General features: G+C 60.3%; 44 protein-coding genes, 1 tRNA gene and 1 pseudogene (1 of these 46 cut by a window edge). 28 read left to right on the forward strand and 18 right to left on the reverse strand.

Features of this window, described 5'->3' with window-relative positions; genetic code table 11:
• The 5 genes from zwf to BMAGN_RS02740 form a co-directional block, all read right to left on the reverse strand.
• Window positions 1-1,503, reverse strand: partial view of a glucose-6-phosphate dehydrogenase gene (gene zwf / locus BMAGN_RS02720; RefSeq protein ID WP_022859183.1) — the 5' portion only. Its footprint begins 60 nt before the window's first position; the window shows 1,503 of its 1,563 coding nt (coding positions 1-1,503); its start codon is at window positions 1,501-1,503; its stop codon lies beyond the left edge, outside the window.
• Between the two features lie 3 nt (window positions 1,504-1,506).
• On the reverse strand, window positions 1,507-1,935 hold the full coding sequence (locus tag BMAGN_RS07830) for a hypothetical protein (protein WP_022859184.1): 429 nt from the start codon (window positions 1,933-1,935) through the stop codon (window positions 1,507-1,509).
• On the reverse strand, window positions 1,935-3,986 hold the full coding sequence (feoB, locus tag BMAGN_RS02730; RefSeq protein ID WP_022859185.1) for a ferrous iron transport protein B: 2,052 nt from the start codon (window positions 3,984-3,986) through the stop codon (window positions 1,935-1,937). Before feoB ends, BMAGN_RS07830 begins: the two co-directional genes overlap by 1 nt.
• An 8-nt stretch (window positions 3,987-3,994) precedes the next feature.
• Window positions 3,995-4,264: a FeoA family protein gene (locus BMAGN_RS08040; RefSeq protein ID WP_081640839.1), complete on the reverse strand. Its 270-nt coding sequence runs from the start codon at window positions 4,262-4,264 to the stop codon at window positions 3,995-3,997.
• Window positions 4,265-4,409: 145 nt separating this feature from the next.
• The gene (locus BMAGN_RS02740; protein WP_022859187.1) at window positions 4,410-5,861 is read right to left on the reverse strand and encodes an aspartate ammonia-lyase; all 1,452 of its coding nucleotides are present in this window, start codon (window positions 5,859-5,861) and stop codon (window positions 4,410-4,412) included.
• 175 nt (window positions 5,862-6,036) lie between these two features.
• Here BMAGN_RS02740 and BMAGN_RS02745 point away from each other — a divergent pair, with 175 nt between their 5' ends.
• The 3 genes from BMAGN_RS02745 (at window position 6,037) to BMAGN_RS02755 (ending at window position 10,322) form a co-directional block, all read left to right on the forward strand.
• Window positions 6,037-6,507, forward strand: coding sequence for a nucleoside 2-deoxyribosyltransferase (locus BMAGN_RS02745; RefSeq protein WP_022859188.1), 471 nt, complete (start codon window positions 6,037-6,039; stop codon window positions 6,505-6,507).
• Between the two features lie 158 nt (window positions 6,508-6,665).
• A complete protein-coding gene (locus BMAGN_RS02750; RefSeq protein WP_022859189.1) occupies window positions 6,666-8,411 on the forward strand; it encodes an ABC transporter ATP-binding protein in 1,746 nt (581 codons plus the stop codon).
• A gap of 12 nt (window positions 8,412-8,423) precedes the next feature.
• Window positions 8,424-10,322 (forward strand): ABC transporter ATP-binding protein, encoded by a 1,899-nt coding sequence (locus BMAGN_RS02755; protein WP_022859190.1) that lies wholly within the window; start codon window positions 8,424-8,426, stop codon window positions 10,320-10,322.
• A gap of 7 nt (window positions 10,323-10,329) precedes the next feature.
• On the opposite strand, the gene BMAGN_RS02760 is transcribed toward BMAGN_RS02755, so the two are convergent.
• Window positions 10,330-11,682 carry a glycoside hydrolase family 3 N-terminal domain-containing protein gene (locus BMAGN_RS02760; protein WP_022859191.1) on the reverse strand — a complete coding sequence of 451 codons (1,353 nt, stop codon included), beginning with the start codon at window positions 11,680-11,682 and terminating at the stop codon, window positions 10,330-10,332.
• A gap of 161 nt (window positions 11,683-11,843) precedes the next feature.
• Between BMAGN_RS02760 and BMAGN_RS02765 the strand changes: the two genes are divergently transcribed.
• From BMAGN_RS02765 to BMAGN_RS02820, 12 genes and pseudogenes are all read left to right on the forward strand, one after another.
• Complete coding sequence (locus tag BMAGN_RS02765; protein ID WP_022859192.1) at window positions 11,844-14,987, forward strand: UPF0182 family membrane protein; 3,144 nt, start codon at window positions 11,844-11,846, stop codon at window positions 14,985-14,987.
• Between the two features lie 65 nt (window positions 14,988-15,052).
• Window positions 15,053-15,577 carry a GNAT family N-acetyltransferase gene (locus BMAGN_RS02770; RefSeq protein WP_022859193.1) on the forward strand — a complete coding sequence of 175 codons (525 nt, stop codon included), beginning with the start codon at window positions 15,053-15,055 and terminating at the stop codon, window positions 15,575-15,577.
• A 137-nt stretch (window positions 15,578-15,714) separates the two neighbouring features.
• Window positions 15,715-16,323, forward strand: coding sequence for an aminoacyl-tRNA hydrolase (pth, locus tag BMAGN_RS02775; RefSeq protein WP_022859194.1), 609 nt, complete (start codon window positions 15,715-15,717; stop codon window positions 16,321-16,323).
• A 128-nt stretch (window positions 16,324-16,451) separates the two neighbouring features.
• Entirely contained in the window at window positions 16,452-19,964 is a 3,513-nt protein-coding gene (mfd, locus tag BMAGN_RS02780) for a transcription-repair coupling factor (protein ID WP_026501865.1), read from the forward strand.
• A 112-nt stretch (window positions 19,965-20,076) separates the two neighbouring features.
• Window positions 20,077-21,369, forward strand: coding sequence for a phosphopyruvate hydratase (gene eno / locus BMAGN_RS02785; protein WP_022859196.1), 1,293 nt, complete (start codon window positions 20,077-20,079; stop codon window positions 21,367-21,369).
• Between the two features lie 97 nt (window positions 21,370-21,466).
• Window positions 21,467-22,012 carry an FtsB family cell division protein gene (locus BMAGN_RS02790; RefSeq protein WP_026501866.1) on the forward strand — a complete coding sequence of 182 codons (546 nt, stop codon included), beginning with the start codon at window positions 21,467-21,469 and terminating at the stop codon, window positions 22,010-22,012.
• A 56-nt stretch (window positions 22,013-22,068) separates the two neighbouring features.
• Window positions 22,069-22,635, forward strand: a complete 567-nt coding sequence (locus BMAGN_RS02795) for a DUF501 domain-containing protein (protein ID WP_051126606.1) — start codon at window positions 22,069-22,071, stop codon at window positions 22,633-22,635.
• A 6-nt stretch (window positions 22,636-22,641) separates the two neighbouring features.
• Window positions 22,642-23,676: a Ppx/GppA phosphatase family protein gene (locus BMAGN_RS02800; protein ID WP_051126584.1), complete on the forward strand. Its 1,035-nt coding sequence runs from the start codon at window positions 22,642-22,644 to the stop codon at window positions 23,674-23,676.
• A 64-nt stretch (window positions 23,677-23,740) separates the two neighbouring features.
• Window positions 23,741-23,820 (forward strand) — tRNA-Leu (locus tag BMAGN_RS02805).
• Window positions 23,821-23,909: 89 nt separating this feature from the next.
• Entirely contained in the window at window positions 23,910-24,317 is a 408-nt protein-coding gene (locus BMAGN_RS02810; RefSeq protein ID WP_022859197.1) for an FKBP-type peptidyl-prolyl cis-trans isomerase, read from the forward strand.
• Window positions 24,318-24,420: 103 nt separating this feature from the next.
• Window positions 24,421-24,903 (forward strand): GreA/GreB family elongation factor, encoded by a 483-nt coding sequence (locus BMAGN_RS02815; RefSeq protein ID WP_022859198.1) that lies wholly within the window; start codon window positions 24,421-24,423, stop codon window positions 24,901-24,903.
• A 435-nt stretch (window positions 24,904-25,338) separates the two neighbouring features.
• Window positions 25,339-26,991 (forward strand): annotated as a pseudogene (locus tag BMAGN_RS02820) (peptide ABC transporter substrate-binding protein).
• Window positions 26,992-27,155: 164 nt separating this feature from the next.
• Here the strand turns inward: BMAGN_RS02820 and trhA are convergent.
• Window positions 27,156-28,046, reverse strand: coding sequence for a PAQR family membrane homeostasis protein TrhA (gene trhA, locus BMAGN_RS02825; RefSeq protein WP_022859199.1), 891 nt, complete (start codon window positions 28,044-28,046; stop codon window positions 27,156-27,158).
• 182 nt (window positions 28,047-28,228) lie between these two features.
• On the opposite strand from trhA, the gene BMAGN_RS02830 reads away from it, so the two are divergent.
• Window positions 28,229-29,716: a sensor histidine kinase gene (locus BMAGN_RS02830; RefSeq protein WP_022859200.1), complete on the forward strand. Its 1,488-nt coding sequence runs from the start codon at window positions 28,229-28,231 to the stop codon at window positions 29,714-29,716.
• A gap of 98 nt (window positions 29,717-29,814) precedes the next feature.
• Here the strand turns inward: BMAGN_RS02830 and BMAGN_RS02835 are convergent, their stop codons facing one another.
• From BMAGN_RS02835 to BMAGN_RS02850, 4 genes are all read right to left on the reverse strand, one after another.
• Window positions 29,815-30,087, reverse strand: coding sequence for a WhiB family transcriptional regulator (locus tag BMAGN_RS02835; protein ID WP_022859201.1), 273 nt, complete (start codon window positions 30,085-30,087; stop codon window positions 29,815-29,817).
• Window positions 30,088-30,291: 204 nt separating this feature from the next.
• Window positions 30,292-32,001 (reverse strand): FtsK/SpoIIIE domain-containing protein, encoded by a 1,710-nt coding sequence (locus BMAGN_RS02840; RefSeq protein WP_022859202.1) that lies wholly within the window; start codon window positions 31,999-32,001, stop codon window positions 30,292-30,294.
• 163 nt (window positions 32,002-32,164) lie between these two features.
• Window positions 32,165-33,592: an LCP family protein gene (locus BMAGN_RS02845; protein ID WP_022859203.1), complete on the reverse strand. Its 1,428-nt coding sequence runs from the start codon at window positions 33,590-33,592 to the stop codon at window positions 32,165-32,167.
• An 85-nt stretch (window positions 33,593-33,677) separates the two neighbouring features.
• A complete protein-coding gene (locus tag BMAGN_RS02850) occupies window positions 33,678-35,096 on the reverse strand; it encodes an LCP family protein (RefSeq protein WP_022859204.1) in 1,419 nt (472 codons plus the stop codon).
• Between the two features lie 242 nt (window positions 35,097-35,338).
• Here BMAGN_RS02850 and BMAGN_RS02855 point away from each other — a divergent pair, with 242 nt between their 5' ends.
• The gene (locus BMAGN_RS02855) at window positions 35,339-38,434 is read left to right on the forward strand and encodes a glycosyltransferase family 2 protein (protein ID WP_034250292.1); all 3,096 of its coding nucleotides are present in this window, start codon (window positions 35,339-35,341) and stop codon (window positions 38,432-38,434) included.
• Entirely contained in the window at window positions 38,431-39,954 is a 1,524-nt protein-coding gene (locus BMAGN_RS02860; protein WP_034250293.1) for a DUF5719 family protein, read from the forward strand. Before BMAGN_RS02855 ends, BMAGN_RS02860 begins: the two co-directional genes overlap by 4 nt.
• 1 nt (window position 39,955) lies before the next feature.
• Here BMAGN_RS02860 and BMAGN_RS02865 read toward each other — a convergent pair whose 3' ends face one another.
• A complete protein-coding gene (locus BMAGN_RS02865; RefSeq protein ID WP_022859207.1) occupies window positions 39,956-40,393 on the reverse strand; it encodes a metallopeptidase family protein in 438 nt (145 codons plus the stop codon).
• An 84-nt stretch (window positions 40,394-40,477) separates the two neighbouring features.
• Between BMAGN_RS02865 and BMAGN_RS02870 the strand changes: the two genes are divergently transcribed.
• On the forward strand, window positions 40,478-41,284 hold the full coding sequence (locus BMAGN_RS02870) for an HAD-IIB family hydrolase (protein ID WP_026501871.1): 807 nt from the start codon (window positions 40,478-40,480) through the stop codon (window positions 41,282-41,284).
• Window positions 41,281-42,003, forward strand: coding sequence for a ComF family protein (locus BMAGN_RS02875; protein ID WP_033510481.1), 723 nt, complete (start codon window positions 41,281-41,283; stop codon window positions 42,001-42,003). Before BMAGN_RS02870 ends, BMAGN_RS02875 begins: the two co-directional genes overlap by 4 nt.
• 31 nt (window positions 42,004-42,034) lie before the next feature.
• On the opposite strand, the gene BMAGN_RS02880 is transcribed toward BMAGN_RS02875, so the two are convergent.
• The 3 genes from BMAGN_RS02880 to glgB are packed head-to-tail and all read right to left on the reverse strand — an operon-like array spanning window position 42,035 to window position 46,119.
• On the reverse strand, window positions 42,035-43,114 hold the full coding sequence (locus tag BMAGN_RS02880) for a sensor histidine kinase (RefSeq protein ID WP_022859208.1): 1,080 nt from the start codon (window positions 43,112-43,114) through the stop codon (window positions 42,035-42,037).
• On the reverse strand, window positions 43,114-43,833 hold the full coding sequence (locus BMAGN_RS02885; protein WP_022859209.1) for a response regulator transcription factor: 720 nt from the start codon (window positions 43,831-43,833) through the stop codon (window positions 43,114-43,116). The genes BMAGN_RS02880 and BMAGN_RS02885 overlap by 1 nt, the downstream gene beginning before the upstream one ends.
• A gap of 12 nt (window positions 43,834-43,845) precedes the next feature.
• Entirely contained in the window at window positions 43,846-46,119 is a 2,274-nt protein-coding gene (gene glgB / locus BMAGN_RS02890; protein WP_022859210.1) for a 1,4-alpha-glucan branching protein GlgB, read from the reverse strand.
• Window positions 46,120-46,257: 138 nt separating this feature from the next.
• Here glgB and BMAGN_RS02895 point away from each other — a divergent pair, with 138 nt between their 5' ends.
• Complete coding sequence (locus BMAGN_RS02895) at window positions 46,258-46,863, forward strand: CarD family transcriptional regulator (protein ID WP_022859211.1); 606 nt, start codon at window positions 46,258-46,260, stop codon at window positions 46,861-46,863.
• 6 nt (window positions 46,864-46,869) lie between these two features.
• The gene (ispF, locus tag BMAGN_RS02900; RefSeq protein WP_022859212.1) at window positions 46,870-47,346 is read left to right on the forward strand and encodes a 2-C-methyl-D-erythritol 2,4-cyclodiphosphate synthase; all 477 of its coding nucleotides are present in this window, start codon (window positions 46,870-46,872) and stop codon (window positions 47,344-47,346) included.
• Between the two features lie 155 nt (window positions 47,347-47,501).
• Here the strand turns inward: ispF and BMAGN_RS02905 are convergent, their stop codons facing one another.
• Genes BMAGN_RS02905 through BMAGN_RS02915 form a run of 3 tightly spaced genes read right to left on the reverse strand, consistent with a single transcriptional unit; the run spans window position 47,502 to window position 50,270 of the window.
• A complete protein-coding gene (locus tag BMAGN_RS02905; protein ID WP_022859213.1) occupies window positions 47,502-48,332 on the reverse strand; it encodes a metal ABC transporter permease in 831 nt (276 codons plus the stop codon).
• Complete coding sequence (locus BMAGN_RS02910; protein WP_022859214.1) at window positions 48,329-49,201, reverse strand: ABC transporter ATP-binding protein; 873 nt, start codon at window positions 49,199-49,201, stop codon at window positions 48,329-48,331. The genes BMAGN_RS02905 and BMAGN_RS02910 overlap by 4 nt, the downstream gene beginning before the upstream one ends.
• A 40-nt stretch (window positions 49,202-49,241) precedes the next feature.
• The gene (locus tag BMAGN_RS02915; RefSeq protein ID WP_152593207.1) at window positions 49,242-50,270 is read right to left on the reverse strand and encodes a metal ABC transporter solute-binding protein, Zn/Mn family; all 1,029 of its coding nucleotides are present in this window, start codon (window positions 50,268-50,270) and stop codon (window positions 49,242-49,244) included.
• Between the two features lie 191 nt (window positions 50,271-50,461).
• Here BMAGN_RS02915 and BMAGN_RS02920 point away from each other — a divergent pair, with 191 nt between their 5' ends.
• The 6 genes from BMAGN_RS02920 to uvrB all read left to right on the forward strand — a co-directional run bounded on the left by BMAGN_RS02920 (window position 50,462) and on the right by uvrB (window position 57,644).
• Window positions 50,462-51,361: a bifunctional methylenetetrahydrofolate dehydrogenase/methenyltetrahydrofolate cyclohydrolase gene (locus BMAGN_RS02920; protein ID WP_022859216.1), complete on the forward strand. Its 900-nt coding sequence runs from the start codon at window positions 50,462-50,464 to the stop codon at window positions 51,359-51,361.
• A 110-nt stretch (window positions 51,362-51,471) separates the two neighbouring features.
• A complete protein-coding gene (rpsA, locus tag BMAGN_RS02925) occupies window positions 51,472-52,959 on the forward strand; it encodes a 30S ribosomal protein S1 (RefSeq protein ID WP_022859217.1) in 1,488 nt (495 codons plus the stop codon).
• Window positions 52,960-53,133: 174 nt separating this feature from the next.
• Window positions 53,134-53,868 (forward strand): MerR family transcriptional regulator, encoded by a 735-nt coding sequence (locus BMAGN_RS02930; RefSeq protein ID WP_081931544.1) that lies wholly within the window; start codon window positions 53,134-53,136, stop codon window positions 53,866-53,868.
• Between the two features lie 56 nt (window positions 53,869-53,924).
• Window positions 53,925-54,857: an ABC transporter ATP-binding protein gene (locus BMAGN_RS02935; protein ID WP_022859219.1), complete on the forward strand. Its 933-nt coding sequence runs from the start codon at window positions 53,925-53,927 to the stop codon at window positions 54,855-54,857.
• A gap of 10 nt (window positions 54,858-54,867) precedes the next feature.
• Window positions 54,868-55,518 (forward strand): dephospho-CoA kinase, encoded by a 651-nt coding sequence (coaE, locus tag BMAGN_RS02940; RefSeq protein ID WP_022859220.1) that lies wholly within the window; start codon window positions 54,868-54,870, stop codon window positions 55,516-55,518.
• 17 nt (window positions 55,519-55,535) lie between these two features.
• Window positions 55,536-57,644, forward strand: coding sequence for an excinuclease ABC subunit UvrB (gene uvrB / locus BMAGN_RS02945; RefSeq protein ID WP_022859221.1), 2,109 nt, complete (start codon window positions 55,536-55,538; stop codon window positions 57,642-57,644).
• The last annotated feature ends 27 nt before the right edge of the window (window positions 57,645-57,671 follow it).

The raw sequence follows: 57,671 nt of genomic DNA on the forward strand, positions 1-57,671 counted from the left end.
CCATGTTCCGGCGCGGTAGGGCTGGGGCTGGCCAAGCGTGGACCAGAAGTCCTCGATCGGATCGAGGATCTTCCACGACAAATTGACTTCTTCCGTGGTCGGGAACAGCGGCGGGTCGCCCAACAGCACGTCGAGAATCAGGCGCTCATACGCTTCCGGGGACGACTCGGTGAACGAACGGCCGTAGCTGAAGTCCATCGACACGTCGCGCACTTCCATCGATGTGCCGCCCGGAACCTTGGAGCCGAAGCGGATCGTGACGCCCTCGTCGGGCTGGATGCGGATCACGATGGCATTCTTGCCGAGTTCCTGCGTGGCCGTGGACTCGAACGGCAGGTGCGGGGCGCGCTTGAAAATCACGGCGATTTCCGTCACACGACGTCCCAGACGCTTTCCCGTGCGCAAATAGAACGGCACTCCGGCCCAGCGGCGCGTATCGATGTCGAGGCGGATCGCCGCGTAGGTTTCCGTGGTGGAATGTGGGTTGATGCCTTTTTCTTCCAGATAGCCGATGACTTCCTGGGAGCCTTGCCATCCGGCCGCGTACTGGCCGCGGGCCGTATGCGCGGCCAGATCGTGCGGCAGGCGCACTGCGGAAAGCACTTTCGTCTTTTCTGCCGTCAAATCCGCGGCGGAGAAGGAGACGGGCTCTTCCATAGCCGTCAGCGCAAGCAGCTGCAGCAAATGGTTCTGGATCACGTCGCGTGCCGCGCCAATGCCGTCATAATAGCCGGCGCGTCCCGCCACGCCAATATCCTCGGCCATCGTGATCTGTACGTGGTCGACGTAGTTGGCGTTCCAGATCGGTTCGTACATGGCGTTGGCGAAACGCAGCGCCAGCAGGTTCTGCACGGTTTCCTTGCCCAAATAATGGTCGATGCGGAACACGGACTGCGGGTCGAACACCTCCGCGACAAGCTTGTCGAGTTCCTTCGCGCTTTGAAGGTCGTGTCCGAACGGCTTCTCGATGATCACGCGGCGCCAGGAACCCTCGGGAGAGTGCGCCAAACCGCAGTTGGCCAGCTGACGCGAAACCACCTCGAAGTCGCGCGGCGGAATGGACATGTAGAACGCATGGTTGCCGCGCGTGCCGCGGTCGCGGTCCAGTTCGGCCACAGTGGTGCTGAGACGTTCGAAGGCCGAGGCGTCTTCGAAGTTGCCTTGCACGAAACGGATGCCTTTGGCCAACTGGCTCCATGTGGATTCGTCAAAATGCGTACGGCAATGGGCCTTCACGTTTTCCTTGACGAACTCGCAGAACTGTTCCTGGGTCCAGTCGCGCCTGCCGAAGCCCGTCAGACCGAAGCTCGGCGGCAGCAGGCCGCGGTTGGCAAGATCATAAATGGCGGGCAACAGCTTTTTACGCGACAAATCGCCCGTCACGCCAAAAATCACAATGCTGCACGGACCCGCGATACGCGGCAATCGCAAATCGCGCGGATCACGCAGCGGATTGTGCCACGGGCTTTCCTCATGCCGTGGCGTGGTCGATGATTCACTCATGGTTCATATATTAATGCGCCGCGCCTTGTGAGCATTCAGTTTGCGGCAAAGTAGCGTACGGATCGTCGCGCGCCGTCCCGACGCCGCGGGCACGAGCGGACATCCCGCGCACACGAGCGAATCGGGATCCGGGTCGCACATGCCCGTCGAGCATCCCGATTCGGCGCTGAGCGCCACCATGTTCAGCGATCCGCGTTTGCGGGCGTGGTCCACGATCTGCTCCACGAAATCGCGCGGAAGCCGGTGTTTCTCGGCGCATTCCACCACGGTCATGCCTGCCGCCAAGTCGTCGACCACTTGGGTCACAATGCCGCGGCGCGGCATGTGCGGAGCGCCGGAAGCGGACGTGCGCGCGGAAGAGAGGGAATCGCGGGAGCCGGATACGTGAGATGTGCCAGAACCGGCCGGTTTGGTGCTACGGAACGCTCCCATCACATCACCAACCGCAATATCTGGAACGCGAGTACGGCGAGAATATAGGCGACTACGAGGCCGAGCCCCACCGTTTGCATGGCGATTTTGCCGCCGAACTGGCGTTTGAGTTCCGCGACCGTGGCCAGACACGGCGTGTACGCCAGCGTGAAGAGCAGGAACGCGACGGCGGCCGCTTTGCCGTGGCCTCCCGAGGATTCGTTGAACGAATGGTTGAGGGCGGCGCCTAGCGACCCCTCGCCCTGCGCCTGCTCCGTCTCGTCTCCCGTATTCACGTTGTAGGACTGGGCGAGCGAACCGACCACGACTTCCTTGGCGACGAATCCTGTCAGCAGCGCGGCCGAAGCGTGCCAGTTGTCGAATCCGGCCGGCTTGAACACGGGCGCCACGGAATCGGCGACCACACCGTATACGGACTGGTGCACGTCCTCCACCTTGCCGAACGAGCCGGCGTTGGCGGCGGCCGGAATACCTTGCAAAATCCACATGAACACGATCATCGTCACAATGATGCTGCTCGCGCCGCGCACGAAGCCCCACAGTTTCGTAAGAATCGAGCGCACAAGCACCACAAGCCGCGGCCACTGGTAAGGCGGCAGGCTCATGGCGAACGGTTCGGGAGCCAGCGAACGGAACTTGACTTTGCGCAAAATGATGCCCACGCCAAGAATCAGCAGCACCGAGAACACGTACATGAGGAACACCACAAGTCCGGCCTGTTCACGGAAGAACGCGTAGGCGAGCACAATATACACGCTCAGGCGCGCAGAACACGACGAGAACGGAATAAGCATGCCGACAAGCACGCGCTGACGCGAATCGGGCAGCGTGCGCGTGGCCGCCAGGGCCGGCAGGTTGCAGCCGAATCCGATCACGATGGGCAGGAACGCGCGCCCGTCGAGCCCGACCATGCGCATGGCGCGGTCCATGACGAACGCCGCGCGCGCCAGATACCCCGAATCTTCCAGCAGCGACAGACAGAGGAACATGATGCCCATGGGCGGAATGAACGTGGCCACGGTGATCACGCCGTCAAGCACGCCGTCCACCAGCAGTCCGTAGACCCAGGAATCCGTGGCGTGTGGGCCGAACAACGCAAACACGCTGGTGATGCCCGTGGTGATCCATTCGCGAAGCGTCCCGTCAATCCAGTCCTGCATGGGGCCCGCCAGCCATGTGGTGGCTTGGAACACGAGGAACATGACGGCCAGGAATACGAGTATGCCGAATACGGGATTAAGCATCAGCCGGTCGATGCGGTCGGAGAATGTCACGTCGTCGCGGTTGTCAAGATCGATGTCGGCGATGACGCATGCGGCCCAGTCGAAACGTTCGTCGGCGCGCCCTTCTACCCACTGTTCAATGTCCACGGTATGTGGGTTCACAGGATGCAATCCGCCCGGCATCGGTGTGCCGTGGAAGCTTTGGGCGATCGTGTCCATAAGCTCGGGCACGCCTTTGCCCGTGCGACCGTCGACTTCCACCACGGGAAGGCCGCCCAGCGCACGCGAGAGCTGTTTCGCGTCCACATGCGCGCCGTTTTTGGCTGCGAGGTCGTTCATCGTCAGCGCCACCACGGTAGGGCGCCCCAGTTCCAACACGAGCGCGAGGAAATACAGCGAGCGCGCGATATTCGTGGCGTCCAACGTGGCCACTACCAAGTCGGGGTCGGGATTGCCCTCGAGCCCCATCACGGCTTCTGCGGCCACTTGCTCGTCGGGGGAGATGGGCAGCAGCGAATAGGTGCCGGGCGTGTCCACCAGGTCCCATGACTGGCCGTCATGCTCGTATGTGCCGCGTTCGAGCAGCACGGTGGTACCCGGCGCGTTCATGACGCGCGCCTTGGTGCCGAGAATCGCGTTGAATAGCGACGATTTGCCCACATTCGGATTGCCGATAAACACGATGCGCGGCGAGGGGGCTCCGGCATGGTTTGCACCAGGATGGCATGCGCAGTCGGACTGTTCATGCTCCATATGGTCGTCCGCATGACGCTGGGGCAGCAGAACCGCCAGTCCGCGGCGGTGGTCGTCGTGGCATGATTCGCTCATGGTGGCTCCTACTGTTCGTTCGTGCTGTCGTTCAAGGTGACGGTGATGCTGGCGGCCGTCTGCCCGTCAAGTGCGATGCGCTCGGCGCCTTTGGCGACCACGCGTCCGCTAAAATTCGACCGCTGGATCACGCGGATCACGCTGCCCTCGCGCAACCCGAGTTCCAGCATGCGGAACCGGTGCCGTTCGTCCAGCCCGATCGCGCGTATCGTGGCGTCGCGGTGCAGCGGGCATGTCCGAACTGTGAACGGTCGGGATGGTGCGCAAGTCTCTCTCATATAGCCGATTGTGAAGATTTTGTCGCGACATTTCAAGACTTTGAAATAAAAGGAGGCCGAAGAGTCCGCCATTTGGACTGCTTCGGCCGTCTTCATATGATGAAAATCACATTATCTTAGGTGATAATAATCATATTTTTTGGGGTTACCGTTCGTCACCATCGCCGACTTCCCGGCACGTCTGCCCGAGCTTGCGCGACAGGCGCACCACGTCGAGCAGATAGTCGAGCTTCTCGGGCGGGGTGTCCGTGCGTTCGCCGGCCACGTCGCGGATCGTGCGATGCTGCTCCACGGCTTCCTTGGCGATACGCGCGGCGGCCTCGTAGCCGATCACGTCGTTGAGCGCGGCCGACAGGGACGGGGATTCCTCGGCGTAGATGCGTCCGATCGTGGCGTTGATCTCGATGCCCTCCACACACTTGGTGCGGAACATGTCCATCGCGTTGCCGAGCAGCGCCATGCCCGTCAAGATCTCGTGGACGATCACGGGGTCGAAAGCGTTGAGCTGCAATTGGCCCTCGGCGGCGGCCCAATTGACCGTCACGTCCATACCGAACACCATGAAGCAGCACTGGTCCACGCACTCGGGGATCACGGGGTTGACCTTCGCGGGCATAATCGATGAGCCCGCCTGGCGCGCCGGCACCATAAGGTCCTCGAATCCCGCGCGCGGGCCCGAGTTGAGCAGGCGCAGGTCGTCGGCGGCCTTCTTTAAGTGAATCGCGAGATTCTTCAATGCGGAGCTGGCCGCGATATACGCGCTCATGTCCGTGACGGAAGCGACGGGATCGTGCGCGGCGTATACGGGCAGTCCCGTAATCTCGGCGAGCATGCGCGTGGCCGTCTCGCGGAACCGCAGGTCCGCGCAAATGCCCGTGCCGATGGCCGTGGCTCCCAAATTCAGGTCGCACAGCGTTCCCGTCAGCGAACGCAACGCCTGCAAGTCGAGCTTGAGGAAACTGGCGAACGCGTGGAACTCCTGGCCGTAGGTCATGGGAACGGCGTCCTGCAGCTGCGTACGGCCGAGCTTGACCGAATGGATATGCTTGTCGGCCAGGTCGTGGAATGCGCGGCGCAAGCGGTCGCAGCTCTCGATAAGCGGTTTGAGCTCGAGCGCGATGGCGATTTTGCATGCGGCCGGGAACGTGTCGTTCGTGGACTGCGAATGGTTCACGTCGTCGTTGGGGTGGATGTAGGCGTAGTCGCCGCGCTTGTGTCCGGCCAGTTCAAGCGCACGGTTGGCGATGACCTCGTTCATGTTCATGTTCATCGACGTTCCCGCGCCGCCTTGCAACACGTCCACGGGGAACTGGTCGTTGAAATCGCCCGCCTCGATCTCGAGACACGCCTGCTCAATGTAATGCGCCTTCGTGGCGTCGATCAGGCCGAGCTCGGCGTTGGCGCGCGCGCAAGCGCGTTTGATCATGGCGTAGGCGCGGATAAGCATGGGATGGCGCTGCTCGGGAACTCCCGACACCGTGAAATTGTTGAGCGCGCGCTGCGTGTGGATGCCCCAATACACATTGGCCGGCACTTCCATTTCGCCGATGCAGTCGTGTTCGAGACGGGTGGCGCCGTCCATCGCTTCTTCATTCATGACGTACTTTTTCCTCATCTTCGATACAGATCGCGCACGATGCGACACAAGCGCATGGGTGCCCGCAATAATCCGTGGGACAGTTTAGACCGCGGTGTGCATCGTGCGCCATGACGATTATTGCCAATAGCGCATTCGACACGCGTTTGTGCGGGGCACGCTGTGTAATGGAGTCATGGAAACACTTATTGATGAAAATGTGGAGTTCACTTCTTCCGAACCCATTTACGATTTTTATGTAGCGGGCCCGTTCTTCACCAACACCGAGGTGGAGAGCATGGAACGCCTCGAAAAGGTGCTGCAGGATCGCCACAAGAAGCTGTTCATGCCGCGCTTCGCCGGCGGCCAGGACAGCATCGCCGAGGATGGCGGCAAGGCCGTGTTCGCCAAGGATGTGCAGGCCATCCGCAACTCCAAGGCCATCATCGCCAACCTCGTGGATGATGATCCGGGCACGCTGTTCGAAATCGGCTATGCCTATGCGCTGGGCAAGCCCGTGTACCTGTACAACGAGGGCATGGAGCCGGGCGCGAAGATGAACCTCATGCTCGTTCGTTCCGCCAAGGTGATCCTGACGGGTCCGGCCGATCTGGAAGCTCTGCTGGATTCCGGCGAGTTCGAAGCTGTGGACGTGACGATCTACTGATCGGGCCGTTTCCAACCGCTTGTATGGCCGCTCCGGTTCGCCGGGGCGGCTTTTTATATACGCATGCACCGATTCCGCATGGTGTGCGTCGAGTTGCCGGCAAAAATCGCGCGTGGCACAGTGGAAGGGCCGTCCCATGATCTCCGGGAGGATAGGTTATGCGTTTGGTCCTGCGGTACATGAAACCGTATTGGAAACTCGCCACGGTTACGGTGCTGTTGTCGTTCGTGGAGTCGTTGGCGACGTTGCTCGTGCCCACCTTCGTGGCGCAATTGATCAATGAGGGGGCGGTGGGCCGTTCGTTTCGCGCGATGGTCTCCACCTGCGTCAATATGGCCGCGGTGGCGCTGCTCGCCTCGGCGTGCGCGATCACGGGCGGATGGTGTGTGGCGAAATTGTCGAGCCACGTCGCCAAGGATCTGCGCGACGCCGTCTATGAAAAGTCGCTCGATTTGTCGATGTTCGATTTCCGTTCGTTCGGAACGGCCTCGATGACCACGCGCACGCTCAACGACGTCAATATCATCCAGGTCATGATCACGAACGCCGTCATGGTGATCATGCCCGTACCGTTCATTTTCGCGATTTCCCTGGTTCTCGCCTTCCGTGCCTCCGTGCCGCTGGCATGGTGCTTGGTGGGCGTCATTGTGCTCGTCATCATTATCGCGGCGTTCATCATGAAATCCGCGGCGCCGCTGTTCCGCAAACTCCAAAAATTGTTGGACCGCATCGGCGCGGTCCTGCTGGAAAACATGACGGGCGCGCGCGTTATCCGGGCTTTCGGACAGGAAGCCTTCGAGCGCGACCGCATGGACCGCACCTTCCGCGACTACGCGGACACCGCCATCCGCGGCAATCGGCTGTTCGCAAACCTCGACGGCCTCAGCTATCTGATGATCAACCTGTTCGTATGCGTGGTGTACTGGGCGGCCGGTCCGCTGATCAGCGTGAGGCAATTCAGCATTGGCGACATTTACGCGATTGTGGAATACGCCGTCATGTGCCTGTTCTACCTCATGATGGCGCAAATGCTTATCGTGATGTTGCCGCGTTCGCTGGAATGTTGCCGTCGCATACGCGAAGTGCTTGATTTCACGCCCAGCATCCAGGATCCCGATGTCGAAGACACCGTGCCGATGGCCGGCCGCGGGCCTCTTGACGACGGGGAAGTGCTGGCGTTCAACGATGTGACGTTCCGTTTCGCCGACGCCGAGGAAGATGCGCTCAGCCATGTAAGTTTTACCTGCCGCACGGGCAAGACGACGGCCATCATTGGCGGCACGGGGGCGGGCAAATCCACCATCGCCATGCTCGTCATGCGGTTCCATGAGGCGAACTGGGGCAGCATCACGTTGGACGGCGTCGACGTCAGACGCATGACGCAACGCGATCTGCGCGAGCGCGTCGCCCTCGTCCAACAGCGCGCATGGCTGCTGTCGGGCACGCTTGCCGACAATTTGCGCATGCGCGACGAAGACGCCGACGAACAGCAAATCCGCCACGCCCTACAAGTCGCCCAAGCCGAAGAGTTCGTTTCCAAACTTCCCGACGGATTGCGCTCGCCCATGGCGGAAGGCGGCATGAATTTTTCTGGCGGCCAGCGTCAGCGGCTCTCGATTGCGCGTTCCCTGATGGGAGAGTCGCAACTGATCGTGTTCGACGACTCGTTCTCCGCGCTTGATTTCGCCACGGACGCCGCGTTGCGCCACGCGCTGCAAGAAGACATGGGGGACCGGGCCGTGCTCATCATTGCCCAGCGCGTCAATACGATCCGCCACGCCGACGAGATCCTTGTGCTGTCGCAAGGGCGAATTGTGGGCCGCGGCACGCACGAGACGCTGATGCGCGAATGCGACGTGTACCGCGAGATCGTGGCCTCGCAAACGCAGCAGGACAACGAGTAGGGGGGGGGGCTCATGGACCACATGTTCGATCCGGAACGCGACGAACGGCAACTGGACGATCTCAGCTCGTCGGACAAGATCACGGAAGACCTGCAAAGCCGTGGCAAGGATCCCGACAACGAAGACACGGACGCGCCGGAACACACCTGGGCCACGGCCATGCGGCTCGCCAAACAGCTTGGCAACCAGCGTACGCGGCTCTTCCTCGTGATGTCGATCATGGCGGTGCAAACCGTGTTTCATATCGGTGCGCCGCTGTATAGCGTGACGGTTATCAACGACTTATGGAGCGCCGTGGAACAGGGATGGCGCCACCACACGGCGTTCGTTCTCGGATGGGGGCCGGACGGACTGGGCTGGAAAATTGTGATCCTCTCGCTTCTGTATGCGGGAGAATGCGCGCTTTATTACATTCCCGTCTACATGATGGCGTCGGTAGCGGAACGGCTCAACCTGACATTGCGCGAACAGATCAGCGCGAAACTGCAGGAACTGCCACTCAAGTTCTTTGACGACAACAAGCCCGGCGAAGTCCTGAGCAAAGTCACCAACGATCTCGACCGCATTTCGGAAACGATGCAGACGGGACTGTTGCGCCTGATCAGCGCCATCGCCTCGATAATGTCGGCAATTATCATCATGATTGTCCTGTCGTGGCAGCTGACGCTCGTATTCGCGTTCTTTATCGCCATCAACATACTGATCACCAAGGCGGTGGCCGCGCGCACGCTGGCCGTGACCTCGCAACGCCAGCGCAGCATCGGAAAACTTACGGGACTGGTCGAGGAATACTATACGGGGCGCGACGTGATCAAATCGGCCAACCGGCAGGACTCGAGCGTACGGCGCATCCGCGAGCTGACCGAGGACGTGCGCAAAATCTCGCAGCACGCCGATTTCCTCGTCAACTGCGTCAACCCGTTCATCCGCATGTTCAACCGTTTTGCCATGATCGTCATCGCGCTCGTCTCCTCATGGATGATGGCGCACGGGCGCCTGACCATCGGCGTGGTGCAGGCGTTTTTCCAATACATCAACCTGATCGGCGAACCGCTTACGGAAGCGAGCTACACGATCAATTCGCTGCAATCCTCGCTCGCCTCGGCCGAACGCACGTTCGCGCTGCTCGACGCGCCCGAGGAACGGCCCGATCCGGCCGAACCCGAGCATGTGGCGCAACCCGTGCAAGGACGCGTGCAATTCGAACATGTGCGGTTCGGATACCGTCCCGACACGCCGCTTATGAAAGACGTGAACCTCAAAGCCGAACCCGGACGCAAAATCGCGATTGTGGGAGCCACGGGAGCGGGCAAAACCACATTGATCAACCTGCTGATGCGCTTCTATGAAATCGACGGCGGCCGCATCACGCTCGACGGCGTGTCCACGGCGAACATGACACGCGAGGAATTGCGGGCCAATTTCGGCATGGTATTGCAAGACACGTGGCTGTTCGGTGGCACCGTTGCGGAAAACATCGCCTACGGCAACCGAGGCGCCACGCGCGAACAGGTCGTGGCGGCGGCCAAAGCCGCGCACGCCGACTTTTTTATCCGGACGCTGCCGCAGGGATATGAAACCGTGCTCGACAACGAGGCGGCGAACCTTTCCGTCGGCCAACGCCAGCTGCTTACGATCGCGCGCGTGTTCCTCGCCGATCCGGCCATGCTGATTTTCGACGAGGCCACAAGCTCCGTGGACACGCGCACGGAGGCCGCGATCAGCAAAGCGATGACGGAGCTCATGAAAGGGCGTACGAGCTTCGTGATCGCCCACCGGCTGTCCACCATCCGCGACGCCGACCTGATCCTGTACATGGAACATGGCGACATCCTCGAACAGGGCACGCATGAGGAGCTGCTGGAACGCGGCGGCAACTATGCGAAGCTGTACAACGCACAATTTGCGTGATACGCCGCTAGTTGCTTTTCTGGTTGAGATTCATCTTGTACTTGAGCGTCAGCACGCGCCGCGCCGCTTCCTTGACCTGCTTGGCGAACGCCGGGTCGCTTTTGGCCGTGGCCACGAGCCCCTGCAGCACGGGCGAGACAAGCGACCGGTCGTTCAGGCATACGATGTCGCCGCCGGCCTGGACGAACAGGACTCCCAAATCGGTAGGAGCGTACCCCTGCACGGCGCTCGCCGACAACGAGTCGGAGATGACAACGCCTTTATAGCCCGTTTTGCCGCGCAACAGGTTTTGAATGACGGTGGAGGAGAACACGGCCGGATGGTACGGGTCGATGTTCTCGTAAATGGCCAACGAAATCATGACCATGCTCGGCTCGCCCTGCTGGATCGCCTTGGTAAACGCGCTTAGTCCGATGCTGTTTTCCGACGTGACGGTATCCACAGTGCCCTGGTCCGTGAAATCGGTGTTGCCCGTCACGGCCCCCAAGCCCGGATAGTGTTTGAGCGTGGCGCCGACATCGGCCTGTTTCATGCCTTGGATAAACGCGATCGCATGGTCGGCGGTGCCGTCGGCGCTCAGGCCGAAGTCGCGGTTCAGGGCGCCGATGGGCGCATTGCTGCCGCGATCGATCACCACCATGTCGGCCGAAGGGGCCAAATCGATATTGATGCCCGCGGTGTGCAATTGCTCGCCCCACTGTTGGGCGTTGGAACGCAACTCTTCAGGCGCCATGCGTCCCTGTTCATAAGCGCTGGGAATTGTGGAAAATCCCGTGCCCTGCAGATGCTGAACTGTCCCGCCTTCCTGGTCCGTGGCGATGAACAGCGGAAGCTTGGGGTCGGCGTAGGAGACGAGCGCGGACGTGACCTTGCGCACATCCGCCGTGCCGCCGTTCCAGTTGCCCATAAGCAACACGGAACCCACATGTTCATGCTCCACCCACGGTTTGAGCGCGGAAGGGTCCTCTCCCGCGTTAAGCGGCACCATGATGAGCTGGGCGCACTGTTCCTCCAGCGTCATCTTCTCGAGCGCCTGGTCGAGAAGATCTTCGGGCGTGGTGAGCGCCGCGGCGGCGTCATCCTTGGAATTGGCGCCGTCCTTGCCGTCTTTGGCATCTTTGCCCTGGTCCTTGGATGAATCCGGGACCGCGCTTTTATGCATGTCGGCCTGCGACGACGAGGAAGCGTGGGCTGTGGCATGTCGGCCGCGGTTGAGCCATTCGTCGCTTCCGAAGAACAGCGCCGCGCCAATAAGTCCCACAATGACGAGCACCACGGTGCCGATTAACGCGATTGTGTAGAGGATATGGCGGATACGCTTCGTGCACGGGGAATGAGAATGAATATGGTGGCCCTTCATAGCGCCTATTGTGGCATCGGGAGTGGCGAAAAGGAAATTCGCGGGCTGTAAGGTGGCTGCCGGGGCTGGGCGGAACCGCCATTTGCAAGGAAATTGCAAGGGAATTGTGTGATTTCGCTCTATGAGAGGATCGCGCGCATACCGTAGCTTATGCTAAAAGAATGTCTTTCTTTGATGCGTTTGGACCCAAGGTTCCCCGGAATAACAGGAATTCGCGGAACCAGGATGATCCTATTATTATCAACGTCGAAGCGGATGGCGACGATACCAATGCCAATGGCGGCAACGTGCCACCGCATATCAACAATCCCCGTATCGGGCGTCAGCCGCAACGTCCCCATTCAAATCGCGGCAGCAAAATCCTGATCGGCGTGGTACTCGCTCTGGTCATTATTGTGGGCGTCTTCTTCGGTTTGGCGCGCCTGATTACCGACATCATGTGGTACCGCCAACTCGGATTCGAGTCGGTGGTATGGACGCAGCTCGGCACTCGCGTGGGCCTGTGGGTCGCCTATGTGGCGGTCCTCGCCGTGGTCAGTTACATTAGCGCCACGCTCGCCATCCGCGCACGCCCCGATTTCGCGGACGGATCCACGATTCGTTTCCATGGCGACACCATTGAGGTGGGCAAGTCTGTCAGCTCGCGCTCTGCCCGACGGATCGCCGTGGTGTGCTCGATTGTGGTGGGCCTGATTTTCGGTTCGCAGTTCAACATGAACTGGTCGGAGATCTTGCTCATGTTCAACGGCCAGTCGTTTGGTACTACCGATCCGATTTTCGGCCTCGATAAGGGCTTCTACGTGTTTGTGCTGCCGGGCCTGCAGCTGCTGCTTACCGCGCTTAACATCATGCTGGTCGTGGGGCTGATCTTCTCGATCGTGACGCATATCGCCATGGGTGGCATCCGTTTCACGATGCCCGTGCACGGCAACGGCCTGTTCGCCATGACGCCGCGCGGACGCCGCCAGATCGCCATCTGGCTGCTCTTGGCCATGCTTTCTTGGGCTGCCAGCCAAGTGGTTGGCGTGTTCAACACGCTCACGCAGTCGGGCTCGCGCATTACGGGCGCCACGTACACCACAACGCACGCCACGATTCCCGTCATGTTCATCATGGCCGGCGTGACGGCCGTGGTCGGCATTCTTCTGGCCGTGTGGATCATGCGCTCCAAGGCGCTGTCGGCCAATGCGGGAACGCAGTACGCGTCTGCGGGCGCCGCATGGCGCGCCTGGCGTGTTCCGGCCATCACTGTGGCGGGCGCCATTGTGCTCTCGCTGCTGCTGACTACCGTGTATCCGGCGCTGCTGACGCGTTTCCGCGTAAACCCGAACGCGCAGGAAATGGAATCCACGTACATCCAGCACAATATTGACGCCACGCGCGCCGCCTATGGGCTGGATTCGGTCAAGACCGAGGAATACGACGCCACGACGAAGGTGGAAGCGGGCGCGCTCGCCCATGAAACGGAGACGACGGCGCAGATCCGCCTGCTCGATCCCCAGATCGTGTCCCCGACCTTCAAGCAGCTGCAGCAGATGAAGCAGTACTACACCTTCGCCGACACGCTCGCCGTGGACAAGTACGACATCGACGGCACGTCCCAGGACACGGTGATCGCCGCCCGTGAGCTCGACCTCAACGGCAACGACGCACGCAACTGGGTCAACGACCACACCGTGTACACGCACGGCTATGGTGTGGTGGCCGCCTACGGCAACAGGGTGACGAGCGACGGCCAGCCGGAATTCTTCGAATACGGCATTCCGACGCAGGGCTACCTGACGCAAACCCAGCATTACGAGCCGCGCATCTACTTCTCCCCGGAAGCTCCCGAATATTCGATTGTGGGCGCGCCGGAAGGCACCACACCGTGGGAATTCGATTACCCGACCGGATCGAAGGGCGCGACCACGACCTTTACCGGCAACGGCGGCCCGTCGGTGGGCAACATTTTCGCCCGCCTGCTGTACGCGATCCGTTTCGGATCCGACCAGATCCTGTTCTCGGACCGTGTGACGCCCGATTCGCAGATCCTGTACGACCGTTCCCCGAAGGAACGCGTGGCCAAGGTGGCCCCGTACCTGACGCTCGACGGCCGCGTGTACCCGGCGGTGGTCAACGGCCGCGTCAAGTGGATTGTGGACGGTTACACCACCAGCGACAACATGCCGTACTCCCAGAAGGTGGATTTGGGCGAGGCCACGCAGGACTCCACCACGGTTTCCTCCGACACGGTTTCCAGCCTGAGCGACAAGAACGTGAACTACATCCGCAATTCGGTGAAGGCCACCGTGGACGCGTATGACGGTTCCGTAGACCTGTACGCGTGGGACACCGAGGATCCTGTGCTCAAGGCGTGGGAAAAGATTTTCCCGGGCCAGTACAAGCCGATCTCCGAGATGACGGGCGACTTGATGAGCCACATGCGTTATCCGGAAGGCCTGTTCAAGGTGCAGCGCCAGCTGCTGTCGCGCTACCACGTGACCACGGCCGCGCAGTTCTTCTCGGGCGAGGACTTCTGGCAGGTGCCTGTGGATCCGACGGCTTCCGCCAACGAGCAGAAGCAAGACGTGCAGCAGCCGCCCTACTACCTGACGTTGCAGACAGGCGGCTCGAAGGAACCGCTGTTCTCGCTGACCAGCTCCTACATTCCGGCCGGCACCAACACGCGTGAAATTCTCACGGCGTTCCTGTCGGTGGATTCGGACGCGGGACGCGAAAAGGGCGTCAAGGGCAAGAACTACGGCACCATCAGGTTGCAGGAACTGCCCAAGGACACGAATGTGCCGGGCCCGGGCCAGGTGCAAAACAACTTCAATGCGAACGCCGACGTGTCCAAGGAACTCAACCTGCTGCAATCGGGCTCCACGCAAGTGGAACGCGGCAACCTGCTGACGCTTCCGTTGGGCGGTGGCCTCGTGTATGTCGAACCCGTCTACGTCAAGTCGTCGGGCAACACAAGCTACCCGCTGCTCAAGAAGGTGCTGGTCGCCTTCGGCGACCGTGTCGGCTTCGCGAACACGCTCAACGAGGCGCTTGACCAGGTGTTCGAAGGCGATTCGGGTGCTTCCGCGGGAGACGCCGACAACGCGGGAACCACGGGTTCCCAGTCCGCTCCTTCCGAGGACAAGGCGCAGGAATCCTCGCCGCAGCAAGGTTCCAGCGAGCTCAAGTCCGCATTGAGCGACGCGGCCCAGGCCATGAAGGATTCCGACGCGGCCATGAAGAAGGGCGACTGGAGCGCTTACGGCGAAGCCCAGAAGAAGCTCGAAACCGCGCTGAACAAGGCGCTCGAGCTGCAATAGTTCCGGGAAACCGCAACAGCGCAGCGTAACGGCCGCATAACAGTGCCCATGCTAGTCTTTCTGGCATGGGCACTCATTGTTACACCTACAGTTTTCGCGCCGCTCGTCCAGAGGATATCCCGGCCATCACGTCCATCTACAATGCGGCCGTAACGGCGGGCGGAGCTTCCGCGGACACGTCCCCGAGAACGATTGAACAGCGCACCGAATGGGTTCGCTCGCATGAATACCCGTACGGCGTATTCGTGGTGGAAGCGATGGGGGAGGACGGTTCGCCATGCGTGGTGGGCTTTGGCGCCATGTCCCAATTCCACGCGCGCGCGGGATATGACGGCGTGACCGACTACGCGTACTACGTGCACCCCGACTGGCGGCACAAGCATGTGGGAAGCTTCCTTATGGAACGGCTCATCGAAGAATCCAAACATCGCGGCATGCGCAAGGCCGTGCTGCTCATTTTCGCGGACAACGAGGCCTCTTGCGCGCTGGCCCGCAAATACGGGTTCATGCGCTATGGCGTGATGTCCCATGCCGCCTACGATGCCACGGGAGTACTGCGCGACATGAGCTATTGGGATCTCGACCTGTAGCACCCCGGCACGCCATGGCTATTGCTACCCGCTAAGCATGCGCCGCCCGTCAGCCATGAACATTAAGATAGGCGGTTGGTTTTCATTGAATTGCCAATGGGAAAAGACTGAACGCGCCGCTGATAAGGACACGACATATGGCTGAAGCATCGGAATTCTGGCTCATCGTAGGTTTGGGCAACCCCGGGGAAAAATACCGCAACACCCGTCACAACATGGGATTCGCCGTAGCGGACGAACTCGCCACACGCTGGAGCGTCAACTTCTCCAACCACAAGGGCCTGGCGGATCTGGGCAAAGGCGTCATGCGCCTCAACGGCGAATCCAAGAAGTTCTTCCTGGCCAAGCCGCTGACCTACATGAACAATTCCGGCGAAGCGGTCTCCTCCATCTGCAGCTACTACCATATTCCCGCCAACCACGTGCTCGTCATCCATGACGACATGGACCTCGCCTTCGGCCGTATCAAAGTGAAGAACGGCGGATCCGCGGGCGGCCACAACGGCATCAAATCCATCGACAAGTCGCTGGGAACCAACAAATACGACCGCGTGCGCATGGGAACAGGCCACGCCAGCCGCGCCGGAGACGCCCACGAGAACACGATCAACTGGGTACTCGGCGGATTCAACGCCCAACAGCGCAAAATGATGCCCGAATTCCTCGCCGACGGGGCCGACGCCGCCGAAACGATCATGTTCCAAGGCCTCACGCACGCGCAAGACATTTTCAACGCGCGCTCCTGACCATTTCCTATTCCCGACCATTTGTTCCACGCCATTTGACACCAGAAGGGGAACCGACCACGACTAGCGCACAACCGGCGACTTCCGCCCGCTCCACCGAAACCTTCCAGCCCAAGCCATGCGGCGAACTGGCCGATTTGCTCACCGACCTGGAAACGGACACCGCTTTGCGCGATCTGGTCCACGGCGATATCACACCGGATACGGCCGCCAGCGCCGCCAACCTCACCGTGGGTGCGCCCGAGGGCATCCGCCCGGCGCTCGCCGCCGCCACGGCCGCAAACCGCACCGTAGTGGTCGTCGTGCCTTCCAGCCGCCAAAGCGAGGAATTCGTCGAAGCCGCCCGCTCATGGTATGACGGCGATCCGCACGACATCGCCCAGCTTGACGCATGGGAAACGTTGCCGCACGAACGCCTGTCGCCTCGTGCGGACACCGTGGCCAACCGCATGGCCGTGTTCCGCCGCCTCGCGCACCCGCAGGAAGGCAGCGACCTGTTCAGCCCCATCCGCGTACTCGTGATGCCCGTGCGCTCGCTGATCCAGCCCGTGGTCGCGGGTATTGGCGATATCACGCCACTCGTGTTCGAGCGGGGTGAATCGATGGACATGTTTGCGGCCGTTGCCGCGCTGGTGGAAAACGCCTACACGCGCGCCGACCTCGTGATGGACCGCGGCGAGTTCGCCGTGCGCGGCGGCATCATTGACGTGTTTCCTCCCACATTGCCGCATCCTGTGCGCATCGAGTTTTTCGGAGACGAGGTGGATTCGATCCGCGCGTTCCACGCTTCCGACCAGCGCACGTTTGGTGACGAGATCGCGCGCGTGTGGGCCACGCCATGCCGCGAAATGCAGATGACCGACGAGGTGCGCAATCGCGCCCGCGCATTGATCGGTTCCATTGCCAACGCCGACGACATGCTCGAATCCATTGCCAACGGCGTGCCCGTGGAAGGTATGGAATCGTTGGTGCCGGCGCTTGTGGACCATATGCAGTCGGTAGCTTCATTGCTGCCGCGCCATAGCGTGGTCATGCTGTGCGATCCTGAAAAGTTGCGCCGGTCCGTGGACGATTTGGTGACCACCGCCCAGGAATTCCTTGCCACAAGCTGGCATGTGGCCGCGTCCGGCCACGCCACGAGCGCCCCCATTTCCTTCGATCAGGCCAGTTTTTACGATTATGAACAGACCGTTGAAGCGTTGGACAACAGCGCCCATGACGTCTGGAACGTCACCGCGTTCCCGGTTGACTCGTCGTTGGCCGGCCATGTGCAAATCGATGCGGTTCCAGCCGAGAATTTCCGTGCGGACGAACACAAGACGGCCCGCGGATTTGAACAGATGGTGAGCGACGGATACAAAATCGTGGTGACGGCTGTCGCCCACGGCATTCTCTCGCGTCTGTCACGTATGCTTAAAACGGCTGGAATTAGCGGATTTGACGCGATCCAGTCGCAGATGACGGACGGTTTTGTCGACAAGTCCGCCCGTCTCGCCGTGCTTACGGAACGCGACATTACGGGACGCAGCGGCGCGGCGGCGCATCAGAAGACGCCGAAAAAGCGCCGCAAGTCGATCGATTTGATGGAACTGAAGCCCGGCGACTATGTGGTGCACGAACAGCATGGCGTCGGCCGTTTCCTGGAAATGCGCCAGCGCACCACGGGCAAGGGCGTCAACGAGACGACACGCGAGTATCTGGTCATCGAATATGCGCCAAGCAAGCGCAACGCGCCCAACGACAAGCTGTTCATCCCCACGGACCAGCTGGATTTGGTCAGCAAGTACATCGGGTCCGACGCGCCGAAACTCAACAAGCTGGGCGGTTCGGACTGGGCCACCACGAAGGCGAAGGCCAAAAAGCATGTGCATGAAGTGGCCGAAGACCTCATCAAGCTGTATTCGGCCCGCCAGCGTACGAAGGGCTTCGCGTTCAGTCCGGATACGCCATGGCAGAAGGAATTGGAAGACGCATTCCCGTACCAGGAGACCGCCGACCAGCTCACCACCATTGACGACGTCAAGGCCGATATGGAAAAGCCGTTGCCGATGGACCGCCTGATTTGCGGCGACGTGGGATTCGGCAAGACGGAGATCGCCGTGCGCGCGGCGTTCAAGGCCGTGCAGGACGGCAAGCAAGTTGTGGTGCTCGTGCCGACCACGTTGCTCGTGCAACAGCATTACGAGACGTTCACGGAACGTTTTGAGGGATTCCCCGTGGTCGTCAAGCCCATGAGCCGATTCCAGACCACCAAGGAGATCAACGAGACGATCCGCGGGCTGGAAGACGGCACGGTGGACGTGGTGATCGGCACGCACAAACTGTTGAACCCGAAAATCAAGTTCAAGGATCTGGGGCTCGTCATTATCGACGAGGAGCAACGTTTTGGCGTGGAACACAAGGAGACGCTCAAGGCCTTGCGCACCAATGTGGACGTGTTGAGCCTTTCAGCCACGCCAATCCCGCGCACGCTGGAAATGGCCGTGACGGGCATCCGTGAAATGTCCACGCTCGCCACGCCTCCAGAAGACCGCCTGCCCGTGCTCACTTATGTGGGCCCCTATGAGGATTCCCAGGTTGTGGCGGCCGTGCGGCGCGAAATGATGCGCGGCGGCCAGGTGTTCTACCTGCACAACCGTGTGGAGGACATCTCCCGCACGGCGGCCAAGCTGCAGGAACTGCTTCCCGAAGCGAAAATCGCCATCGCCCACGGCAAGATGGGCAAAAAGCAGCTCGACCAGGTTATCCGCGACTTCTGGCATCGCGATATCGATATCCTCGTGACGACCACGATCATCGAAACGGGTCTCGATATTTCCAACGCCAACACGCTGATTGTGGACCATGCCGACCGCTTCGGCCTGTCCCAGCTCCACCAGTTGCGTGGACGAGTGGGCCGAGGCCACGAACGCGCGTACGCGTATTTCCTGTATGACCCGACCAAGCCGATGACGCAACAGTCGCACGACCGCCTGGTGACGATCGCGCAGAACACCGCGTTGGGTTCCGGCTTCGACGTGGCCATGAAGGACTTGGAGCTGCGCGGCACGGGCAACCTGCTGGGAGACGAGCAAAGCGGCCATATTGAAGGCGTGGGATTCGACTTGTATGTGCGCATGGTGTCCGAAGCGATCGAGGAATACAAGGAACCGGATCGCGTGGAGCCCGTGGCCGTGTCCATCGACCTGCCCATCGAGGCGTCCATTCCCGTGGACTACATCGATTCGGACAAGCTGCGCCTCGAGGTGTACCGCAAACTGGCTTCGGCGCGCAACGAGGACGATTTGACGCAATTACAGGAGGAGCTTACGGACCGTTATGGCGAGCCGCCGGAAGTGTTCCACGCGCTGTTCGACATCGCAAGATTGCGTGAACGCGCACGCCTTATGGGCATTACCGAAATCTTCGCGCAAGGCAAGACCATGCGCGTGGCCAAGGTAAAGCCGGCGGATTCCGTCCAAATCCGCATCTCACGTATTTATCGCGGGGCCCAGTACCGCCCGGTAACGCAAACCTATGTGATTCCAACGCCTTTCGCGGGTTCCTTAGGCGGCAAACCCATGTCGTCGCACGAGATTATTCGCTGGACACAGCAGCTGCTCGACGATTTGGCATGGAAACCGGGAGCCAAGCAACAGTAGGAAGAACGGAGGCTGTTAACGCTCACATTTTTCTGATAGCAAGGTTGCCACTCGTCCACAAAACCCACTACGCTGTGAAGTGTCATCACAACCTATACATAAAGGAGTAGTTGTGGCAGTTATTGAAAGCGTCTACGCACGCCAGATTCTTGACTCCCGTGGCAACCCGACCGTCGAGGTCGTTCTCGACACCGAAGACGGCGCACGTGGCCTGGGTCTCGTTCCTTCCGGTGCTTCCACTGGCGAAGCTGAGGCTTGGGAACGCCGCGATGGCGACAAGTCCGTCTACCAGGGCAAGGGCGTGCTCGGCGCCGTTGCCGCGGTCAACGACGAAATCGCTCCGAAGGTCATCGGCATGGATGCCTCCGACCAGCGCGCAATCGACCAGCTCATGATCGAGCTCGACGGCACCCCGAACAAGGGCCGTCTGGGCGCCAACGCAATCCTCGGCGTGTCCCTGGCTGCCATGTACGCGGCTGCCGAATCCGCCGAAGAGCCGTTGTACCGCTACATCGGCGGCATCAACGGCCACATCCTGCCGGTGCCGAACATGAACATCATGAACGGTGGCGCTCACGCTGACTTCGCTACGGACATCCAGGAGTACATGATCTCCCCGTACGGCTTCGAGACCTACTCCGAGGCTCTGCAGGCCGGCGTCGAGGTGTACCACACGCTGAAGAACGTCCTGAAGAAGCAGGGTCTGGCTACGGGCCTCGGCGACGAGGGCGGCTTCGCTCCGAAGATGAAGACCAACGAGGATTCCCTCAAGTACATCATGGACGCCATCTCCGCCGCCGGTTACGAGCCGGGCAAGCAGATCGGTATCGCCCTTGATGTGGCTTCCTCCGAGTTCTACAACAGGGAAACCGGCAAGTACCGCTTCGACGGCGAAGACCGCGACGCCGAGTACATGCTCGACTTCTACGAGAACCTGATCAACGAGTTCCCGATCGTCTCCATCGAGGATCCGTTCCAGGAAGAAGGCTGGGAAGACTGGGCCAAGATCACCAAGAAGCTCGGCGATCGCCTCCAGTTCGTCGGCGACGACCTGTTCGTCACCAACCCGGTGCGCCTGAAGAAGGGCATCGACATGGGTGCAGGCAACTCCCTGCTCGTGAAGCTCAACCAGATCGGCACCGTGTCCGAGACGCTCGACGCCATCGAACTGGCCACGAAGAACGGCTTCACCTCCATGGTTTCCCACCGTTCCGGCGAAACCCCGGACACCACCATCTCCGACCTGGCTGTCGCAAAGAACACCAGCCAGATCAAGACGGGTGCTCCGGCTCGTGGCGAGCGCATTGCCAAGTACAACCGCCTGCTCGAGATCGAGGAAGAGCTCGGCTCGACCGCACAGTACGCCGGCTACAGCGCATTCAAGGCCTGCAAGCAGTACATGTGATCGTGACGGTGCTCCGCACCGTATGTTGATCTCCATTTGATTGCAACGCATACCCGCTACTTCGATACGTCGAATGTAGCGGGTATTTTCATCTCATATGAGCAAACGAACCAGCAAAGCGTCTGAAAAACGATCCCGAGCGAAATCGTCTACGAACGCTGGTCCCATTGCATTCTGCGTCGCCCTGATCATCATCGCCTTGGGTGCGATCCAACTCATCTCCACCTTCCATATATACGCGATGAATCTGGCGCAGTTGGAGTCGCTCAAAAAGCAGGAATCGTCATTGACCGCGCAAAAACACGATTTGGAAAACGACATATCCCGCTGGGACGACAAGGCCTATGTCATTGCGCAGGCGCGCGAACGGCTTGGATTCGTCTTTGAGGGGGAGACTCCGATCAAAGTCGAGCATCCCGAGGCGGTGACGGGCAAGAATACCGATCCGGACGACGCTCCGGCGTCCAAAACCACCACGCAGACCACACTGCCATGGTATAGCGAACTGGCATACTCGTTGCGCGAGGCTGACAAGGAGAAAAGCGCAACGCATGGCGAGAGCGCCCAAGAGCCGGAACAGACGTCCGGCGAGAGCGCGCAGCCGACGCAACCATCCCAAGACATAGAAGGAACCGCACAGTGACATCACCACAGGCCACCGCGTCATTTGATCCGACCATTACCAGCGAAGTGAGCAAGATGCTCGACCGCATTCTGGCGCAGCCGGCCACGCCGGAAGACATGAGTATTGTCCAGGAACAGTTGGGCCGTTATCCCAGGGGCATGGTGGCGGTGGGCGCGCGCTGCGCCTGCGGAACGCCGCTTGTGACGATTACCCGGCCGCTGCTGGAAGGCGGCATCCCGTTCCCGACGACGTGCTATTTGACGAGTCCGGAAGCCGTGAAAGCCGTCTCAAGGCTGGAAGCCGACGGCATGATGAAAGAATTCAACGCCATGCTTGCCGAAGATGAGGAATTGCGCAAGCAGTATGAACATGCCCATGAATATTACCTGGCTTTTCGCCATGAGCTGGCAAATCGCCTGGGCGACAGTGAAGAACATATTGTGGGCATCAGCGCCGGAGGCCTTCCCGTGCGCGTAAAGTGCCTGCACGCGTTGCTGGGCCAAACGCTCGTGATGGGAAGCGGGATCAACCCGATCGGAGACATGGTGCTCGAGCGCATTCGCGGTGAATTCGACCCGCAAACATGCCGCTGCGCCATCCAGGAATCGACGCAAGAAGAGTCAGCGCATACGGACAAGTGAGGAAATATGCCACAAGCAGCACATGAGCAACAGTCGCGCGATTATGTGGTGGTGGGCGGTATCGATTGCGGTACCAATTCCATCCGCCTGAAAGTCGCAAAAGTATTCGCCGACGGCCATTATGAGGATGTGGTGCCGCGTGTGCTGCGTGTGGTGCGTTTGGGCGAAGGTGTCGACCGTACCCACCGTTTCGCAGAAGACGCATTGGAACGCACCTATGCCGCCGTACGCGAGTTCGCCGAGATTTTGCGCGAACATCCCGTGGAAGCGTTGCGTTTCGTAGCCACTTCCGCGACGCGCGACGCGGAAAACCGCGAGGAATTCGAAGATACGGTCGAGTCCATTCTGGGTGTGCGCCCCGAGGTGATTTCGGGAACGGAAGAGGCCGAACTGAGCTTCCTGGCGGCCAGCGACGCCATAGTGCACATGCCGCAGCTGCATGCCGAACCGCCGTTCCTTGTGGTGGACCTCGGAGGAGGCTCCACGGAGCTGGTGTTGGGCGGCGACGGTGTGACGCAGCCGGCTACGCAAGTTGTGGCGGCCTATTCGATGAATGTGGGCTGTGTGCGCATGACGGAACGCCATCTGCACCATGATCCGGCGACCGCCGAGGAGCTGCAGGAGCTGCGCGAGGATGTCGACGACCATATCCGCAAGGCCGAAGAGACCGTGCCGCTGGGCAAAACGCGCACCATTATTGGCGTTTCGGGAACCGTGACCACGATGACTGCGTTGGCCATGGGGCTTGACCACTACGACCATACGGCCGTCAACGGCGTGCGCATGGACTACAAGACAATGCTCGCGACCGATGCGAAATTCGCGTCGATGCCGCGTGCCGAGCGCGCCACCTACAAGACGATCCACCCCGGACGCGTGGACGTGATCAACGGAGGCGCCGCGACGTGGTCGTGCGTGCTGGAGCGGGTGGCCGAGCGCGCGTTCGAAGACCACGGCCAGCACATGGACTCCTATGTGACGAGCGAACATGGCCTGCTCGACGGCGTGGTGCTGGATCTGGGACAACGCCTGCTCAAATAGCCGGAAGTTTGCCCAAATAGGGGAATTGTGCAATAATACCCAAGGCGATGGCTACCGTCGCTGTGCCCCTGTGGCGGAATGGTAGACGCAGTCGACTTAAAATCGACCGCTACGGCGTGCGGGTTCGAGTCCCGCCGGGGGGCACCTATTCGTGTATGGCGTACATCTCACACGCATATTCGTGGTACGCTAGGGGACTGTTGTGTATGCAACAGCATAAAGGAGAACACATTATGGCTGCACAGATGCCTGTTGTAGAAGCCACGTTTGGCGCCGCCCCCACGTTCGAGTTTCCGGAAGGTGAAGCTCCCAAGGGCCTGAAGGTTGTGGAACTGGTAGAAGGCGATGGTCCGGTTGTACGCCGCGGCGACCAGGTAACGGTGAACTATGAAGGTATTGTTTGGGGCGGCGACAAGCCGTTCGATTCAAGCTTCGCCCGTCACCAGCCGGCGACGTTCGGCATTGGCGTAGGCCAGGTCATCCGTGGTTGGGACCAGACGGTTCCGGGTCACAATGTCGGCTCCCGCCTGCTGGTGTCGATTCCGCCGGAGTACGGCTATGGCCGCAATGGCATGCCGGCCGCGGGTATTGGCGGTGACGATACGCTGGTGTTCGTTATCGACATCATTTCGACGCGCTGAACATCGAGTCACTAGACGTAATTGGTAGCGAGCACCGGCGTGAGCCGGTGCTCGCCTTATTACCGGCGCAGGGGTATGCGCCGGGATGCTGGTAGGAGGCATCATGGAACAGGAAGAAAAGACGGTACTGCTGACGCAGGAAGCCTACGACAAGCTGCAGGAAGAGCTCAAGTACCGCGAAGGCGAATATCGCGAGGAGATCACCGAGCGTATCGCCGCGGCCCGAGCCGAAGGCGATTTGTCGGAGAACGGCGGATACCAGGCTGCACGCGAAGAACAGGGCAAGAACGAAGGCCGTATCAACGAGCTGATCGTCAAGCTGCGCAACGCCAAGATCCTCAAGGCCCCGAAGGCCGGCACCGTGGGCAACGGCTCGCTTGTCACGATCGAGCTGGGCGGCCGCGACATGACGTACGTGATCGGTTCGCGCGACATCGCCGTGGCCACCGATTATGACGTGATCAGCCCCGAGTCCCCCGTCGGCGCTGCCATTTTGGGCGCCCATGTGGGTGACACGGTCGAATACAAGGCCCCGAACGGCCGCGCCATGAAGGTGCTTATCAAGGAAGCCAAGCCGTTGGCCTGATTCGCGCTGGATTCCGGATTTTTGTTGACAGCCCCTTGCCTCAAGCAAGGGGCTGTCCGCATATTGGACATGTATATTGTTCCGGTTCTTTGGCTCATATGACGATGATTTTGTGTCGAATCGCCGAATTCCAGCGAAAATTATCGTAAATGGATGCGTGGAGGTAACAGTTGTGTTGCCTGCGGTTTACATAGTGAACACGACCGCTATTACTCTTGTCCGCAAGCCCATCAAGCACGCCGCGGTTTCCGGCCCCATTTTTCGGGCGTTCGCGGCGCGTGTACGAAGATGATGTTTCCCGAACGGGAAATTTTATGATCCGCACGGATGGACGTTGAATCGCAGAAACGGCTACCCAAACGGGCATTCGTGAGATCCACGGATGCGCTTTGGCATGCCTTTCCGACTCCGAGATCAAACTAACGGGAGATATCCATGAGGAAGAAGAGCGCAACTACGCTCGCGGCCATCGCATGCGCCATCGGCATGCTGCTTTCAGGCTGCGGAAGCGCCGAGCCGAGCGCCAGCAACGAAAACGCGGGCGGCAATGTCATTACGGCTTTCAACACTGAGCCGCAGAACACGTTGATTCCAGGCAATACCAATGAGACGAGCGGCGCCATGGTCATCCAGCTGCTGTTCGCCAATCTGGTGGCGTTTGACAACAAGGGCGACGCAAAGATGTAAGTCGCCGACTCCATCACGCCCAACGACGACGTGACGCAGTACACCGTCAGACTCAAGGACGGTTGGAAATTCACCGACGGTACGCCTGTGACCGCCGAATCCTTCACGAAGGCGTGGAGCTATGTGGCCAACGCCAAGAACGCGCAGAAGTGCTCCTCCTTCTTCTCGATGATCAAGGGATATGACGAGCTGCAGGATCCCGACAAGCTGCAGGGTGACGAGCAATTGTCGGGCCTGAACGTGGTGGATGACAAGACGTTTACCGTCGACCTGAACAGCCCCGACTCGATTTTCCCCGTGAAGGTCGGCTATATCGCGTTCGCGCCGCTGCCCGAGTCGTTCTACAAGGATCCGAAGGCGTTCGGGGAGAACCCCGTCGGCAACGGCATGTACAAATTCACCCACTGGGACCACAACTCGCAGATTGAATTGGCGAAGAACGCCGATTACAAGGGCGTGCAGAAAGTGGCCAACGACGGTGTGACGTTCAAGATCTACACTTCCGCCGATTCCGCGTATTCCGACGTCCAGGGCGGCAATCTTGACGTGACGGGCACGATCCCGGCGTCCGCTATCAAGACGTTCGAAAAGGACTCGTCGGTCGAGGCCTACAACAAGGCCGGTTCCGTGATCCAGGCGTTTACGATCCCGTCCGATTACGAACACTGGAAGGTGGATACGGAAGAGGGCCATTTGCGCCGCCTGGCGCTGTCCATGGCCATCGAGCGCGAGGAGATCGTGGAGAAGGTGCTCGGTGGCACGGGCACCGTGGCCACGGACTTCAGCTCGCCGGCCATCCCCGGCTACGCCGACAACCTGAAGAATTCCGAGAACCTCAAGTACAACCCGGCCAAGGCCAAGGAATTGTGGAAGAAGGCCGACGCCATCTCCAAGTATGACGGCAAGCTCGTGTTCTCCTATGACGCCGACAAGGGTTTCAAGCCCGTATTCGAAGCCATTGTCAACTCCGCCAACAACGTGCTCGGCGAAGTGGGCTTGAAGGCCACGGCCAACCCCGTGCCAACGTTCCAGGAGTTCCGCAATTCAATCGACGAACGTTCCATGAAGGGCGCGTTCCGTACGGGTTGGACCCCTGATTACCCGTCCATCGAAGACTACCTGTATCAGATCTATGATTCGGCCGCAGCTGATGGCAAGGGCGCCAACGATGGCGATTACCGCAACGCCGACGTGGACGCCCTGTTCACGAAGGCCATGGGCATCACGAACCAAGATGAGCGCAACAAAGTCTATCAGGACGCCGAGGTGATTCTGCTCGACGAGCTTCCTTCCATCCCGCTGTACTACAGCAACGCCGTGGGCGTGGCCGCAGCGGGAGTCAAGGGGTTCACGATGGATTGGCAGAACCAGCCGATTTTCAATGAGCTCAGCAAAAGCTGAAACGGCGTGAAAAGACTCGCGTAGCAAAAACAATGGGGGTGCGGCGTATGCCGTACCCCCATTTTGTATATAACTTCTGCATTTTGAGACAGACACGCCGCGGTTCATGTCTCAAAATGCAGAAAAAGAGACAGAAACGCGGAAGGCCGCGGGAGAAGCGGAAGCTAGAACACGGGCAAATGCGCCAAATGCACGACCACCAGATAGATGGCCACCACATGGCAGGCGTATCCCGCGACAGTGCCCAAATGGAAGATTTCATGGAATCCGAACACCTTGGGCCACGGATCCGGTTTGCGCAGGCCATACACGATCGCGCCCGCGATATAGCATGCGCCGCCCGCGCAAATGAGGATCACTACGGCCGGGCCCGCGGCGGGGGACTGCCAGAACAATCCCATGAACGCCACGCCCGAGACGCCGAAGATGATGTATACGATCGTATAGAGCCAGCGCGGGGCCGTAATCCAGATGACATGGATCAGCAGCGCCACGAAGGTGCATGACCACATGCCGATGATGATGGCGTTGCGCCAGAACGTGTCAAGCGCGAACGCGATGGGCGTGTACGTGCCGGCGATGAGCAGGAAAATGTTCACATGGTCGATGCGGCGCAGCACGTCCGTGACGCGCGGCGACCAGTCTCCCAAATGGTAGGCCGCGGAATTGACGAACAGGATTAGCGAGGCCGTCATGAATACGGCGCACGCCCATTTGAGTCCGGTTCCGTGCGCCAGGCAAATGAGCACGATGCCCGAGGCGAGCGCCAGCGGCGCCGTGATCGCGTGGAACCATCCGCGCATTAGCGGCTTTGGCCTGCCGTGCACATCCAGACGGATTTTGCGCTGCACCTCATTGGGGACGATGCCTTCAATTTTCGCGGCGTGCGCTTCGCCCTTGGCGATAACGACTTTGGCTTTCTCGTCCGCCTTGGCGCGGATGTTTTGCGCTTTGAGTTCCGCCTTGAGTCGCACGCGGTCGGCTTTGGCCTGCATGGCCGCCTCTCGCGCGGCCGTCACCGCTTCTCGTTTCGCGAGTATTTGCTCGCGCGTCATACGTTCTGGCATGTTCACCTCACGCCTTGGTCATCGACTTGTCGGTCGACGTGTAGTCGGGTATTACGTTACCGTAACCTACGTTAGCGTAACTTATTGGCTTGTCAAATTATTTTTTTGTACAGACGCGCACGCGCCGTCCCATATGGATGATGGGACGGTGACGCCTTACTATGTTCTGTATGGCTGATTTTTCGCAAATATTGGCCACTCGGTCCGATCTTGACAATTCCGATCGCGAGTGGCTGCATCATTTAGTGGCAGACTGGCAAGTGATCGCGGACTTGAGTTTCGCCGATCTCATGCTGATTTTGCAAAACGGTGACGGCACGTACATAATTGCTGAACAGTGCCGTCCGTCCACGGTAATGGGACTGCGTTCCGACGATGTGGTGGGCGCCGTGGTTCCCGACGTATATATGGACGAACTGGACGCCGCCATGCAATGTCAGACGGTCTTCCATTCCACCACCTTGCGCGCGCTCGACAACACGATGATCTGCAATGTGTACGCTCCGATCGTGCATAACGGCAAAACGCTGGGACTGGTGGTACGGGAAACCAACATGGCCACGCGCGAACTCAACGGCCGCTATGAAAATGAAAGCATCAACGCCGGCAAGCGCCTGTACGACATGATTCCGCTGGGCGAATTCCCGTATACGGACCCCGTCATCAACCAGCGCCACAACGCGCGCGTGGCGGACGGATTCATCATTTTGTCGCTCGACGGCATCATCGAATACGCCTCGCCGAACGCGATCAGCTGTTTCCGCCGTCTTGGCATGAACGGCGCCATGGAAGGGCTGTACCTAAGTGAAATCGGCACGCAGCTGCTTCACGAGAACGATCCCGTCCCTGAAATGCTGCCGCTCGTGCTGACGGGAAAGGCGCCCGTGGATTCGGAAATCAACGCGAACCGTTCCGTCGTGTCGATGAGGTCGTTCCCGCTGTCGAACGACGCGGGCCGTACGGGCGCGATCATCCTGTGCCGTGACGTGACCGAATTGCGCCGCCGCGAAGTCGAATTGCAGACCAAGGACGCCACCATTTCCGAAATCCACCATCGTGTGAAGAACAATTTGCAGTCGGTGTCGGCGCTGCTGCGTCTGCAGGCGCGCAAAACGCAGTCCCAGGAAGTCAAGAAGGAACTCGCCGAGGCGCAGCGCCGCGTGCAGACCATCGCCATGGTGCACGAGGGCCTGAGCCAGACGGCCGATGAAATCGTCGACTTCGACAAGGTGATCTCGAACCTGTTGCGTATGAGCATCGATTTGGGTTCCATGCGCGATCAGAACATTTCCGTGGACTATGTGGGCAAATTCGGCATGATGCCCGCCCAAGACGCCACGCCGCTGTCGCTGGTGCTGACCGAGCTCATCACCAATTGCGTGGAACACGGGTACGAAGGCCTCAAAGAAGGCCATATCACTGTAAGCGTGGAACGCCACGGGAAGAACCTGCATGTGGTGGTGGAAGACGACGGCAACGGCATGGAACACGAGGAACACAACGGCATGGCACGTTCCTCGGGCTCGGGTCTGGGCACACAAATCATCAATACGTTCGTGAAGAACGATTTTGGCGGCACTGTGGAATGGGAGCCGCGAGAAGAGGGTGGCACGCGCGTGATCCTCAACATCAAGTTGCGCGCCGCCTTGGGCGTGTGATCGCCGGCAAGGCATGGCAGAAGGCATAATAAAAGGGCTTGGCGTCATAACCAAGCCCTTGTCCTTCTATTCTCTCAAGAATGGTATTGAGCGTGCGGTCAGATCTGCATGACCTGGGAACGGCGTGCACGCATCGCGCGGCGCTTGAGGGCACGGCGCTCGTCTTCGCTCAAACCGCCCCATACGCCATAATCCTGGTTCGTGTCCAGTGCGCACTTGAGGCAGGCGTCCATCACCTTGCAGGTGCGGCATACGGCCTTGGCTTCCTCAATCTGCTGGTAAGCGGCGCCCGTATTGCCTACAGGAAAAAACAATTCCGGATCTTTGTCGCGACAGGCCGCTTTCGCGCGCCAATCATATGCACTGCTCATGAGTCCCTCTTCTCAATTTTTAGTGTATGTGTAGTGTGTGCTACGTGTTTTATGCTAGGTATAACAGGCCCCAAATTCAAGGGTTTCGCGGAGATTTTGTGAAAATTTTATGTTTCGGAGCCCATGAAGGGAACATGACGGGCCTTTTGCCATGCTGATGTGGTATGGAGGCGGGCCTGTCGCAGGAAGAAAGCTCCCTACATATTAAGCATCCCCGATCGGCGCGACACACTGGATGACGCGCGCTTGTCCCACACCCAGCAACACGGCCCGTCCCGGCGTATGCAAATCCTGCACCGTCATCGTATTGAGCAGCGCGGAGGGGATGCCGTCGGCCAAATCGACACTGCGTTCCGCACAAGGGAACATGACACGGATCGTGCCATGCTCGGGAATGCGTAGGGATTTGGTCGAGCGCAACGCCATGACCACCGTACGGCGCTCGTCGAACAGGTCATGGCGGAATTGTTCCGCGCACGCCGAGGTGTTCAACACGTCCAACAACTCGTCGGCGTCGTCCACCACGCGAACATGCTTCCAACCGCGCTCCCGGACGAGGCGTTCAATATGGCGCAACAGTGTGGACCGTCCACGGCCCGGCATGCCCACCACCGCGATATTGCCACGGTCCACGGGAACATGGGCCGGCGCCGTGTGCACGCCGTCGTCCGCAAGACCGATCAGGACGCTCTGGCCGGGCGAGCACCCGGATTGGTGTTCGCGCAATACGCGTTCGTACGTAATCTGTGCGGGCAATGGCGCGGTAAACAGCGGTTCAGGCTGCAACCAGCCATGCAAACGCGCCGCGTAGCGGATTTGACGCGCCACATATGCCAAATCCGTACAGAAAGCGCACCTCAATAGCGTTTCCCGGCCGTCCACACAGCACAAAGCCGTACCGGGCGCCTTGGCGCTCAGCCGCGCGGCGTGGTCCGAACCGATCATTTCCTGCGATTGCAACGAATCATGTACACGCATGCATACGCGCAAACTCATGTTCGCTTTCATCGACGCGTTGATTTGCCCCAACGGATTTTGGGTACAGGCGACCACATGCATGCCCAGCGAGCGGCCGAGCGACGCCACACGGATCAACCGGTCCATATAGTCGGGAAGCTGGCCCGCCATCGCGTAAAATTCGTCGACCACGACAATCATGCGCGCCGGACGCGGATCCATGTCGCGAATGTCGGCGACACCCTGTTGCGCGGCGAGGCGCTCGCGGCCGCGCAGTTCCTGCTCGATGGCCTCCAGCGCGCGCATGGCGTGCTGCAAGTCCAGATCGCTGACGCAACCGCGCGTGTGGGGGAGCGTGGAAAGCGCGTTCATGGCGGAGCCGCCCTTGAAGTCGAGCAGGAGGAATTGCAGCGCATGGGGAGGATGAAGCGCCGCCAATGCCATGCACCAGCTTTGCAACAATACCGATTTTCCGGAACCCGTAGTACCCGCCACAATGGCGTGGGGGCCTTGTTCCAACAGGTCAAGGAATGCGGGGCGCTTGTGTCCGTCCACGCCGAGCGGGACGCGTAGGGAATGGGCGGGAGAGAGCCAACGGCGTGCAATAATACGCCACGCGTCGCGTTGGCCCGCAATGCCCAACAATTCTTCCAACGAGGTGGCGGGCAGGATTCGTTCATGAAGCGCGGGCTCGTCCGCACGTTCTTGATGTTGCTGGGGTGGGCCAGTACCAGCGATTGCCGATGAGGAGAGCGGATCCGCGGACGGTTGCTGCCTGAGCAAGGTGATCAGCAAGGTCGCCGCGCATCCGCAACATCCCGCAAACACCATGATCGCGAACAGCCATTGGCCTTGCAACAGCATCACGACGAGCATGATGGCCTGGGCCGCAACAGGAGCGGCATACGCGAACACGCGCAACGCGCGCAAGGATCCGGCGTGACGCGTGTTCGGCACGCGCCGCTTGGAAGTGGAAGGTCGCCGGCCGGGTCTGGATCCCGTCCGCCGCGAATCAGGGGGATGATGTTTTCCTCGTCGAGCCATAGGGGGCACTATGGCAGATAAACCTCATTCCGGCCAGCCGGGGACGCCCTTGTGGTTTGACGGGTGTGTCGCGCCGCTATTGCTGGCCGGCCAGCAGCGCCTCCTGCGCCTCCTGGGTCATGCCGCCAACCGTTCCGGGCTTGTGGGTGCCGTCGCTCAGCGACGTGAACAACTGTTCATTCGCATCATTGTCGAGCAACACGCTTGATCCCACACCGTCGACATAGTAGTCGGGGTTGCTCCAGTACACGCTGCCCGTAATGCCGTCGCTGCCGGACGCGTCATGGAAGGCGAGCAACATGCTCATCAGCGTGAACGGCGTAGTTTTCTTGTCTACGGTAAGGGAGCCCAAGGCGGCTTTGCCAATGGCGCCGAGCTTGCCCGGATTGAGCAGGATGGAAGGCGACATGGCCTTCTTGGCGATTGCGCCGATAACTTGGCGTTGGCGTTCCGCACGGCCGAAATCGCCCTTGGGATCGGAGTAGCGCATGCGCGAGAATGCGAGCGCCTGCGCGCCATCGACCGTGTGGCATCCGGCGATCCAGTCCATGCCGGATTTTTCGTCATGCACATCGGAGTCGTAACACAGGTTCACGCCGCCCATGGCGTTGACCACGTTCTGCAGGCCGCCGAACGACAGTTCCGCCACATGGTCCACTTTGTAGCCGATGATGTCTTCGACCTCATTGACGACTTGTTCGCGGCCCACTTCGCCCATGACAGCGTTGATCTTCATGTAATATCCGTCGATTTCCACAAGCGAGTCGCGTGGAATGGAAATTAGCGAGCTGGGGCCGTGTTGGGGTTTGGTCAACACGAGCATGGTGTCGGTACGCGCACCCGTGGTGCCGTCGTGGCCCGTGGATCCGTCGCGTTCGTCGGAACCGAGAATAAGCCATGTGGTGGCCTTGGAATTGTTCGACTTGTCAGTAAGCCACGCCTCTTTGCGCAGATTGGAATTCACCCATGCGTATAGGCCGGCGAAAATGCAGCCGATAATGAGCAGCAGCGCGACAAACACGCGCAACACGGTTTTGCCTACGCTGCGCGTACGCGCTTTGCGTGGACGCGCGGAAACCGGAGCGACAGCGGGCGTGACGCCGCGCCGTTCAGGGCGAGGGCTTGAAGGCCGGGAAGTGTGCGCTTGGGATTGGTTTGCACGCGCATCACGGTGCGGGGCAGATTGGCGTGGCGCGCTGGAGCGGCTGTCGCGCGAGGCGTGCGGCGCAAAGGACGCGGGCATTGGCTCGTCTTGGCCTGAGTTCGCGGATTGGTGCACGGGACGGTGCGCTGCGGGCGAAGACTCATGGGAAGCGCGCGACTGGGATCGTGAAGGTGCGAAACTCGGAGGTACGGATGCGCCACCGGCGGATTTTGCGGGATCGGCGGGTTTGCGGCCTGAAGATTGCGGTTGGGTGGAAGAGGAGCCACGTCGCGGGCGCGCCTTGCGCCCGGACGGAGAAAAGCTGGGCGGAGTGGAATGCGAACCGTCGTCTTGTGTCATTTGTTGGCCCTCTTGCTCAATCTGCTCAATATAGAATGCTGGATTCCTGCACCATGTACAGGAATCCAGCATAACGCAACCGTGATTATTCGGTGACGCCGCACACCGTGTAGTTGATATAGCGATCGGCGGTGCCGATATACTGCTCGGTGGTCGGATCCTTGATGGCGCCCGTATCCGGATCCACAATGCCGCCCGTATTCGGATCGATCAGCGTGCCGTCCTTCATGACGAGCAGACCAGTCTTTGGATCCAGCGTTCCCGTATCTTGCGGTTCCTGGGACTCTTCGGGCTTGGCGGCCTCCTCGCTGGCCTTCGGTTCTTCGGTCGGCTTCTGCGTGGCTTCGGGCTTGTGCTCGTCCTGCGTCTTGTGGCCTTCGGAAGCGGAGCCGTACAGCGGTTTGTCTTCCTTGAACTTCTGCCAGACCTCATCGGCGGCCTGCGTCCATACCACACGGTTCGGGTCGTACGGGGCGACCGTGATCGGCACGGTCTGCGCGTAAATATGGTCCACCTTCAAGTGCACGAGGCTCATGGCAAGGCCCACGAGCGCGGACGTGTTCGCCATGCCGCTGCTGATATTGAGCGATTCGATGGCGGCGAGCGCCAACTGGTACAGCTGGCTGCTCTGTGTCAGCAGGTTCTTTTTGAGCGCTTCCTTGAAAATGGCTTTCACGAGGTATTGCTGACGCGTGGTGCGCATAATGTCCGAGCCGTCGGTGCCTTCACCATGACGCATGCGCGCGTATTGTGTGGCTTGCAGGCCGTTGAGATGGTGCATGCCCTTTTTCAGCGTAAGTTCCGTATACGTGTCCGACAAGTCGGTGGGGATGCAGATGTCCACGCCGCCCAACGCGTTGATCATCTTGTACAGGCCCTGAAAGTCGACCACGATAAAGTTCTTGATATGTAGTCCCGTCAGCGAGTTGACGGCCTGTACCGTGCAGCTGGCCGCCGAGGAAAGGTTGCCGCCTTCACGGTATGCGGTGCTGAAAATGGAATTGAACATCACGCCCTGCTGTGCAGGGATAGTGCCGTTGCTCGTATGGCAGCTTGGCACGTCCACGAGGGAATCGCGCGGAATGGAGACGAGGTTGACATAGGAGCGGTCCGCGGAAATTTGCACGACCATCGTGGTGTCGGCCTGATGGTCGCCCATGTCCGCTTCCGTGCCGCCGGAAAGCGAAGCGTTGCCGCCGTCTCGCGTGTCCTGGCCAATGACGACGAACGTGATGGGCTTGCCCGCGTTCGGATCGATCACTTCCTCCTGTTCGCCGTTCTGTTCCAAGAAATCGACGCTGCGCGTACGGATGGCGCTGTCGAAATTGATCCAGACGGCCGCCGCCGCGGACGCCGCGAATACCAGGGCGGCGATCACGATGCACGCCACGACCGTGCGCACATGGTGGGAAATGACATAGGGGCGGCCCGTATGTTGTGGCGGAGTCTTGGCGCTGCCGTTCAGGTTCGGATTGGCATCGCGGGTATGTTTGTGTGCAGCCAAGCTCTTGCCTTCCTTCTTATGGGCGTATATGACCCCAAACTGTGGCGCGGACAACATGCGGCATATTCAAGGTATTCATGGAGATTATAAAGCAGTGCGTTGAACTTTCGCGCAAACGGGCGGCCGCGAAGGCGCCGGCCCTGCGTTCGGGGGAATGGAGACTACTGTTATATTGGTACGTGCGCAGTCCGCGGGGTAACCGCGGATGTTCGCTAAGGTAGAGCGTGCGTACACTGGAGGGTATGACTTTGACAGGCGGCAATGAAATCCAGCGCGTGGTGGACAAGGTGCTCGTGGCACGGCCTTACCGGCACGCCGCACGCGTGGACGACCAAGTGACGGCCATTATTACGGTGCAAGAAGACACCAGATTCCTCCCCGAGACGTTGCGGGCCGTGTTCTCGCAGACCGTGGTGCCGGGAGCCGTGGTCATCGCCGACTGCTCGCAGCAGGAAACGGCTTCGCTGCGCACGGACATCGACATCATGACGCAGTCGGCCGCCGCGCAACATCAACAAATACGCCAACAAGTGACCGTGCAAATCATGCATGTGCACCACGCCCAGTCGTTCGGCGACGCCGTGGGCAAAGTCACGCGCATCTCCCCGCTGGCGCAAGGCAAAAACGCGCTGTGGCTGTTGCACGACGATTCGCGTCCGGCCGACCAGTGGTGTCTGGAACGGTTGCTGGAAGCGTGGAGCAACACCCCGACCGCCGCGATTCTCGGAGCCAAGCAGCTCGACTGGGATGGCGAACTGTTGCACAATGTGGGCGCCTATGCGGGACATCATTGCCTGCGAACGCTTGTGGTGGACGGGGAACCCGACCAGGAGCAATACGACATGCGCCAGGACGTGTTCGCCGTCTCCTTCGCCGGAGCACTGGTCGTGGGGGACACGCTGGAAGCCATGCGCGGCGTCACTCCATGGTTCGGCACCTTCGGGGAGTCGGCCGACTTCTGCCGCAGGCTGTGCCTGCACGGCAAGCGCGTGGTGGTCGTGCCCCAAGCCCGTATCGCGCACCGTCGCGCGCGCTTCGAGGGAATACGCACGGCCGACGGCCAGCCGCTGGACGCCGACGAAGCTGTCGACACGTCCATGGCACGCTTGCACAGCGAACAAAAATACCGCTATACCGACATTTCGGGAGTTCGTTGGCCGGTGGTATGGCTCGCGAGCATCCTGATCATGTGCGTGAAAGCCGTACGCGAACTGTTCCGCAAAAACCGTATCAGCTGGTGCATGTTCTGCATGCCCTGGATCGCGCTCTGCAACATTCCCTCGGCCCTGGGCGCACGCCGCCGCGTACGCAACCAATCGGTGCTTTCCTACAAGGACTTGTCGGTGTTGACCGCCGACCGGCGCCAAATCGACCAATGGAAACAGGCCACACGCCAATTTGAAGACCAGCAGCAGGGCACGCTCTTGAGCCCGCTAGTCGTCGCACACCTGCGCAAACGCCGAATCGTGCGGTGGACGATCGCCATCATCGCGGCTCTTGTCGCACTGCTGGGCGTATGCGCCATGTACTGGGACGTGTTGCGTTCGCTATGGTCCGGCGGCTCGCTGTATTCCACCATGCTCGCTCCCACAGGCGCCACCATGGGCCAGCTTGTCGCGTCGGCCACCACGCCATGGGTGTTCGGCGTAGGCACGGGCGTCCCAGCGCCTCCCACGCCATGGCTGCTCGTGCTCATGGTTGCCAGCGTATTTACGGGCGGCCATGTCGCCGCGGCGCTTAGCCTCATGTTCTTCCTGGCGGCTCCGGCCATGGTGCTTTCGTTCTGGGCGCTCGCGGGCGTGGTCACGCGTTCCGACACGGTACGCGCATGCGCGGGACTCGCCTGGTTCGCTTTGGCGTGCGCATGGGGACTGTTCGCCCAAGCGAACATGCCCATGCTCACCGTGTTTGTGTGCCTGCCAGCGGCTTTCGCCTTCGTGTTCCGCGCCGTGGGCATGTACCGCACCGAAGTGGCCGTCCATTCGCGTCCCTCCATTCAGGCAGCCGCGCTTGCCGCATTGCTGTTCATTCCCGTGGTGGCCGCCGAACCGCAATTGCTGTTCGCGCTGATCGTGCTGTTTATCGTGTTTCTCGTATTCGTCACCAGGCATCGCCTCATGCTGGTGCTGATCCCGTTCCCGGCCGCGTTCGCCATCGCGCCCACGCTCGTGAACGCGATACGTTACGGGTATCAGGGCATGTGGCGCCAACTGTTCGGCGACATCATGCTTCCCGCGCAGCAGGTGAACGGGGCTCCGCGCCTTATGGGCATCGTGCAGATCGCACTTGATCTTGTGGGATTGGGCAACGCCCAATGGACGTCCTCCGCGTTCTGGAAGGATTGGTCCCATATTGCCGCCGTCGCCGTGCTGGTGGCCATGGTCGCGTTGACGCTGATCGCGTTGGGTACCTTGTTGATGAGCAGCGTCCTGCGCCCGTCCCGCATGCTCTGGTCGCTAATTGTGGCCGGCCTGCTGCTCGCCGTGATTTCACCTTCCGTAGGCATTGCCGTCACGCCCTATGGCCAAGCGGGCGGATCTGCGGCGCCTGGCATGGCGTTGACTTTTGTCGGCGTCATCACTTGCGCCGCCATGGTAGCGGGGCCGGCTATCACGCACTTTACGGAACTGCGCGGCAAGGAGAGCCGCGTACAGGCGCATGCCCGTATGGGGTCGCGCATCGTCGTGGCCGTTGTGCTGGCGTGCGTGGCGGCCCTGTGCGCCACATGCGGCGTTTTCCGGGCCCAGTTCATGCAGGTGGGCGTCTCTTCCCAAGGCATTCCCGTGGTCGCGCAAGACTATCTCGCGCAAAATGGCGACCGCCGCGTGCTGGCCATGGCCGCCGAATCGAACGGCAGCGCCGCCTACAACGTGATGCGCACGAGCAGGGGAGACCTGATCGACAGTTCTCCCGTGCAGCGCGTGCGCGTGGCGCTCAACAGGGAAGTGAATCCGGAAAACGACCATATTGCGCTGATCTCCGGAAAGTTGTTGGGCAATGCGGATTCGGACGCGATCAACGAACTGATCGGGTTGGGATTCGGCGGCATCTATGTGGTGAAAAATTCTCCCGAGTCCAGCGCGAAAGCCAACGACCAGCTCATTTCCAACATCACGGCTTCGGACGGCACGCAAACTGTGGTCAACAATGACGAGGGCATATATTTCCGGTTGGTCAATATTGACGGCGTGGACCAGAAGATCACCACGGATTGGCAACAGCGCACGCAGTCGAGCGTATGGCGCCAAGCGTGGCTGTGGTGCCTTGGCGTGATCGCCGCCTTGTATGTGATTGTGGCCATTCCGCGCACGCTGCGCGGTAATGAGGAGGAAGCATGAGCAAGCATTCTTCGGGAATCAAGATTTCTCGTGTAAGCCTCGGTGTGGCGAGCGCGATTCTTGTGGTGGCCGTGTTGGCGGCGCTGTCGATCCTGTCGACGGGAGCCGCGCCATGGAACGGTGCGATGAAGGCCGCCGCCGGCATTTCCCAACAGGTGAGCCCCAAACAGCTCGAACAGTATTGCCCGAGCCAGATGAACCTTGCCGACACCCATTCGTATGGGGATTCGGAATTCCAAGCCACCACGGGAGACATCACCTCGCGCACGCGCTATGTGGCCATGGGGTCGATTTTCCACGCGCAGGTCAGCGATATTGCGGACGCGCAGGCGGAAAACGCCACGGTGCTCGGCAACACTGACCAGAATTCCACCGACGTGATCACGGCCTCCGCCCAATCGCAGAAGAACGCGACGCTGTTCGACACGCGCATCCTGACCACACAAGACGGTACCGGCGCGGCGGGAGCGTTGATGTCGTGGGCCACGCGCGGCGACATTGTGGGCGTTTCCTCGACCTCATGCATCGCGACGGGCAAGCGCCAGCAGTTGCTGGTGCCGGCCACAACCTCCGGCAATACGCAGCAGCTTGTGATCGCCAACCCTTCGGACCGTTCCATTTCCGTATCCATGGAAATGTGGGGGACTACGGGCGGCCCTATCGCCATGGCGACCAACAGCGTCATTTCCATCGGCGCGAACAAGACGGCGTATGTCAACCTTGCCGCGGCCGCGCCGAAACAGGAAGCGCTCTACGTGTCGGTCACGAGTTCCACATCGCCCATTGCCACGGTGGTGCGTTCCATCAGCATGGACGGCCTGACGCCGCACGGCTCGGATTTCGTGGTACCGCAGCACGCCATGGCGTGCCATTCGGTCATTCCCATGGACGCCCATGACGCGGATAGCGCGCACATCATGCTGTTCGGCCATGCGGACAGTGACGTGCGACTGAAATGGATTACCAAAAATGGCGCCAAGGACGCGGCCAAACAACACCTGGACGCGGACAAAGTGCAGGTGGTCGACCTGCATCACGCCCCCCAGCACACGGTCGGGGTGGCCATTGAGTCGAACGAGCCCGTGGCCGCGACGGGACGCATGGTGCAGAACGGCAAGGACGGCCAGCAGGACTTCGCCTGCATGAACGCCGCCACGGGATTTACGCAAGCGGCCGTAGCCATCCCCGAAGAGGCTGGCGGCAGCGTCGAACTGTCCAATCCTGCAAACCGCAAGGTCAAGGCGACGGTAGAAAGCATCGGTGTCGACGGTATGGTCGCAAGCACGGAGCATGTGACGCTGAACGCGTCGGGCGGCACCAGCATTGACCTTGACGACTTGGGCGACAACCTGATCGCCGTGCATGTGTATGGGGATGATCCTGTGGCATGGGGCGTGGTTACGAACAGCAAAGCCGTGGACGAGGCGCAATACGCCGGAATCGGCTATCTTCAGGCCACGGATTTCAATATCGCCAAGCAGACCGTAACGGCCCACAGCGATTTGAACCTCGTGCGTTGAGTTACATCATGCCCCAATCGGGATCGATTTCCTCGGGACGGCGCGCATACAGCTCCGCCACGCGCAGGACAAGCTCGTCGCGAATGGCGAACTGCAGATCGATACGGTTGTGGGCATGGCCTTGCAACGGCATGCGGTACAGCACAATGCGCGCAGGAGCGCCATGGCTCGCCGCGAACGCCTGCGAAGCGATACGGCGCTCCGGCTCCCACGGGGCCGGCATGGACGGCGGCACATCCTCCACCGCAAACTGGAGCGGGCCGATCAATTCCGGCCATGCCCCGCGCAGCCTGCGAATTTGGCCAATGACCAAATCGTCAAAAAATCCGCTGCGTGTACGGTAACGCGGAAGACGTGTGCCGAACATGGGAGTGCGCACGCCACGACCATGGCGATTGCGGTAGACCTTCGTTTCCCATGGCAACTGGTAATTGTTCACTGTTCTATTCCTTCACGTCAAGATGCGTTACCATTAGCAACTGTATTACACGCATCATAGTCGCTGATCAGGGAGGCGCGTTTCATGGCCGGTATCGAAGTACCATACTGGGATCACGTCAATATCGCCGGAGTATGCGCCCACATGAAACTTGTGGCGTTCGATCTCGACGGCACGCTGGCGCGTTCCAAAAAACCCATGAAACCCGCCATGGCACAGCAGCTGTCCGAACTGAGCTCCCATATTCCGCTCGCCATCGTCTCGGGCGGCAAAATGGACCTCGTGCAAAGCCAGGTCATCGACGTGCTCACGCCCGAAGCCGACCGCGACACCATGCACATCATGCCCACCAGCGGCACGCGTTACTACCGCTGGAACCATGGCGGCTGGGAAGAACAATACGAATATTCGCTTTCCCCCGAAGACCGCGACACCGTAGTCGCGTCGCTTGAACTCCACGCGCGCGAACAAGGCATCTGGTACGAGCAGACGTGGGGCGATCGCATCGAGGACCGCGGCAGCCAAATCACGTTCTCCGCACTGGGACAGCAGGCCCCCGTGGACGTCAAGGAACAATGGGACCCCGACAACCGCAAGAAGAACGCGCTCGCCGAAGTCGTCCAGGCCGACGTGCCGCATCTGCAAGTGCGTTCGGGCGGCTCCACAAGCGTGGACATTTCCTTGCGCGGATTCGACAAGGCGTATGCCGTACGCGAGTTGGCGAAGCTGCTGGGCATTGAAGTGCGCGACATCGTGTTCATCGGCGACCGCATGGATCCCGACGGCAACGATTATCCGGCGGCAAAGGCCGGTACCACGGCGCTGCGCGTGCGCGGACCTGAAGACACGTTGGAACTGTGCAAGGCCATGAACGCGTGGTTTGACGCATGATCGAGGAAATGCGGGCCGTCTGCAAGGACATGGCGCACGCCATGGGACTCGTATTGTTTCCGCGCGGTTGCGCCGGTTGTGGCGAGCCGCATGAAGTGCTGTGCGTAAAATGCGCGCGGCTGTTTTCAAAACGTTACACGTTTGCGCTCGCCGGCACCGTGCTGGGGGAGGGATTCGCCTCCGCCCGGTATGAGGGCGCGGTACGCCATGCGATATTGGCGTGGAAAGACCATGGGGACGAGGAATGTGACGGCCCGTTTGCCGATATCATGGCCACGCTGTTGTGCCGTGACGAATGTCTTGCGCGGTTGCGTGGATACGGCCATGTGCTTGTGGTTCCGACTCCGTCTTCGCCACGGTCGGTACGCGCCCGCGGACGCGACCACATGATGCCGCTGGCGCGTTCGCTTGCACGCGCGTTGCGTGAACAAGGGGTGGACGCCAAGGCGTGTGGCGCGCTCGAGATGCGCGGCATGCACGGGAAATCCGTGCAAACGCGTTCCGCGCGCCAACGGTCGCGTCGTGTCGCGGGGCATATCGATGTATCCAAACGCATGCGGACGGCGCTATTGGAGCGCCGGGATCTTGCGGTGATCATCGTGGACGACATCGTCACTTCGGGAGCCACCATGCGCGCCTGTGTACAGGCGTTCCGCAACATTGAAGTGCCCGTATTCGGCGCGGCAAGTCTGGCCTACGCGCCGGCTACGGGCACATGAGAACGTACGCGGATCTCTTATCCGTGATTTATTAGTCGAGAATCCCGGAATGGTACTTGGGGAGCACTATTTCGAAATCCACACCGCGCGCGTCGTCGACAACCTGTACGGTACCGCCGTGCAACTGCGCGGCCCAGCGGGCGATGGACAATCCCAGTCCCGTACCGCCGGATTCCGTTCCCGGACCCGACTTGCCCTTGACAAAACGGCGGAAGATGTCGCTGCGCACTTCCTTGGGAATTTGCGAACCGAAATTGATCACGTTCGTCACGATCGTCTCGTCCTGCTCGTTTTCATGGGCCTCGATCAAGACGCTCGTATTGTCGCGCGAATGCTTGAGCGCATTGGCGATAATATTCGTGAACAGCTGGCGCAAGCGGTCCTGGTCGCCTTCCATGACAATCGAATCGGGCACGTCGATTTCAATATCATGGTGGTGTTGCGCGTCGGCCACCTTAAGCGGCGCCACGGTGTCGTGGATGAAATCGGCGAAATTGAATTCCTGGACGTGCAGGCTCGCGGCGCCGGCCTCCATTCGCGACAGGTCCAGCAGGAACGCGATAAGGTCGGATAGGCGGTGCGTCTGACGCAAAATGTTTTCCATATTCGCGCTGGACGGCTCCATCACGCCGTCGGCCATGTTTTCCACCATCGCCTGCAACGCGGATACGGGCGTACGCAGCTCGTGGCTCACATTGGCCACCATATCGCGGCGCATCTGGTCGGCGTGCTGGAGTTCCTCGGCCATCTCATTGAAGGCGCGGGCGAGCTGGGAAATCTCGTCGCTGTGCTTGGGATCCACTTGCATGCGCACGCTGTAGTCGCCCTCGACCATGGCCTCGGCCGCCGTGCGCAATTTGCGCAGCGGCATCGTCAGGCTGCGCGCGAAGATATACGTGAACGTCAGCGTCACCACAATGGTCAGCGGCATGGAATACCAACCATTGATACCTACCTTGGTCAACGCCCATGCGATCACGAAAGTGAGGATGGTCGCGGCCACGATCAGGATGCTGAGTTCTACGCGAAGTGAGGAGTACAACCCAATAGGGCGTTCGATCTCCAACGAATAAGACGAACGCCCTTTGGTGTGCTTGTTGGCACTATTCATCAGTCGACCGGCGGTTCAAACGCATATCCCACGCCATGCACCGTGCGGATCATTGAGGAGCCGAGCTTGTGGCGCAACGCCTTGACGTGCGAATCCACCGTACGCGTACCCGACGCATCCACCCAGTCCCATACCTCTTCGAGCAGCTTTTCTCGAGTGAGTACCGAACGCGGCTTGCGCGCCAGCGTGACCAGCAAGTCGAACTCGGTGGGCGTCAGGTGCACGGTCTCGCCGTTCAGCGTCACCACGCGCTGGGCCGGGTCGATGACCAGGGAACCGAAATCGAGGATCTTCTCATTTTCGGAGTTCTTGGCGATGACGCGGGCGCGGTCCACGCGGCGCAGCAGCGCCTTGCAGCGGGCGATAAGCTCGCGCATGGAGAACGGCTTGGTCATGTAGTCGTCGGCGCCGGCGCCCAGACCGATGATCTTGTCTGCTTCGTCATCACGCGCGGTGAGCATGAGCACAGGCGTCGGGCGCTCGGCCGTAATGCGCTTGGTCGCCTCGAGGCCGTCCATGACCGGCAGCATGACGTCCATAATGATCAAGTCTGGACGCAGTTGCAGGGCGGCTTGCACGGCCGTGGCGCCATCAGAGGCGACACGGGCCGTCCAGCCTTCGGCGGTAAGACGTTGCGCAATGGCCGTCGCTAGCGTCGGTTCATCTTCCACTACTAGGATGACGCGCGACTTGCCACGTTGCGTGGACGAATTCATCATGAGTTTTCCTTTCTAGTTCTCCGGTTCCAAGAACACCACGCCGAGAGCCGGCACCGTGATCTTGGCAGAGAACGGGCGCGAATGGTATTCGCCGGCGTTCGCCTCAATATTGGTGTTGTGAATGCCGGAACCACCATACTGCTCGTCGTCGGTGGTCAGCACTTCCTTCCACTTGCCACCCTGGGGCAGCGGCACCTGGTAGTCCTGCCAAGCGCAGCCAGAGAAGTTTACCACCACGACCATCTGCTCGCCGTTCTTGCCGATACGCATGAACGACAGCGTGTTGTGGTCGGAATCGTCACTCGTGAGCCACTGGAAGCCGGCCGGATCGAAGTCCTGGCTCCACAGCGCGGGGCTGCGCTTGTACAGCGCGTTCAGGTCGCTGACCAGCGACTGCACGCCGCGGTGGTCGGGCCAGTTCAGGCAATCCCAATCCAGCTGGGAATTGTAGTCCCATTCGCCGTACTGGGCGATTTCATTGCCCATGAACGAAAGGTTCTTGCCCGGATGCGCCCACTGGTACGCGAACAGGGAACGCACACCGGCGAAGCGCTGCCAGTCGTCGCCCGGCATCTTGCCGATCAGGGAACCCTTGCCATACACGACCTCGTCGTGGCTGATCGGCAGGATGTAGTACTCCGAGTAGGCGTACACCATGGAGAACGTGATCTCGTTGTGGTGCCACTTGCGGTTGACAGGCTCTTCGTGCAGGTACTGCAACGTGTCGTGCATCCAACCCATGTTCCACTTGAGGCCGTAGCCCAGGCCGCCTTCGCTCGTTGGGGCCGTGACGCCCGGGTAAGCCGTGGATTCCTCGGCGATCATCATGATACCCGGGTTGTTCTTGTAGGCCGTCGCGTTGGCTTCCTGGATGAACTGGATGGCCTCGAGGTTTTCGCGGCCGCCGAACTTGTTCGGACGCCACTGGCCGTTTTCACGGCTGTAGTCGAGGTAGAGCATGGAAGACACTGCGTCCACGCGCAGGCCGTCGATGTGGTACTCGTCCAGCCAGTAGCAGGCGTTGGCCACGAGGAAGTTGCGCACTTCGCGGCGGCCGAAGTTGAAGATGTAGGTGCCCCAATCCGGGTGTTCGCCGCGCAGCGGATCTGGATCCTCGTACAGCGGCGTGCCGTCGAAGCGTCCAAGCGCGAACGCGTCCTTCGGGAAGTGGGCCGGAACCCAATCCATGATAACGCCGATGCCGGCTTCATGCATCTTGTCCACAAGGTACTTGAAGTCGTCGGGACCGCCCAGTCGGGAGTCGACTCCGTAGTAGCCCGTCACCTGGTAGCCCCAAGAACCCGCGAACGGATACTCGGCCAGCGGCATGAACTCGACGTGCGTGTAGCCGAGCTCGGCCACGTACGGCACGAGTTCCTTGGCCAGGTCGCGGTAGTTGTGCACGTCGCTGCGCCAGCTGTTGGCGTGGACTTCGTATACGCTGACGGGTCCCTGGTGAGGATCGCGCTGGGCGCGCTGGGTCATCCACTGCTTGTCGTCCCAGTTGTGGCGCGAATCGACCACGACGGAGCCCGTACGCGGCGGGATCTCGTGGGAGCGCTCCATCGGATCCGCCTTCATTTCCCAGTTGTTGTAGGCGTTGAGGATATGGAACTTGTAGACTTCGCCCGCGGCGACGCCCGGAATGAACAGTTCCCACACGCCCGAGGAGCCGAGCTCGCGCATCGCGTGGCAGCGGCCGTCCCAGTGGTTGAAGTTGCCGACCACGCGCACGGCGTGGGCGTTCGGAGCCCATACGGTGAACAGCGTGCCGACAAGTTCCGTGTTCTTTTCCGCGGCGGAGGAGCCCATCGGGTCGTCGATGAACTTCACATGGGCGCCCATGACTTCCCACAGGCGCTCGTGGCGGCCCTCGTTGAACAGGTAGAGGTCCATTTCGCTGATCATCGGCAGATGGCGGTACGGATCGTCTGCCGTGGCGGTGGTGCCGTCCTCATATACCGTGGTGATGCGGTAATCGGGAACCGTCCAGTCGCCGTCCTTGGAGCGGACCGACGGCACGACGGCGGCGAAAACGCCGTTGTGCTCGTGGCGCGCCTCGTACTTGTGGCCGTCCTGCGTGAGGATCGTCACGGACTGGGCCAGCGGACGCAGCACGCGGATGGTGGTGTAGGCCGCATTCTTGCCTTCGCCCAGATGCGGGCCGAGAATCTGGTGGGGATTGTAGAACTGACCGTTGCTTACCGAATTGAGCTGGTCAGCGTTGACCTGGACAAGAGCGTCGTCGTACGTCTTGTCCGCAATTTGAGATGTAGATTTCGTCATGGCAAAAGAATAAGCACAAATGTGAACGTATTGGGAGAGCGAACATACATTTCCAGACAATTCCTTTACTTTTCTCAGCTATCGTCCAACCGGGATGACACAATTAGGGTGTTTTGTGGGCTTATTTACGGAGGATTCATGGGGTACAAGGTCGGCGATATGGTCGTCTATCCGCGTCATGGCGCGGCGAAGGTCGAGGCTATTACCGAACGTACGGTCAAGGGAATTACGCGCGAGTATTTGCAGCTGTCCGTGTTGTCTTCGGACGGTCTGGTCATCAACGTCCCGGTGGAGAACGCCACCAAGGTGGGCGTCCGTGACATTGTCGACGGCCAGGAGGTCGCCAAGGTCTTTGAAATTCTGCGCACGCCGATCATTGAAAAGGAAATGAACTGGTCGCGCCGCTACAAGCTCAACGTGGAAAAGATCGCCACGGGCGATGTGAACAAGATCGCCGAAGTGGTGCGCGACTTGGCCCAGCGCGACGTGGACGAACATGGTCTGTCGGCCGGCGAAAAGCGCATGCTCACGAAGGCCCGCAGCATTCTCACCTCGGAAATCTCACTATCCGAGAAGCTGGGCGAGGAAGAGACGCAGCGCTTGCTGGACGTCAACCTCGGGTACCAGGATCCGCTGCCGGGTGACGATGACCACCACACCTACGCTCCCGACGAAGCCGCCGCCGATACGTTGGCGCGCTTGGAGGCGGAGAACGCGGGCAAGAAGAAGTCCAAGAAGAAGTGACTTTTCATGCGCATCGGGTTTGGTTATGATGCCCATCGCTTTGCGGACGCCGAGAACCGGCGTCCGCTTTTTATAGCGGGGTTGGAATGGGAAGGCAATGGCATTGACGGCGATTCCGACGGCGATGTGGCGATCCACGCATTGATCGACGCGTTGCTGTCCGCCGCGCAATTGGGGGATATCGGCATGCTGTTCGGCGTGGGAAGCGCTTCACGCGGCGCCGGAATGCGCGGCACCGTCATGCTTGAAGAAACTGTACGATACGTGCGCAAGCACGGATATGCGCCCGGCAACGCCACGGTCACCGTGATCGGCAACCGTCCCAAAATCGGTCCGCGGCGCGGGGAAGCGCAGCGCGTGCTGTCCGAAATTATGGGATGCCCTGTTTCCCTGACGGCCACCACCACGGACGGCATGGGATTTACGGGCCGCGGCGAGGGTATCGCCGCGATGGCCAATGTCTTGCTGGAATCGGTCGAATAATCGTTGGCAAAAATTGTGCTCTTTGAACAACGGCACAAAAAAATTAGCGAGTCTCACCAAATCTGTCCGATTTTGTGAAGCTCGCTTGCGATATTGCTCATTATATTTTTGACGGGCCGCCTTGCGATAGCGACCCGTCAGTCGCCGGTATTCGGCTAGCGGTTGCGTACCGCCTCCACGATTTTCATGATGATCCAGAATAGTGTCGAAAGCGTCACGATCGCGAAGCTCGGGGGAGCCGGGAACATGGTCGCCAGAATCAGCCCTCCCCAAATGGAAATCAGGCAGATTACCATGGCCGTGACCATGGAGGCGAACGGCGAGGCCGTCATCATGTTGGCCGTGGCGGCCGGCGTGACGACCAACGCGAAAATGAGCAGCGTGCCGACAGCGGGAACCGTGATCGTAATGACTCCCGCGAGGATGGCCATGAACAGCACGTTCATCAGCGTGATTGGCACGCCCTTCGCCTGCGCCACCTGTTCGTCAAGCGAACTGAACAGCATGGGACGGTAGACGACGGCCATGATGGCGAGCAAAATCACGTCGAATACGATGAATCCGACGATCTGGTTGGGAGAAATGGTCAGGATCGAGCCGAACAGGATCGATTGGAACTGTTGGGACGCGGAACTTGACAGGCGCGCGAAATACAGGCCCAGGCCCGTGGCGAAGGCGAGTACGGTGCCCGTGGCGATTTCACGTTGTGACGCACGTTTGCCCAAGCCCGCAATGACGAGCGCGCCACCCAGGGCGAACGCGCCCATGCCGAAGGATACGGGAAGGCCGAGCAGGACGGCGCCCGTGGCCCCTGGAAGTCCGATGTGCGCCAGCGCGTGGGCGGCGAAGGTGGACTGGCGCGCGATCGTGAAGTAGCCGATGATGCCCGCCGCCACCGCAATGCACAGTCCCGCGATGAAGGCGCGCGTCATGAACGATGTGGTCAGTGTCTGCGTCCAGTTGGGATCGTAGGAAAGAGAGCTCATGCCTGTCCCTTCGGGGTAGTGCCGGTGTTGTGGAGGAACGCCAGTTCCTCGGCCTTGTGCGTGTGCTGGGAAACGTTGGGAAGACGGTCCGAAGTGGGCTTGACGAACATGTCGCCCTGCGGAGTGGTGACCACTTGCACGTTCGTGCCGTACAAGTGGGTGAGCAGGCGCGAGTCGAGCACCTTGTTGAGATTGGCGTAGTGGGGGTGGCCGTCAAGCAGGTAGACGGCTCCCGTAAGAATCGGCAGCAGCATGTTCAGGTCGTGGGCCACAGCCTGGATCGTCATGTGCAACTCGCGGTTGAGCTTGGCCAGAATATGCACGGTGGCGCGCTGGCTGACCAAATCGAGGTTGGCCAGCGGCTCGTCGAGCATGAGCAGCTCGGGGTCCGAAACAAGCGCCTGGGCGATGGCGACGCGCTGACGCAGGCCGCCGGAAAGTTCGGACAGGCGCATTTTGGCCTTGTCGGCGATGCCGATGAATTCCATGGCCTCATACGCTTTGCGCTTCTGGGCCTTGGTAACGATATGGATGCCGAAACGCGTGCCGGTCAAACCCAACAGCACCGATTGCTCGGCGGTAAGGCTCGAATCGACTTCGGTCGTATAGGTTTGCGGTACATAGCCGATATGGGAGTTCATCTGGCCGGCCGGTTTGCCGAGCACTTCCATCGAACCCGTGGCCAACGGAATGAGGCCGAGCTCCGCTTTCATGAGCGTGGTCTTGCCTGCGCCGTTGGTGCCTACAATGGCCGTTACGGAACCGCGTGGAATGGTGAATGTGCCTTCGCTCCAAATGAGCTTGTTGCCGCGTTTGATGGAGGCGTCCGTACAGGTGATGCACGCTCCGGTGGTGTCGGTATGCGCCATGAAGGTTCCTTGCTACAAAATACGCGTATGCGTGGGGTGGTTACTGCGCCGTCTTTGCCGGATCCGCGGACGGCGACGGCTGGGTGTCGCCATTGTTCGTGCCGGATTGCTCGGCCTTGCCAGTGGCGTCGTTCTCATGCTCGCCCTTGACGGATTGGTCGATCTGCTGGATAAGCGAAGCGATCCAGTTCACGAGCGTGTCCATGTCGCTAGGCATCTGCTCGGTCACGTCGAGTACGGGAATGCTTTCCGCCTTGGCGATCTGCACGAGTTCTTGTGTGGTCTTGTTGCTTTCTTGCGCGTTGTTTACCAGCAACGATACGTCATGGTCGCGCAAGACTTGCTGGAAATCGTTGATGTCCGCGGCGGCCGGTTCGCTCTCATTGGCGGCGGCCTGCGCGTAGCCCTGCGGGGTGGCGTCGGTGAATCCCAAATCGCTCATGAGATAGTAGGCGATATTCTCCGTCGCCGCGTAGGTGATGTCCGGATGGTTCTTGGCGAACTCTTTCATTGTCTGTTCCAGCTTGTCTTCCTCGGCCTGCCAGACTTTGAGCTGTTCATTGAACGTCGCCTTCTCGGCGGGACGCAGCCGGATGAACGCGTCGATCAGCGCCTTGGCCACCGCGTTGCGGGCGTCTTTGGAGAACCACAAGTGTGGGTTGTCGCCGTTGAGTGCGCCCACCGTTTCCGCGACGGAGATGCGTTCGGCCCCCGGGGCGAGTGTCTTGTCGGCCCAAGTGTCGTAGCCGGCGCCGTTGACGAGCACGAGGTCGGCCTTTTCAAGCTTGGCCACATCGGCCGCTGTCGGTTCAAAGTCGTGGGCGTCGGCGGTGGTGGAATTGAGCAGCGAGGTGACTTCCACATTGTCGCCGCCAAGGTTCTTGGCGAAAGAGCCCCATTGGTTGAGCGAGGCCACTACCGTGATGGGCTTGTTGACCTCGGTGGGGGACGAGGAGGGTGACGGTTCGTCTCGCGGTTTTGCGGCTCCGCATGCGCCGATTGCGCATACCATGCACACGGCAATGATCATGCCGAGCACGTGGGTGACGTGATCCCATAATTGTTTCATCTTCTCGTCCTTCGTAAGGCCCTCCACGTTGATACGCCCATGGTTGTCGCTTTTAGGATACGTTGCCTAAGTGTAATCGCAGGCGTTACAAATGCGTGCAACGTGCCCGGGCCGGCCGCGCGACAAGAATACGGTACAGTACTTCTCATCGGTTGTAATTAGACATCGACCGCGATATGAAAGGGTTTCTGATGGTCATCATACTCGACGGTAAACGTGTGGCATCGAGTACGAAACAAGATCTGGCATTGCGGGTGGCGCGTCTGCGCGAACTCGGCGTGGTCCCGGGCCTCGGGACCATTTTGGTGGGAAACGATCCCGGATCCGTAAAATATGTGGCCGGCAAGCATGCCGATTGCGTGCAGATCGGCATAGCCTCCCTAAAATGCGAACTTCCGGACGACGCGACGCAGCGTGACGTGATGGAAGCCGTCGAGGCGTTCAACCGTGATCCGTTGTGCACGGGGTATATTGTGCAATTGCCTTTGCCTCGACCGATTGATGAAAATGCCGTATTGGGGGCGGTGGATCCAGCCAAGGATGCGGACGGACTGCACCCTTACAATTTGGGCGAACTGGTATTGCATATCGACGGACGTACCGCCACACCGCTGCCATGCACGCCACGCGGCATTCTCGCGCTGCTCGACGCCTATGGCATCGAATTGCAAGGCAGGCATGTGTGCGTGGTCGGACGCGGCATCACGATCGGCCGCACTATCGGACTCATGCTTACCAACCGCCGCGTCAACGCCACGGTTACGCTGTGCCATTCGGCCACCCCCGACGTGCATGAGCAAATGCGCCGTGCCGACGTGATTGTCGCCGCCGTGGGCCGGGCCGGTTTCGTGCGCCCCGAAGACGTCAAGCCGGGCGCGGTGTTGGTGGACGTGGGCGTCTCGCGCGTCTTCGATGAGCAGGAGCAACGCTACCGCACGCGCGGCGACGTGGACCCGCGCTGCTACGAGTTGGCGGGGGCGTATACGCCCAATCCCGGAGGCGTGGGGCCCATGACACGCGCCATGTTGCTCGCAAATGTGGTGGAAGCGGCGGAACGCCGCGCGGGAATTTCGACACGCCCGAATTTGTAGAGGTCATAAAGTGCACAGCTCAAGGTACAGTTAATATCTGTATGTGCATGTGCACATAATAATTGAAGAACGAGTAATATCCATCTATTTAATTGTAAGAAACCACATTAATGGCAGAGAACAATAACGAAGTCGAAAAGGTCGCCATCAACGACATTGGCACTGTAGACGACTTCATCAAGGCAGTCGATTCCACCATCAAGAACTTTGACGATGGTGATCTGGTTGAGGGTACGGTAGTCAAGGTCGATCACGACGAGGTACTGCTCGACATCGGCTACAAGACCGAAGGTGTTATTCCTTCCCGCGAACTTTCCATCAAGAAGGACGTCGATCCTGACGAAGTCGTTGAGGTTGGCGACTCCATCGAGGCTCTCGTTGTCACGAAGGAAGACAAGGAAGGCCGTCTGATCCTGTCCAAGAAGCGTGCACAGTACGAGCGCGCTTGGGGCGACATCGAGAAGATCAAGGAAGACGATGGCGTGGTCGAAGGCACCGTCATCGAAGCTGTCAAGGGTGGCCTCATCGTCGACATCGGTCTGCGCGGCTTCCTGCCGGCTTCCCTCGTCGAGATGCGCCGCGTCCGCGACCTGTCCCCGTACATCGGCCAGAAGATCAAGGCCAAGATCCTTGAGCTCGACAAGAACCGCAACAACGTGGTCCTGTCCCGTCGCCAGTACCTCGAGGAAACCCAGTCCGAAGTGCGCGAGACCTTCCTGTCCCAGCTCAAGAAGGGCCAGATCCGTGAAGGCGTCGTGTCCTCCATCGTCAACTTCGGCGCATTCGTCGATCTCGGTGGTGTTGACGGCCTGATCCACGTTTCCGAGCTGTCCTGGAAGCACATCGACCACCCGTCCGAGGTCGTCAAGGTTGGCGACAAGGTCACCGTCGAGGTGCTCGATGTGGATCTGGATCGCGAACGCATTTCGCTGTCCCTCAAGGCAACGCAGGAAGATCCGTGGCAGCGCTTCGCTCGCACGCACGTTCCTGGCCAGATTGTCCGTGGCAAGGTCACGAAGATCGTCCAGTTCGGCGTGTTCGTGTCCGTCGAAGACGGCATCGAAGGCCTCGTGCACATCTCCGAGCTGGCCAACCGCCACGTGGAGAACCCGGAGACCGTCGTCAAGCCGGGCGAAGAAGTGTTCGTCAAGGTCATCGACGTGGATCTGGATCGCCGTCGTATCTCGCTGTCCCTCAAGCAGGCCAACGATTCTGTGGATCCGGCTTCCGAAGACTTCGATCCGGCTCTGTACGGCATGCCGGCAGAGTACGACGAAGAGGGCAACTACAAGTATCCGGAAGGCTTCGATCCGAACACGAACGAATGGATCGCCGGTTACGAGAAGCAGCGCGAGGAATGGGAATCCCAGTACGCCGCCGCCCACGACCTGTGGGAGCAGCACAAGGAATTCGTCGCCAAGGAGCTCGAGAACGCCGAGGCTTCCGCAGCTGAAGACGGCCAGGCCGCCGCAGCCAAGGAAGAGAAGGTTGAAGAGGTTTCCTCCAACTACTCCTCCGACAACTCCTCCAACGGCACGCTGGCTGACTCCGATCAGCTCGCTGCTCTGCGTGAGCAGCTGCTGAGCGAAAAGAAGTGAGCTTAGCGTAACGCCTTGAAAAATGGCGGGACCCGATTATGGGTTCCGCCATTTTTTTATTGCCTTTGTTCCCTTTCCCGTGCCGATTCCCATGTTTCCACAACTTCAACACGCCGCGAATTTGCTTGTGACGCAACGTCATCAGGCATAGTTCAAGGCGAAAGGAGGCATGCCATGTCTGAACCAGCATCGGCACGAACATATTCCACAGGAGAGGTCGCGGAGCATTGCGGGGTGAGTGTGCGCACCGTACAGTACTACGACCGGCAAGGGCTGCTGGAGCCCAGCGGGACCACGCCGGCAGGGCGGCGCATCTACACGCATGACGACGTGCTCAAGCTCGAATACATCTTGATGCTTAAGGCTACGGGATTGTCGTTGGCGGCCATTCGCACCATTATGGAAAGTCCGTACCAGATGCGCATGCTCGTCGACCTGTTGGACGACCAGCAGGACATTTTGGAGCGCGAGATCAAGGACCGCGAGCGCAAACTCGCCGTGATCCGCCAGCTGAACGCCGACGTGCAGCTGCATGGACGGTTGACGCTCTCCACACGAATCGACATGGCCAATACCATGCACAACAGAACATCGTGGAAACATTTCGTCATCGCCATGCTTATCGTCAGCGTCCTGATGGAGGCGCTCTGGATATGCGGGCTGATTTGCTCCATCCAAACGGGACACTGGTGGGTGTTCATCACATGCCTTGCCGTGGCCGTCGTGGGTCTTGGCGCCATGACGCGGCGTTACTACCGGCACGTCACGTATTGGGATCCGCAATCGCAAGAGGAATTCACGCCCAAATTCTGGCCGTGGTTCTTTGCACAGCACACCATGCATACGAGAAAACTGCGCGTGCCCGCCACGGGAGACAAGGTGTGGTGCGTGGAACACTTCCATGCCTGAACCCCGTTTGCGCATACAATCTCCTTCATGTGCTGCCACGCATGAAGGAGACAACCATGGGTGAAGTGTCGGAACAGGTGCCGGGTGTATCGCAAGATGCCATGGCATTGCGGCTGCAAGACGTGGAATTTCGCCGTCAAAGGCGTGTGATCCTCTCGCATGTGGATCTGGATATTCCCGCAGGACAGCGTTGGATATTGTTCGGTCTCAACGGTGTCGGCAAATCGACGCTGGTGTCCATGATGGCGTCGCGCACGTTTCCCTCAAGCGGATCGGTGGAAATTCTAGGCAACCGGTTGGGCAAAGTCAACGTGTTCTCCTACCGCCACCGCATCGGATTGAGCTCCGCGGAACTTTCCCGCGCATTCCCTTCCACGGAGGATCCGTTGGACGCCGTAGTCACGGCCCTTACGGCCACCGTGGGCAAATGGCGCGACACCTACACGGACGAAGAATATGCGCGGGCGCGTGACCTGATGCGACGCTTCGGCATCAGCTATTTGGAAGGCAAAAGTATGGCCCGGGTATCCGAAGGGGAGCGGACGCGCATCCTGATCTGCCGCGCGCTCATGGCCGATCCCGACCTGCTTGTGTTGGACGAACCGACCACGGGCCTCGATCTGGGCGGCAGGGAAACAGTAATGGGCGTGCTTGCCGATTTGGCGCGCACCGACCACACGCGCACGATGGTGCTCGTCACGCACCATCTCGAGGAAATTCCCTCAGGCTTCACCCATATCGCCATCATGGGGCGGCGGGGTAACGGCCATACGGGAACGGACCCCGCGCCGGGAACCGTGGTATATGCGGGCCCGATAGAACAGGGGCTTACTTCCGAACGTCTGTCGCGCGTATTCAACATGCCGCTGCAAGTGCATCGCGCCCATGGGCGCTATGGCGCTTTTGTGCGAACCGACGCGGATGCGCCGCTCGCAAGCCGCGCCGATTCCGTTGACAACGAACCGGCGGCCGGCGCGATGCACTTATAATGCGGCTGTGATGCGAATTGGATTGACAGGCGGCATAGCCGCGGGCAAAAGCACCGTCGCCGCGCGCATGAAGGAAGACGGCGCGCACGTGATCGACTATGACGCGTTGGCGCGCGAAGTCGTCAAGCCCCATGCGCCGGCGCTGGAACGCATAGCGCAAGAGTTTGGTCCTGACGCCCTGAACGCCGACGGCACTTTGGACCGCGCGTGGCTTGCGCGCCACGTATTCGCCACCGACGCCGATCCGCACGCGTTGGAACGATTGAACGCCATTGAGCATCCTTACATTTACCGCGCCGCCGAAGAGCAGGAAAGACAGTTCCTGCGCGAATATGAACAATGCGCGAACGGGCGCGATAAGGCGCGGCAATTGGTGGTGGTGCATGACATTCCGCTGCTCGCCGACGTGTTCAATACCATCCCGTTCCATTTCGACCATATCGTGACGGTAGAGGCGGACGAGGCCACACGCGTGCGGCGCATGATGGAGACGCGCGCCATGAGCGAGCAGCAAGCCCTCGACCGCATTGCGCACCAGGCGAGTGACCAGCGCCGCAGGGCCATTAGCGACACGCTTATTGACGCTTCGCAACCCATGGACGCCATGCTCAAGCAGGTAGATCGCATTATGGCGCCATGGCTTGGCCGACAGACGGACTGACACGACAAGGGGACACCATGACAGAAATCATTCGCAAAGACAAGCCGTTCGAGGTCAAGTCCGCGTACCAGCCGTCGGGCGACCAGCCGCAGGCCATCGCCGAGCTTGCCGAGCGCATTGAAAGCGGAGAAAACGATGTGGTGCTTATGGGCGCCACGGGCACGGGCAAAACGGCGACAACGGCGTGGCTTATTGAAAAGTTGCAGCGCCCGACGCTGATCATCGAACCCAACAAGACGCTGGCGGCCCAATTGTGCGCGGAGTTCCGCGAACTTATGCCCGACAACGCCGTCAGCTATTTCGTGAGCTACTACGACTACTACCAGCCCGAAGCTTACATTCCGCAAACCGACACCTATATTGAAAAGGACGCCAACATCAATGACGACGTGGAACGTTTGCGCCATGCCGCCACGGCGAACCTGCTCACGCGCCGCGACTGCGTGGTGATCGCCACAGTCTCCTGCATTTACGGTTTGGGCACGCCCGAAGAGTACGCGGGACGCATGCTGTTCCTGCAGCAGAGTCAGGAAATCGGCAGGGACGACCTGTTGCGCAAATTCGTGCAAATGCAGTACACGCGCAACGACATCGCCTTCACGCGCGGCACGTTCCGCGTGCGCGGGGACACTGTGGAAATCATTCCCGTATATGAGGAGCTGGCCGTGCGCATCGAGTTTTTCGGCGACGAAATCGACCGCATTTCCATGCTGCATCCGCTGACGGGCGACGTGCTGCGTGAGGAAACTGAAGTCCACATTTTTCCGGCCTCCCATTATGTGGCGGGTCCCGAACGCATGCAGCGCGCCATCCACGCCATCGAGCGGGAGCGCGACGAACGCGTGGCCGAATTGCACAAGCAGGGCAAGGAACTCGAAGCGCAACGCCTGACCATGCGCACGAACTATGATCTGGAAATGCTTTCGCAAGTGGGCGTCTGTTCGGGAGTTGAAAACTACTCGCGCCATCTGGACGGACGCGCGCCGGGCACGCCGCCGCATACGCTGCTCGACTTTTTCCCCGACGATTTCCTGCTCGTCATCGACGAATCGCATGTGACGGTCCCGCAAATCGGCGCCATGTACGAAGGCGACGCGAGCCGCAAACGCACGCTGGTCGAACACGGATTCCGCCTGCCCAGCGCCATGGACAACCGCCCGCTCAAATGGAAGGAATTCCAGGAGCGCGTGGGACAGACCGTCTATCTGTCGGCCACACCCGGCGACTATGAACTCTCCTTGAGCGACGGCGTGGTCGAACAGATCATCCGCCCGACGGGACTGGTCGATCCGAAAATCGAAGTGCGCCCCGTCGACGGGCAGATCGACGACCTGCTCGCCGAAATCAAGAACCGTGTGGCGCGCCATGAGCGCACGCTCGTGACCACGCTGACCAAAAAGATGGCCGAGGACTTGACCGATTACCTGCTGGAACGCGACATCAAAGTCGAATATCTGCATTCCGATGTGGACACGCTGCGCCGTGTGGAACTGTTGCGCCAACTGCGCGAAGGCAAAATCGACGTGATCGTCGGCATCAATTTGCTGCGTGAGGGACTCGATCTGCCGGAAGTCTCGCTCGTGGCCATCCTCGACGCCGACAAGGAAGGCTTCCTGCGTTCCTACCGTTCGCTTATCCAGACGATCGGACGAGCGGCGCGCAACGTGAGCGGCACCGTGCTCATGTACGCCGACCATGTGACCGAAGCCATGGACAAGGCGATCTCGGAAACGAACCGCCGCCGCGACATCCAGATGGCCTACAACAAGGAGCATGGCATCGATCCCAAGCCCCTGATCAAGAAAATCAGCGATGTCAACGACATGCTCGCCAAAGAGGATGTGGACACGCAAACACTGCTCGAAGGCGGCTATCGCAACGCGAACAAGGCAGGCAATTCGCATTTGGGAATTCCGGAGCCGTCTGTCCACGATATGGACAAACGGCATGAGGAAATTTTGCGCGCCGGACTGCCCGCACAGGATCTGGCCGACCTGATCCGCCAATTGTCCGCACAGATGCACACGGCCGCCGAGCAGTTGCAATTTGAGCTCGCGGCGAGGCTGCGCGACGAAATTCGGGATCTGAAAAAGGAGCTGCGCCAGGCGACACAGGCCCAAGAATAAGGAACGCGCGGTTTCAGCCGCTTTGTA

It is taken from the genome of Bifidobacterium magnum, from assembly GCF_000741255.1.
Taxonomy (GTDB): domain Bacteria; phylum Actinomycetota; class Actinomycetes; order Actinomycetales; family Bifidobacteriaceae; genus Bifidobacterium; species Bifidobacterium magnum.

Bases quoted from the DNA above. Each gene is read 5' to 3' on its own strand.
- BMAGN_RS07830 (WP_022859184.1), bottom strand. From the start codon at position 1,935: ATGGGAGCGTTCCGTAGCACCAAACCGGCCGGTTCTGGCACATCTCAC.
- feoB (WP_022859185.1), bottom strand. From the start codon at position 3,986: ATGAGCGAATCATGCCACGACGACCACCGCCGCGGACTGGCGGTTCTG.
- BMAGN_RS08040 (WP_081640839.1), bottom strand. From the start codon at position 4,264: ATGAGAGAGACTTGCGCACCATCCCGACCGTTCACAGTTCGGACATGC.
- BMAGN_RS02740 (WP_022859187.1), bottom strand. From the start codon at position 5,861: ATGAATGAAGAAGCGATGGACGGCGCCACCCGTCTCGAACACGACTGC.
- BMAGN_RS02745 (WP_022859188.1), top strand. From the start codon at position 6,037: ATGGAAACACTTATTGATGAAAATGTGGAGTTCACTTCTTCCGAACCC.
- BMAGN_RS02750 (WP_022859189.1), top strand. From the start codon at position 6,666: ATGCGTTTGGTCCTGCGGTACATGAAACCGTATTGGAAACTCGCCACG.
- BMAGN_RS02755 (WP_022859190.1), top strand. From the start codon at position 8,424: ATGGACCACATGTTCGATCCGGAACGCGACGAACGGCAACTGGACGAT.
- BMAGN_RS02760 (WP_022859191.1), bottom strand. From the start codon at position 11,682: ATGAAGGGCCACCATATTCATTCTCATTCCCCGTGCACGAAGCGTATC.
- BMAGN_RS02765 (WP_022859192.1), top strand. From the start codon at position 11,844: ATGTCTTTCTTTGATGCGTTTGGACCCAAGGTTCCCCGGAATAACAGG.
- BMAGN_RS02770 (WP_022859193.1), top strand. From the start codon at position 15,053: ATGGGCACTCATTGTTACACCTACAGTTTTCGCGCCGCTCGTCCAGAG.
- pth (WP_022859194.1), top strand. From the start codon at position 15,715: ATGGCTGAAGCATCGGAATTCTGGCTCATCGTAGGTTTGGGCAACCCC.
- BMAGN_RS02790 (WP_026501866.1), top strand. From the start codon at position 21,467: ATGAGCAAACGAACCAGCAAAGCGTCTGAAAAACGATCCCGAGCGAAA.
- BMAGN_RS02795 (WP_051126606.1), top strand. From the start codon at position 22,069: ATGCTCGACCGCATTCTGGCGCAGCCGGCCACGCCGGAAGACATGAGT.
- BMAGN_RS02800 (WP_051126584.1), top strand. From the start codon at position 22,642: ATGCCACAAGCAGCACATGAGCAACAGTCGCGCGATTATGTGGTGGTG.
- BMAGN_RS02810 (WP_022859197.1), top strand. From the start codon at position 23,910: ATGGCTGCACAGATGCCTGTTGTAGAAGCCACGTTTGGCGCCGCCCCC.
- BMAGN_RS02815 (WP_022859198.1), top strand. From the start codon at position 24,421: ATGGAACAGGAAGAAAAGACGGTACTGCTGACGCAGGAAGCCTACGAC.
- trhA (WP_022859199.1), bottom strand. From the start codon at position 28,046: ATGACGCGCGAGCAAATACTCGCGAAACGAGAAGCGGTGACGGCCGCG.
- BMAGN_RS02830 (WP_022859200.1), top strand. From the start codon at position 28,229: ATGGCTGATTTTTCGCAAATATTGGCCACTCGGTCCGATCTTGACAAT.
- BMAGN_RS02835 (WP_022859201.1), bottom strand. From the start codon at position 30,087: ATGAGCAGTGCATATGATTGGCGCGCGAAAGCGGCCTGTCGCGACAAA.
- BMAGN_RS02845 (WP_022859203.1), bottom strand. From the start codon at position 33,592: ATGACACAAGACGACGGTTCGCATTCCACTCCGCCCAGCTTTTCTCCG.
- BMAGN_RS02855 (WP_034250292.1), top strand. From the start codon at position 35,339: ATGACTTTGACAGGCGGCAATGAAATCCAGCGCGTGGTGGACAAGGTG.
- BMAGN_RS02860 (WP_034250293.1), top strand. From the start codon at position 38,431: ATGAGCAAGCATTCTTCGGGAATCAAGATTTCTCGTGTAAGCCTCGGT.
- BMAGN_RS02870 (WP_026501871.1), top strand. From the start codon at position 40,478: ATGGCCGGTATCGAAGTACCATACTGGGATCACGTCAATATCGCCGGA.
- BMAGN_RS02875 (WP_033510481.1), top strand. From the start codon at position 41,281: ATGATCGAGGAAATGCGGGCCGTCTGCAAGGACATGGCGCACGCCATG.
- BMAGN_RS02880 (WP_022859208.1), bottom strand. From the start codon at position 43,114: ATGAATAGTGCCAACAAGCACACCAAAGGGCGTTCGTCTTATTCGTTG.
- BMAGN_RS02885 (WP_022859209.1), bottom strand. From the start codon at position 43,833: ATGATGAATTCGTCCACGCAACGTGGCAAGTCGCGCGTCATCCTAGTA.
- glgB (WP_022859210.1), bottom strand. From the start codon at position 46,119: ATGACGAAATCTACATCTCAAATTGCGGACAAGACGTACGACGACGCT.
- BMAGN_RS02895 (WP_022859211.1), top strand. From the start codon at position 46,258: ATGGGGTACAAGGTCGGCGATATGGTCGTCTATCCGCGTCATGGCGCG.
- ispF (WP_022859212.1), top strand. From the start codon at position 46,870: ATGCGCATCGGGTTTGGTTATGATGCCCATCGCTTTGCGGACGCCGAG.
- BMAGN_RS02905 (WP_022859213.1), bottom strand. From the start codon at position 48,332: ATGAGCTCTCTTTCCTACGATCCCAACTGGACGCAGACACTGACCACA.
- BMAGN_RS02910 (WP_022859214.1), bottom strand. From the start codon at position 49,201: ATGGCGCATACCGACACCACCGGAGCGTGCATCACCTGTACGGACGCC.
- BMAGN_RS02915 (WP_152593207.1), bottom strand. From the start codon at position 50,270: ATGAAACAATTATGGGATCACGTCACCCACGTGCTCGGCATGATCATT.
- BMAGN_RS02920 (WP_022859216.1), top strand. From the start codon at position 50,462: ATGGTCATCATACTCGACGGTAAACGTGTGGCATCGAGTACGAAACAA.
- rpsA (WP_022859217.1), top strand. From the start codon at position 51,472: ATGGCAGAGAACAATAACGAAGTCGAAAAGGTCGCCATCAACGACATT.
- BMAGN_RS02930 (WP_081931544.1), top strand. From the start codon at position 53,134: ATGTCTGAACCAGCATCGGCACGAACATATTCCACAGGAGAGGTCGCG.
- BMAGN_RS02935 (WP_022859219.1), top strand. From the start codon at position 53,925: ATGGGTGAAGTGTCGGAACAGGTGCCGGGTGTATCGCAAGATGCCATG.
- coaE (WP_022859220.1), top strand. From the start codon at position 54,868: ATGCGAATTGGATTGACAGGCGGCATAGCCGCGGGCAAAAGCACCGTC.
- uvrB (WP_022859221.1), top strand. From the start codon at position 55,536: ATGACAGAAATCATTCGCAAAGACAAGCCGTTCGAGGTCAAGTCCGCG.